Source organism: Bacillus sp. ISL-77 (genome assembly GCF_018613105.1).
The window spans coordinates 1-48,855 of sequence record NZ_JAGGQY010000020.1 but is presented as its reverse complement, the minus strand read 5'-3'; the positions used below and the strand labels follow the sequence as shown (position 1 = coordinate 48,855).

46 protein-coding genes, 3 pseudogenes and 2 riboswitches are annotated in these 48,855 nt (G+C 38.9%); of the genes and pseudogenes, 11 read left to right on the top strand and 38 right to left on the bottom strand.

Features of this window, described 5'->3' with window-relative positions; all coding sequences use genetic code 11:
- On the top strand, positions 1-389 hold a 389-nt coding region (locus tag J7E77_RS08045), incomplete at its 5' end, for an IS3 family transposase (RefSeq protein ID WP_214713431.1).
- A gap of 110 nt (positions 390-499) precedes the next feature.
- Here the strand turns inward: J7E77_RS08045 and J7E77_RS08040 are convergent.
- The 3 genes from J7E77_RS08040 to J7E77_RS08030 all read right to left on the bottom strand — a co-directional run bounded on the left by J7E77_RS08040 (position 500) and on the right by J7E77_RS08030 (position 3,283).
- Complete coding sequence (locus J7E77_RS08040) at positions 500-1,153, bottom strand: hypothetical protein (protein ID WP_214713430.1); 654 nt, start codon at positions 1,151-1,153, stop codon at positions 500-502.
- A gap of 310 nt (positions 1,154-1,463) precedes the next feature.
- Positions 1,464-1,958 carry a DinB family protein gene (locus tag J7E77_RS08035; protein ID WP_214713429.1) on the bottom strand — a complete coding sequence of 165 codons (495 nt, stop codon included), beginning with the start codon at positions 1,956-1,958 and terminating at the stop codon, positions 1,464-1,466.
- 131 nt (positions 1,959-2,089) lie between these two features.
- Positions 2,090-3,283 carry an FAD-dependent monooxygenase gene (locus tag J7E77_RS08030; RefSeq protein WP_214713428.1) on the bottom strand — a complete coding sequence of 398 codons (1,194 nt, stop codon included), beginning with the start codon at positions 3,281-3,283 and terminating at the stop codon, positions 2,090-2,092.
- 179 nt (positions 3,284-3,462) lie between these two features.
- Between J7E77_RS08030 and J7E77_RS08025 the strand changes: the two genes are divergently transcribed.
- From J7E77_RS08025 to J7E77_RS08015, 3 genes are all read left to right on the top strand, one after another.
- On the top strand, positions 3,463-4,224 hold the full coding sequence (locus J7E77_RS08025; protein ID WP_214713427.1) for an IclR family transcriptional regulator: 762 nt from the start codon (positions 3,463-3,465) through the stop codon (positions 4,222-4,224).
- A 215-nt stretch (positions 4,225-4,439) separates the two neighbouring features.
- Complete coding sequence (locus J7E77_RS08020) at positions 4,440-5,390, top strand: fumarylacetoacetate hydrolase family protein (protein WP_214713426.1); 951 nt, start codon at positions 4,440-4,442, stop codon at positions 5,388-5,390.
- A gap of 78 nt (positions 5,391-5,468) precedes the next feature.
- Positions 5,469-6,593 (top strand): cupin domain-containing protein, encoded by a 1,125-nt coding sequence (locus J7E77_RS08015; protein ID WP_168244344.1) that lies wholly within the window; start codon positions 5,469-5,471, stop codon positions 6,591-6,593.
- An 85-nt stretch (positions 6,594-6,678) separates the two neighbouring features.
- Here the strand turns inward: J7E77_RS08015 and J7E77_RS08010 are convergent, their stop codons facing one another.
- From J7E77_RS08010 to J7E77_RS07895, 24 genes are all read right to left on the bottom strand, one after another.
- Positions 6,679-6,846 (bottom strand): hypothetical protein, encoded by a 168-nt coding sequence (locus tag J7E77_RS08010; protein WP_168244345.1) that lies wholly within the window; start codon positions 6,844-6,846, stop codon positions 6,679-6,681.
- Between the two features lie 148 nt (positions 6,847-6,994).
- Positions 6,995-7,864, bottom strand: coding sequence for a formyltetrahydrofolate deformylase (purU, locus tag J7E77_RS08005; RefSeq protein WP_214713425.1), 870 nt, complete (start codon positions 7,862-7,864; stop codon positions 6,995-6,997).
- A 39-nt stretch (positions 7,865-7,903) separates the two neighbouring features.
- Positions 7,904-9,304: a dihydrolipoyl dehydrogenase gene (lpdA, locus tag J7E77_RS08000; protein ID WP_214713424.1), complete on the bottom strand. Its 1,401-nt coding sequence runs from the start codon at positions 9,302-9,304 to the stop codon at positions 7,904-7,906.
- 113 nt (positions 9,305-9,417) lie between these two features.
- Positions 9,418-9,723 carry an iron-sulfur cluster biosynthesis family protein gene (locus J7E77_RS07995; protein ID WP_214713423.1) on the bottom strand — a complete coding sequence of 102 codons (306 nt, stop codon included), beginning with the start codon at positions 9,721-9,723 and terminating at the stop codon, positions 9,418-9,420.
- Between the two features lie 28 nt (positions 9,724-9,751).
- A complete protein-coding gene (lipA, locus tag J7E77_RS07990; RefSeq protein ID WP_214713422.1) occupies positions 9,752-10,630 on the bottom strand; it encodes a lipoyl synthase in 879 nt (292 codons plus the stop codon).
- Between the two features lie 123 nt (positions 10,631-10,753).
- Entirely contained in the window at positions 10,754-12,238 is a 1,485-nt protein-coding gene (gene gcvPB / locus J7E77_RS07985) for an aminomethyl-transferring glycine dehydrogenase subunit GcvPB (RefSeq protein ID WP_214713421.1), read from the bottom strand.
- Positions 12,231-13,583: an aminomethyl-transferring glycine dehydrogenase subunit GcvPA gene (gcvPA, locus tag J7E77_RS07980; protein ID WP_214713420.1), complete on the bottom strand. Its 1,353-nt coding sequence runs from the start codon at positions 13,581-13,583 to the stop codon at positions 12,231-12,233. The genes gcvPB and gcvPA overlap by 8 nt, the downstream gene beginning before the upstream one ends.
- 1 nt (position 13,584) lies before the next feature.
- On the bottom strand, positions 13,585-13,980 hold the full coding sequence (gcvH, locus tag J7E77_RS07975) for a glycine cleavage system protein GcvH (protein ID WP_214713419.1): 396 nt from the start codon (positions 13,978-13,980) through the stop codon (positions 13,585-13,587).
- A gap of 126 nt (positions 13,981-14,106) precedes the next feature.
- The gene (gene gcvT / locus J7E77_RS07970) at positions 14,107-15,219 is read right to left on the bottom strand and encodes a glycine cleavage system aminomethyltransferase GcvT (protein ID WP_214713418.1); all 1,113 of its coding nucleotides are present in this window, start codon (positions 15,217-15,219) and stop codon (positions 14,107-14,109) included.
- Positions 15,220-15,234: 15 nt separating this feature from the next.
- The gene (gene sdaAA / locus J7E77_RS07965; RefSeq protein ID WP_098934092.1) at positions 15,235-16,116 is read right to left on the bottom strand and encodes an L-serine ammonia-lyase, iron-sulfur-dependent, subunit alpha; all 882 of its coding nucleotides are present in this window, start codon (positions 16,114-16,116) and stop codon (positions 15,235-15,237) included.
- On the bottom strand, positions 16,116-16,628 hold the full coding sequence (locus J7E77_RS07960; protein WP_214713417.1) for a serine dehydratase beta chain: 513 nt from the start codon (positions 16,626-16,628) through the stop codon (positions 16,116-16,118). Before J7E77_RS07960 ends, sdaAA begins: the two co-directional genes overlap by 1 nt.
- A gap of 15 nt (positions 16,629-16,643) precedes the next feature.
- Complete coding sequence (gene glyA, locus J7E77_RS07955) at positions 16,644-17,894, bottom strand: serine hydroxymethyltransferase (protein WP_214713416.1); 1,251 nt, start codon at positions 17,892-17,894, stop codon at positions 16,644-16,646.
- A gap of 241 nt (positions 17,895-18,135) precedes the next feature.
- Positions 18,136-18,238: riboswitch (glycine riboswitch) on the bottom strand.
- A 112-nt stretch (positions 18,239-18,350) separates the two neighbouring features.
- On the bottom strand, positions 18,351-19,757 hold the full coding sequence (locus J7E77_RS07950) for an amino acid permease (protein ID WP_214713415.1): 1,407 nt from the start codon (positions 19,755-19,757) through the stop codon (positions 18,351-18,353).
- A 277-nt stretch (positions 19,758-20,034) separates the two neighbouring features.
- Positions 20,035-20,134, bottom strand: a riboswitch (glycine riboswitch).
- A gap of 159 nt (positions 20,135-20,293) precedes the next feature.
- On the bottom strand, positions 20,294-21,916 hold the full coding sequence (locus tag J7E77_RS31400; protein WP_308160468.1) for a glycoside hydrolase family 3 protein: 1,623 nt from the start codon (positions 21,914-21,916) through the stop codon (positions 20,294-20,296).
- A gap of 97 nt (positions 21,917-22,013) precedes the next feature.
- Positions 22,014-22,310, bottom strand: a complete 297-nt coding sequence (locus J7E77_RS07940) for a hypothetical protein (protein WP_214713413.1) — start codon at positions 22,308-22,310, stop codon at positions 22,014-22,016.
- Between the two features lie 329 nt (positions 22,311-22,639).
- Positions 22,640-23,407, bottom strand: a complete 768-nt coding sequence (locus J7E77_RS07935; protein WP_214713412.1) for a response regulator transcription factor — start codon at positions 23,405-23,407, stop codon at positions 22,640-22,642.
- On the bottom strand, positions 23,404-25,242 hold the full coding sequence (locus J7E77_RS07930; protein ID WP_214713411.1) for a sensor histidine kinase: 1,839 nt from the start codon (positions 25,240-25,242) through the stop codon (positions 23,404-23,406). The genes J7E77_RS07935 and J7E77_RS07930 overlap by 4 nt, the downstream gene beginning before the upstream one ends.
- Positions 25,243-25,341: 99 nt before the next feature.
- Positions 25,342-26,367, bottom strand: coding sequence for a TRAP transporter substrate-binding protein (locus tag J7E77_RS07925; protein ID WP_214713410.1), 1,026 nt, complete (start codon positions 26,365-26,367; stop codon positions 25,342-25,344).
- Between the two features lie 54 nt (positions 26,368-26,421).
- Positions 26,422-27,717, bottom strand: a complete 1,296-nt coding sequence (locus tag J7E77_RS07920) for a TRAP transporter large permease (protein WP_168244361.1) — start codon at positions 27,715-27,717, stop codon at positions 26,422-26,424.
- Position 27,718: 1 nt separating this feature from the next.
- Positions 27,719-28,216, bottom strand: coding sequence for a TRAP transporter small permease (locus J7E77_RS07915; protein WP_214713409.1), 498 nt, complete (start codon positions 28,214-28,216; stop codon positions 27,719-27,721).
- Positions 28,217-28,541: 325 nt separating this feature from the next.
- Complete coding sequence (locus J7E77_RS07910; RefSeq protein ID WP_214713408.1) at positions 28,542-28,862, bottom strand: hypothetical protein; 321 nt, start codon at positions 28,860-28,862, stop codon at positions 28,542-28,544.
- Between the two features lie 17 nt (positions 28,863-28,879).
- Positions 28,880-30,280 (bottom strand): MFS transporter, encoded by a 1,401-nt coding sequence (locus J7E77_RS07905; protein ID WP_214713407.1) that lies wholly within the window; start codon positions 30,278-30,280, stop codon positions 28,880-28,882.
- A 93-nt stretch (positions 30,281-30,373) separates the two neighbouring features.
- Entirely contained in the window at positions 30,374-31,093 is a 720-nt protein-coding gene (gene deoD, locus J7E77_RS07900; RefSeq protein ID WP_214713435.1) for a purine-nucleoside phosphorylase, read from the bottom strand.
- Between the two features lie 304 nt (positions 31,094-31,397).
- On the bottom strand, positions 31,398-32,138 hold the full coding sequence (locus tag J7E77_RS07895; RefSeq protein WP_214713406.1) for a GntR family transcriptional regulator: 741 nt from the start codon (positions 32,136-32,138) through the stop codon (positions 31,398-31,400).
- 458 nt (positions 32,139-32,596) lie between these two features.
- Between J7E77_RS07895 and J7E77_RS07890 the strand changes: the two genes are divergently transcribed.
- From J7E77_RS07890 to J7E77_RS07875, 4 genes and pseudogenes are all read left to right on the top strand, one after another.
- Positions 32,597-33,004 carry a hypothetical protein gene (locus tag J7E77_RS07890; protein ID WP_214713405.1) on the top strand — a complete coding sequence of 136 codons (408 nt, stop codon included), beginning with the start codon at positions 32,597-32,599 and terminating at the stop codon, positions 33,002-33,004.
- A 20-nt stretch (positions 33,005-33,024) separates the two neighbouring features.
- Positions 33,025-33,384 (top strand): annotated as a pseudogene (locus tag J7E77_RS07885) (amidohydrolase family protein); the annotation flags it as partial.
- Positions 33,326-34,081 carry an amidohydrolase family protein gene (locus J7E77_RS07880; protein ID WP_214713433.1) on the top strand — a complete coding sequence of 252 codons (756 nt, stop codon included), beginning with the start codon at positions 33,326-33,328 and terminating at the stop codon, positions 34,079-34,081. The pseudogene J7E77_RS07885 and the gene J7E77_RS07880, both read left to right, overlap by 59 nt.
- Positions 34,082-34,358: 277 nt before the next feature.
- Positions 34,359-34,832 carry a hypothetical protein gene (locus tag J7E77_RS07875; protein WP_214713404.1) on the top strand — a complete coding sequence of 158 codons (474 nt, stop codon included), beginning with the start codon at positions 34,359-34,361 and terminating at the stop codon, positions 34,830-34,832.
- 720 nt (positions 34,833-35,552) lie between these two features.
- On the opposite strand, the gene J7E77_RS07870 is transcribed toward J7E77_RS07875, so the two are convergent.
- Genes J7E77_RS07870 through J7E77_RS07840 form a run of 7 tightly spaced genes read right to left on the bottom strand, consistent with a single transcriptional unit; the run spans position 35,553 to position 42,354 of the window.
- The gene (locus J7E77_RS07870; RefSeq protein ID WP_214713403.1) at positions 35,553-36,167 is read right to left on the bottom strand and encodes a malonate decarboxylase holo-ACP synthase; all 615 of its coding nucleotides are present in this window, start codon (positions 36,165-36,167) and stop codon (positions 35,553-35,555) included.
- Entirely contained in the window at positions 36,158-37,855 is a 1,698-nt protein-coding gene (gene mdcD / locus J7E77_RS07865) for a biotin-independent malonate decarboxylase subunit beta (RefSeq protein WP_214713402.1), read from the bottom strand. Before mdcD ends, J7E77_RS07870 begins: the two co-directional genes overlap by 10 nt.
- Positions 37,830-38,141, bottom strand: coding sequence for a malonate decarboxylase subunit delta (locus J7E77_RS07860; protein WP_214713401.1), 312 nt, complete (start codon positions 38,139-38,141; stop codon positions 37,830-37,832). The genes mdcD and J7E77_RS07860 overlap by 26 nt, the downstream gene beginning before the upstream one ends.
- Before the next feature lie 21 nt (positions 38,142-38,162).
- Positions 38,163-39,032, bottom strand: coding sequence for a triphosphoribosyl-dephospho-CoA synthase (locus tag J7E77_RS07855; protein ID WP_214713400.1), 870 nt, complete (start codon positions 39,030-39,032; stop codon positions 38,163-38,165).
- Between the two features lie 16 nt (positions 39,033-39,048).
- Positions 39,049-40,695, bottom strand: coding sequence for a malonate decarboxylase subunit alpha (gene mdcA, locus J7E77_RS07850; RefSeq protein WP_214713399.1), 1,647 nt, complete (start codon positions 40,693-40,695; stop codon positions 39,049-39,051).
- Between the two features lie 29 nt (positions 40,696-40,724).
- The gene (locus tag J7E77_RS07845) at positions 40,725-41,666 is read right to left on the bottom strand and encodes an ACP S-malonyltransferase (RefSeq protein WP_214713398.1); all 942 of its coding nucleotides are present in this window, start codon (positions 41,664-41,666) and stop codon (positions 40,725-40,727) included.
- 37 nt (positions 41,667-41,703) lie between these two features.
- Positions 41,704-42,354 carry a GntR family transcriptional regulator gene (locus tag J7E77_RS07840; RefSeq protein WP_214713397.1) on the bottom strand — a complete coding sequence of 217 codons (651 nt, stop codon included), beginning with the start codon at positions 42,352-42,354 and terminating at the stop codon, positions 41,704-41,706.
- A gap of 297 nt (positions 42,355-42,651) precedes the next feature.
- Here J7E77_RS07840 and madL point away from each other — a divergent pair, with 297 nt between their 5' ends.
- The 3 genes from madL (at position 42,652) to J7E77_RS07825 (ending at position 45,135) form a co-directional block, all read left to right on the top strand.
- On the top strand, positions 42,652-43,065 hold the full coding sequence (gene madL / locus J7E77_RS07835) for a malonate transporter subunit MadL (protein ID WP_214713396.1): 414 nt from the start codon (positions 42,652-42,654) through the stop codon (positions 43,063-43,065).
- On the top strand, positions 43,046-43,810 hold the full coding sequence (gene madM, locus J7E77_RS07830) for a malonate transporter subunit MadM (RefSeq protein WP_214713395.1): 765 nt from the start codon (positions 43,046-43,048) through the stop codon (positions 43,808-43,810). Before madL ends, madM begins: the two co-directional genes overlap by 20 nt.
- A gap of 725 nt (positions 43,811-44,535) precedes the next feature.
- On the top strand, positions 44,536-45,135 hold the full coding sequence (locus J7E77_RS07825; protein ID WP_308160467.1) for a YdhK family protein: 600 nt from the start codon (positions 44,536-44,538) through the stop codon (positions 45,133-45,135).
- 285 nt (positions 45,136-45,420) lie between these two features.
- Here the strand turns inward: J7E77_RS07825 and J7E77_RS07820 are convergent.
- The 4 genes and pseudogenes from J7E77_RS07820 to J7E77_RS07805 form a co-directional block, all read right to left on the bottom strand.
- Positions 45,421-45,768, bottom strand: a pseudogene (locus J7E77_RS07820) (nitrite reductase); the annotation flags it as partial.
- Positions 45,769-45,801: 33 nt separating this feature from the next.
- Positions 45,802-47,999 (bottom strand): annotated as a pseudogene (locus J7E77_RS07815) (heavy metal translocating P-type ATPase).
- 84 nt (positions 48,000-48,083) lie between these two features.
- Positions 48,084-48,290, bottom strand: coding sequence for a copper chaperone CopZ (gene copZ, locus J7E77_RS07810; RefSeq protein WP_214713394.1), 207 nt, complete (start codon positions 48,288-48,290; stop codon positions 48,084-48,086).
- Positions 48,291-48,306: 16 nt separating this feature from the next.
- Entirely contained in the window at positions 48,307-48,627 is a 321-nt protein-coding gene (locus J7E77_RS07805; protein WP_214713393.1) for a metal-sensitive transcriptional regulator, read from the bottom strand.
- Between the last annotated feature and the right edge of the window lie 228 nt (positions 48,628-48,855).

Below are 48,855 nucleotides of genomic sequence, written 5' to 3'. Positions count from 1 at the left end.
GGTCAATAGTAAGCTATGTATTAGGAACTTCAAATAATAATCCATTGGTGTTTAAAACCTTTGATTTAGCATTGGAGGCCAACCTCGGTGCCACTCCCCTTCTCCACAGTGACAGGGGATTCCAATACACTTCCAATGTATTTAAAAGGAAAATTGAAAAAGCAGAAATGGTGCATAGTATGTCAAGAGTGGGAAGGTGTATCGATAATGGACCGATGGAGGCCTTTTGGGGAACATTGAAATGTGAGAAGTATTATCTAAACAAATACAATACGTTTGAAGAGTTGAAGAAAGACATTGAGGAATACATACATTTTTATAATCATGAAAGATTACAAAAAAGACTAAACGGCCTTAGCCCCTTAGAATACAGGGCTAAAGCCGCTTAATGTCGTTTATTTATTTCCACTGTCTACTTGACGGGGGGCAGTTCAGAATTGGAAGTTGCCTGATTTTTTATTAAAAGGGAATCCCAAGTATTAAGTCTCTCCAACCAGAACTAATTTTCTTTTGACCGGTCAAAGAAAAATATCTTACCTTCTTTAGTTGGAAAAAGATTTAACTCCTTAACCTTATCTGCGTGATTCGTCATGATTTCCTTAAAAAGTTCATTCGCGGATTTATTTTTTGTTTCTATCCCCAATTTTTTTGCGGCTTGGAAAATTCGTTTTTCTCGGACTTCGTGGGCTACTTTACGAAGATTTTTATTTTCAATAGATATGCCTAGTTCTTTAGCGTCTTTTTTAATCTGAGTCTCATGAATTTCATGGACTAAATCCTTTAAATCTTTGCCATTAGTCGAGATTCCTAAATCCTTGGCCACTTTTTTTATGTGGGTTTCACGAACTTCATTGGCTAAATCATATAGTTCTTTGCCTTCAATCGAAATACCCAACTCTTTCGCTTCATTTTTGATTACTGTATCTCGGACTTCTTTCTCCAATGAATCTATGTCCTTCCCTTTGGTGTCAATCCCTAGCGATTCGGCCTGCTTTTTAATAAACTCAGGATCGTGTTTAAAATGAGCTCGACCATGGGCTTCTGTTGCCTTTACATGTGCGTTATCCTCTGTTGCAAAAACCTGCACTGAACCTAGAAATCCAAACAATAAAACCATTACACAAATACAGGTCCTCTTCATCTTTCTCATCATGTGATATCCTCCTAAAATGGTTTGGGTATTGCAGATGATAGGATGTCCAGAAGATATTACCAATTTATGAACAAGTTGTTAAATTTTGTATTACGCTTCTTTTATTTTTCTTTGCTAAAATGTAAGGATTCATAATCTGAGATGAGATGAGATGAGTAAGGGATTTTTCGAATTCTTAATATACTTCCATGCAGACTCGGAATTTTTTTCCACTTCCTGTTGTTTAAGTCCAATCATTGTTTGGTAATCATACAAAAATAAAGCTCCTGCAAAATTAGGAGCTTTAAAGGAAGTTATTATATGGATTTGTTTATCGAACTTTTTCTAAATGACGTACCATTTGCCCGTAATGACCTGTTACGTGCTGAACGATTAAATGGTCGACTAAGAATGATAACGGTTTTCCGTCAAAGTTTGGATTATAACTTGGAGCTGTTTTTACTAGATCCTCTTCTTTAACTCTAGCAAGTGCTGCCTCAACCTTCGGTACTAAGTTTAGTAGTTTAGTTATGGCATACTCTTTCTTAATACGAGATACAATGTTTTCATCTACTGCAGCTAAACGACGTACATGTTCATGATTCCGTCCCCATTTTGCACCTGGAACAACTAGCAATGCTTCCAAATCGGCTACCCAAAAATCTACCGCTTCTAAAATATGAGAAACAATTTGCATGGTGGACCATTCATTTTCAGAAGGTTTAACATAAAGAGTTGCCTCTTCCGTATTTTTCACTACCGCTACAATATCATCTATACTCTTTTTAAAAGTCTCCAATTTTTCATTCAGTACTGCTGTCGACATCGTAATAAGCCCTCCTACAATTCACTTATTGTGAACTTTCAACACTTTCGTGCTAAATAGTATTATAAGAATAGATTAAAAATGCGCTAGAGTTAGCTCTAACGCATTTTTGATTTGCGTAAAGTTGTAAATTAGCAATCGACACGTTGGTAATTTTTATTGAAATAGCCATATAAGAAATCAACAATCTTGTAATCAGTTGGTTTGTGTTGTTCTAAAATAAAGTTGCGAAGTGAAATGGTCGTTGGATCCTCCGCGTGAATGATTTCGCCCCATTTACGTGCTGTTGTTTGTACCATTGTAGAACGTGGAATTCGCATTTCTTGGTATGCTTTAAATGCTTCTTCGTAAGTATTATGTTCTTTTAATTTCGCACCTAGGACAAACGCATCTTCAAATGCTTGAACGCCGCCTTGAGCTAAATATTGAAGCATAGCATGACCAGAATCCCCTAATAGCGTAATGTTGCCTTTTGTCCAATTGTCGATTGGTTCACGGTCAAACATTTGCCAACGGAATTGACGGTTAATGTAAGTTAAAGCGTTTTGAACTTTTGGATGACTATTTTCAAAACGACGTGTAAGTTCTTCTGGATTTCCCCAGTCTTCTACAGTAGCATCATAGGATTTAAATACTACTACTTGGTTGTAAAGCTCACCACGACGAACTGGATATTGTACTAAGTGTAGGTTTGGCCCAATCCACATGATGACATCATCTAAGTCTAAGTTTGAGTTATTAGCCACTTCTTCAATTGGAATCGTTCCACGGTAAGCTACATAAGCAGAGTTTACTGGTTCATCATCAATCAGTAGCTTACGCATTTTTGATTTTACCCCATCCGCACCAATCACTGCTTCTGCACTAAACGTTTCACCATTTTGGTTGACAATGGTTACAGTATCACCGTTTTGTTCTGCCGTTTGAATGGTTTGGTTTGTAAAGAATTTGATATTCCTGCGTTTTTGACATGCTTCATATAGAACTCTGTGTAAGTCAGAGCGATGCAATACGACATATGGTTGGCCGAATTCTTTTTGGAAACCTTCCCCTAAATCAAGAGTTGCTAACACTTCTGCAGTATAAACATCTTTTAGAACAAGACGTTTTGGTACTACCGCATGCTTTAAAATTTCTTCCTTTACTCCTAGACGGTCTAACACTTCTAACGCGTTTGGTGCTAACTGAATACCTGCACCTACTTCTCCAAATTCAGGTGCTTGCTCAAAAATTGCTACTGATTTACCAGATTCCTGGATTGATAGGGCTACGGCTAAACCACCGATTCCTCCACCTACTACAATAATATCGCTTACATTAGTCATTGAAAATTCCTCCCAAATAAGTTATTATCTTCTACAAATAGTGAACAATGTTCTTGATAAGTAAACTTTAAATCATCTTTCACTATTTCGTCAATACAAAAATTTTTAAATTCTGAAATTTCTTTTAATCAATTTATCTACTACACTATCCAATATCAATTGAAAAGAGGGGGATCATTATGACAATTGAAACGAAAACAACTGGTGTTCAGTCATTACAAATTGGGTTAAACATATTAGAAATCTTAGCAATGGATAAAGAGCCTCTAAAGTTTACTGATATTCAAAACCGAACTTCTATGACAAAAGGTAATTTATATAAATATTTGGCAACACTATGCCAATTTGGATTAATCAATCGTAATCCTCATACAAACACGTATACGCTTGGACATAAATTAGTACAGTTAGGAAATATTGCTTTAGGTCAAACTTCTTTAATTGAAGTGGTTATACCCTATTTCAAAAAGATCACCGAGCACACGAGCCTAACAGTACTACTGGCTGTTCCTTCGATAAAAGGCCCACTCATTTCATATATTTTAAGTGCAGATTATGGAATAAATATCGGAGCACAAATGGGGACACACTTGCCGCTCTCCTCCTCAACCGGCGTCGTTTTTTCTGCTTTTGAAAATGATGTCCTCATGAAAGAATGGGAAGAAGAAGAATTATCCCAGCTTAATGAAAGTGAATTACAGCAATATCAAGGTGAAAAGGAAAAAACAAGAGAGTTGTTTTTTGCATCAAAAACTGAACCGCTAATCAATCATGTCTCTTCTTTTAGTGTCCCTTTATTAAATTTCAACAATGAACTGCTCGGTGCCATTACCATCGTTGGTATTACTGAGACTGTACCAAAATCAGCGGACCATCCGATTGGACAATACGTTCTCAAAACCGCAAAGGGAATTTCAGAATATTATGGTTTCATAGAATAATCTCCTACTCTTCCATCTGCGTTTTAGCATGAAGTTCTTCTATAGAAGTTTATGCTTTTTACTTTGTAATCCTGAATATTTGAGGAGATATGAAATGATAATAGGATTTTATTTTTTCTGAAAACAAATAATATTGACAATCTTATCAAAACCTATTAATATTTTTTATAAATAGTGAACTAGTTTCACAATTAGTGAAAACGAGGAGGACAACAATGAAACTTATTAATTTTACTGTCGCTGGGCATACTCGTGCAGGGGCAATCGTGGACAACCAAGTAATCGATTTAAACTATGCGTACCAAGCACAGTTAAAAGCAGAAGGAAAGTACCGTTTCGAAGCCATCGCAAAAGCATATGTGCCAGAAAATACAGACGAGTTATACCAAGGTGGTAAAGAATCACTGCAACTAGCGCAAAATGCAATCGATTTCATTTTAGCTAATCCTGAAAGCTTTGATAAAAAAGTGATTTACAATCTCGAGGATGTTAAGGTAGAAGCACCTGTTCAACGGCCAGGCAAAATTATTTGTGTTGGTCACAACTACCGCGAGCACATTTTAGAAATGGGTCGTGAACTCCCAACCCACCCAGTTATTTTTGCAAAATTCGCTAATACCATTTTAGGACCCGAGGACGATATTCCACACTATCCAATTTCTGACCAACTTGACTATGAAGCAGAGTTTACTTTTGTTGTTGGCAAACAAGCACGCAATGTTTCCGAAGAAGATGCATTAGACTATGTAGCAGGTTATACCATTACAAATGACGTCACCTATCGTGATATTCAACGACGCACTCTTCAATGGTTACAAGGAAAAACAGTTGAAGGTAGTGCACCGATGGGACCCTATTTAGTAACTTCCGATGAGTTACAAAATCCATCTGGCTTAGATGTTGTTCTAAAAGTAAATGGGGAAATACGTCAAAAAACAAATACTGCGAATCTAGTATTCTCCGTTCAAAAATTAGTAGCTTTCTTATCCAATTTAATGACATTAGAGCCAGGGGATGTTGTTTTAACAGGAACTCCTGGGGGTGTTGGAGTTGCGATGAATCCTCCGCAATTCTTAAAAGATGGAGACGTCGTTCGGATTGAGATCGACCAACTTGGTGCGCTTGAAAATAAGGTAAAGGCAACAGATGTCTTAGCCACTGTATAATTAGGATTTGCAAGGGGTCTAGCAGCATACGCTGCCCCCCTTTTCGCTATAAATTTGAATAATAAAGGAGAATGTGAAATGGCTGAAGTAAATCCAGAAGTTCAGGAGTTTATGAAAAGCTCAATTGTAACCGATTACACAAGAGATATTCAACAATACAACTTAGGACCTCTTTGGGAAGCAATTCCAGCAATTATGCACAAAACGCCAAAGCCTCAGGCACAAGCTTATCTTTGGAGCGATGAATTACTCAAAAAGAAAATGGCTGAAGCCGCTCAAATCTTCACTCCAGAACGCGGTGGGGAACGTCGTGCGATTTATTTCCAAAATCCTGGCTTAACTTATCGTGAACCTTGGGGATGGGGATCTACTACTCAAACGATTTATGCAGCTATTCAAATGTTATTGCCTGGTGAGCAAGCTCCCTCGCACCGTCACTCACAAAGTGCCTTGCGCTTCATTTCTGAAGGATCAGGTGCATACACGATCGTACAAGGTCAGCGTATTTTCATGGAAGAAGGCGACTTTTTAATTACTCCAAAGGGCTTATGGCATGGGCACGCCCATTTAGGTACAGAGCCGATGTATTGGATGGATGCTTTAGATATCCCTACTCTTTACGCAATCGGTGGTACCTTCTTTGAACCTTATGAAGATGGTTTACAACAACCAGATATTCCAGATAACTTTTCAGAGATCCGTTATCGTGGCGGCATGGTTCGTCCTGTTGGTGATGAAAAATTCACAGTTGCTCCACTTGCTAATTATAAATGGGATCGAACGGTAGAAGGAATTAAAGGCTTGATGGAATTCGATCCAAATCCACAGCATGGATATGCAGTAGATTACATTAACCCATCTACAGGTAAATCGGCGAACCCGACGCTTGGCACTCGAATGCAGCATTTACCACATGGGTTCCAAACAAAGGCATTACGCCATACACACTCAACTGTTTACCAAGTACACAAAGGTTCAGGTCACACAGTCATTAATGGCATTCGCTTCGATTGGAAAAAAGGCGATTACTTCGTTGTTCCAAACTGGGCTTGGTATGAACACTCTGCATCAGAAGACTCTTACCTCTTCTCAGTAAACGATTTACCAATTATGAACCGTTTCGACTTAGAACAAGAGCAATTGTTTGAAGAAAACAACGGCCACCAAAAAATTACTGGCGAATTTAAAGCGGACTTCCGTTAATAGAATGATTTAAAAAAACGCTCAATTTGAGCGTTTTTTTTCATTTGCAAATTTGAAACTGCCCTAACCTATTAAAGGTAAGCCTTTATGACCACTTCACTAGTGAATTAAGTAATATACCCACGGCAAAAAGCAGCAGCATGATATGTGTGTAGTTTAACGTACGCTTTCGTTTATTTTGAAGAAAAATCAATATCCAAAGAATAGCTAAAACGATATGAATAAAGTCCAGTACATGTTCATCTCCTGCCATTAGCACCATCTCCTAGGATCTTCGTTTACATGTGTTTCCGAAAATCCCCCGATATCCCATCTTCCTTATCTTTTGAGCCATTTTTAGGCTCCTATCATCCGATACCAAATGATCATTTAAACAGGGGCAACCACCTTATGAAATCCACTCATGCAAATACAATCGTTTTATTACCATGAACAAGTACTTTATCTTCAACATGCCAGGAAACGGCTTCGGCGAGAACTCTTTTTTCCACATGACGTCCCGCTGTCTTTAAATCCGCTACTGTATAGCGATGATTAATACGCTGTACATCTTGTTCAATAATTGGTCCTTCATCAAGATCATTTGTTACATAATGGGCAGTTGCTCCTATTAACTTCACCCCTCGGTTAAACGCTCTTACATAAGGATTTGCCCCAACAAAAGCCGGTAAGAATGAGTGATGGATGTTAATGATTTGTTTAGGATATTGCGAAATGAAATTAGGAGAAAGAATTTGCATATACCTGGCCAAAACAATAATATCTACTTTCCCTTTCAATAGTTCAAGTGCTTTCTGTTCGGCATCTCCTTTCGTTTCTTGAGACAGCGGGATATGATAAAAAGGGATGCCATAACCCTCAACCAATTCTTTTAAATCAGTATGATTACTGATCACCATAGGGATATCCACAGGAATTTCATTAGATTTCCACCGCCAAATAAGCTCACTGAGACAGTGGTCCGCTTTGGAAACAAAGATGGCCATTCGCTTTCTTCTTTCATTACTGCTCAATTGCCAATCCAAAGCATAATCCCGCGCCATCACATGTAGATCTTTTTCAAGTTTTTCAAATGTAGAATCAAATTCTTCCAAATCAAACTCGATCCGCATAAAGAATATTCCTGCTTGTGGATCCGTTGTATGTTGGTCAAAATGTACAATATTCGCTTTGTGTTCTAATAAAAAATTCGTTACGGTCGAGATAATCCCCGGCTTTTCCGGACAAGAAATTAATAATTTTGCACGGTTCAGCTTTACCTTTGTGTTCATTGCTCTTCCACCATCCTTAGGATTATGATTGATGTTATTTTATGCATGAATTGCCTTTCCATCTACGGCAAGAGCAGCTTCACCAATTGCTTCAGCCAATGTCGGGTGGGGATGGATCGTATGAGCAATATCCATGGCGGTTGCGTTTAATACACGAGCGAGGCCTATTTCTGTAATCATATCCGTTACATGTGGACCTACCATATGAGCTCCTAACAGCTTATTCGTTCCTTCTTCAACAACCAGTTTGACAAAACCATCTGATTCACCAAAAACCAATGCCTTTCCGATGGCACGGAATGAAAATTTACCAGTTTTTACTTGATACCCTTTTCCCTTTGCTTCTCCTTCTGTGAGCCCAACACTTGCTACTTCTGGGCTGCTGTATACACATTTTGAAACAAGAGTCGAATCAAGTGGTGCAGGGTTTTCTCCTGCCATATGTTCAATCGCGATGATCCCTTCATGTGAGGCAACATGGGCAAGCTGCAGGCCGCCAATCACATCACCTATAGCGTAAATGTTTGGTTCATTCGTTTGATAAAACTCATTTGTTTTAATAAAATCACGATCTAGATCAATGGTAGTATTTTCAAGCCCAATGCCTTCCGTATTTGGTAATCGCCCTACGGAAACTAAAAGCTTATCAGCAGAAAACGGTGTTTCTTTTCCTTTATGCTCCGCTTTAATCGAAACACCCTCACCTTTTTCAAGTGTCTCAGGCAGCACCTTTGCACTAGTGACGATTTTCACACCTTTTTTCTTCATTAAACGCTGGATTTCCTTTGATACATCTTGATCTTCTGTTGGTAATATACGATCGGCATATTCAAGTACTGTAACTTGTAATCCGAAGTCCACGAGCATCGATGCCCATTCGATTCCAATCACTCCGCCGCCAACAATGATAATCGAATATGGAAGCTCCTCCATTTTCAAGGCTTCATCCGATGTCATCACATAGCTTTCATCTACTTCTAGGCCATGGAGTGTTCTTGGACGAGAGCCTGTTGCAATCAAAATATTCCGGGGGCTTAAAATGATTTCCTCTTCTTGATTATTCAATTCCACTAGAACATCTTTTGACTGCAAGATACTACCTTTACCATCATAAACATCGATCTTTCCTTTTTTCATTAAATGTTGGACACCTTTAAATAGCTGAGCCGTAATTTCTTCTTTCCGAGCCTGTACTTTTGAGAAATCAAGTCCAACTTCTGAGGCAATGACACCATACTTATCTACATTTTTTGTTTGAGCGTACACTTCTGCGCTTCTTAATAAAGCCTTACTAGGGATACAACCAGCATGAAGGCATGTTCCACCGATTTTTCCTTTTTCAATAACCGCCGCTTTTAAACCTAATTGGGAAGCGCGAATGGCAGCAACGTACCCGCCTGTTCCACCGCCGATAATAACAACATCATATTCTTTTGTCATCTTCGTGTCTCCTTTAATAAAAATATGTAATCATATCTATAGGAAAACTTGGTTTAATATCATCATAAAACAGTTCAAACTCCAATCCGTATTACACCTCAACAATGTACCTATTAAACAATTTCAATTGCACATGCACTTGAGGCAAAGCTTTCTCCAACTAGAAAACCGTGTTCAGCGCTATAATCGATTTGTGTTTCTTCATTTATATAGCGTTTTGTAAAACGATCCAGCAAAATCTGAATCCCATCCATCTCAATGATAAAATCGTTTCGTCGTGGTTCATCAAATACAATGGAAAACTTAACAGTCATACCACATCCGCCAGCGACTTCGGCGTCAATCCGGGGAGTCTGGTCTCCATTGACTACCATTTCCTTTAGCTTGTTCATGGCTTCTTTTGTCATTTTTATCATCATAGGACTCCTCTCCCCCTATTTTAATTGATTACGCATTCGCTTTTGCTGCATTGACCTGTTCGTCAGCATGATAAGAGGAGCGAACGAGCGGACCGGCCTCGCAATGACTAAAGCCTTTTGACATGGCAATGTTCTTTAGTTCTTCAAACTCTTGTGGACTCCAGTATTTATGGACTTTAAGATGATGTTTGGTTGGCTGCAAATATTGACCGATTGTCATAATATCTACATTGTTTGCACGAAGATCGTCCATCGTTTCTATAATTTCTTCTTTTGTTTCTCCTAGACCAATCATAATACTTGATTTTGTTGGAATAGTAGCATTCATTTCTTTTGCTCGTCTCAAAAACTCAAGGGAACGTTCGTAAGTTGCCCGTGAACGAATTCTTGGTGTTAAACGTTTCACTGTCTCAATATTGTGATTTAAAATGTCTGGCCTGGCATCCATTAATGTTTTTAAGTTGTCATATTCACCCTTCATATCGGACGGGAGGACTTCAATGCTGCAGAATGGATTGCGGCGTCTTACTGCCCGTACCGTTTCAGCAAATACCCCGGCTCCTCCATCCTTTAAATCATCACGAGCAACGGCTGTAATCACGACATGCTTTAAGCCCATCTGCTCCACTGATACAGCAACACGTTCTGGTTCTTCCCAATCAAGCTCTGTCGGCAGCCCTGTTTGAACCGCACAGAATCGACAGGCACGCGTGCATACACTTCCTAAAATCATAAAGGTTGCGGTTTTACGTTCCGCCCAGCATTCATGAATGTTTGGGCATTTCGCTTCTTCACAGACCGTATGTAGCTTTTTTTCACGCATCATTTTTTTTATGCCAGTATATTGTTCATTCGTATTTAATTTTATTTTTAGCCATTCCGGTTTGCGAACATGATCAATAGACATATCTTCCACTCCTATGAACAGTCATGAAGTTTTTGGTTTATTTTAAACCACCAAGAATGACATAGTGAGAAAATTCATTTTCTCTATATCTTCATTCTCAGTGGTTCATGTTTACCCATTCGTTTAAGACATTACGGTTTCTCTTTTTACTGCTTCTTCTTTTGTATAACGTAAGATTGGTGTTCTAGCTGCCTGTACTTCATCCAAGCGGCCAATAACCGTAGTATGTGGTGCGTCTAATACGACACCTGGATTTTCTTCCACTTCTTTTGCAATTTGAATCATGACATCCGCAAAAGCATCTAGTGTTTCTTTTGACTCTGTTTCTGTCGGTTCAATCATCAAACATTCCTCCACATTTAGCGGGAAGTAGATGGTAGGTGGATGGTAGCCAAAATCAAGCAGACGTTTGGCCATATCAAGTGTTCTTACACCAAGTTTTTTCTGTCTTGATCCAGATAACACAAATTCATGCTTACAAATTTGTGAATACGGTGCCTCAAAATACGGCTCGAGTTTCTTGCGAAGATAATTCGCATGTAGTACTGCACTTTCCGACACTTGACGTAACCCCTCAGGTCCCATTGTGCGAATATAGGTGTACGCACGTAATAGAATACCGAAGTTTCCATAATATCCTTTAACTCGACCGATAGATAGCGGTTGGTTAGAATCTAGCACATATACCTCATTCACTTTCTCAACACGCGGTACTGGTAAAAACGGAATCAGTTTCTCTTTCACACCGACTGGACCTGCACCTGGGCCGCCGCCCCCATGAGGTGTAGTAAATGTTTTATGAAGATTTAAGTGCACGATGTCAAAGCCCATTTGACCCGGAGTAGATTTCCCTAAGATGGCATTCGCATTAGCTCCATCATAGTATAATAAGCCGCCTGCTTCGTGAACAACCTTAGCGATTTCTACGATTTCTTTTTCAAACAGGCCGAGAGTATTTGGATTTGTTAGCATTAGTGCTGCTGTATTATCATTTACATGCTTCTTTAATTCTTCTAAGTCGACTAACCCATGCTCATTGGATGGAATCGTTATCGTTTCAAAACCGGCAACCGATGCACTTGCAGGGTTTGTTCCGTGTGCGGAGTCTGGAACAAGGACTTTCGTTCTCACCTCTCCTTTTTGCTTATGGTAGGCTTTGACCATCATTAACCCTGTCCATTCACCTTGAGCTCCTGCTGAAGGCTGTAAAGTCACTGCATCCATTCCTGTGATGACAGCTAACTCTTCCTGTAATTCATATAAGACCTCTAGTGCGCCTTGTACTGTTTCTGTTGGCTGGTATGGATGAATGCGGCTAAACCCTTCCAAACGAGCTACATCTTCATTAATTTTCGGATTGTACTTCATCGTACAAGAACCAAGTGGATAGAAGCCATTATCGATCCCATGGTTTTTATTCGAAAGCGCTGTGTAATGACGAACAAGCTGCAACTCTGATACTTCCGGGAGTTCTGCTGGTAGGTCACGAATCAAATGCTTGGGAAGTTTATCATTTAGATCAACAGTATCAACGTCACTTTCCGGAAAGCTTGATCCAACACGTCCTTGACGACTGATTTCAAAAATTAGGTCATTATATTCAACCATTTACAACTGCCTCCAATACCTCGATAAATTGGTCAATCTCTTCTTTTGTCCTCTGCTCTGTTACTGCTAGTAGCATTTGATTTTCTAAACCGTAATCCGTTCCTAAATCAAACCCACCGATGATACCTGCCTCAAGAAGTTTGGCATTGACTTCCTTTACCGGACGAGGAAGCTTAACAACAAATTCATTAAAGAATGGCGCTTTATTCATAATGGTAAAGCCTTTTTTATTTAGAGATTTTGCCATGTAATCTGCTTTTTCAAAGTTTAATTGGGCCATATGACGAATTCCTTGCTTTCCAAGTGCACTCATACAAACCGCAGAAGCAAGTGCATTTAATGCTTGGTTTGAACAAATATTGGATGATGCTTTATCACGGCGAATATGTTGTTCGCGTGCTTGCAGGGTTAATACAAATCCGCGTTGTCCTTTTTCATCTTTCGTTTGCCCGACAATTCGTCCTGGAATTTTTCGCATGAATTTCTTACTTACCGTAAAATAACCGCAGTGTGGGCCGCCGAAGGACATCGGGATTCCTAATGGCTGCATATCCCCAATCACAATGTCTGCTCCAAGTTTACCAGGAGCCTGCAAGAGTGCCAGTGCCAATGGATTGGCGCTTACAATTAAAAGCGCTCCTTTTGTATCCGCGATATTCTTAATTTCTGCTAGATCCTCAATGGAACCGAAAAAGTTTGGGTATTGAACAATAACAGCAGCAGTGTTTTTATCAATTTGTCCTTGCAGCTTCACTAAGCTTGTCTCATCATCAGTAAGATTGACGTCTTCAACTATATAACCTTGGCCATCTGCTACCGTATTTAAGATGGCACGTGATTCAGGATGAACTGCCTTTGACACAAGTACTTTGGAACGCCGTGTTGATGCAACAGCAAGTGATGCAGCTTCCGCAAGAGATGTAAAGCCATCGTACATCGAAGAATTGGCCACATCCATTCCTGTCAGTTCACAAACCATGGTTTGGAATTCAAAAATCGCCTGTAATTCACCTTGGCTGATTTCCGGTTGGTATGGTGTATAGGCTGTGTAAAATTCGGACCGTGAAATCATATGATTGACCACACTTGGAATATAGTGATCATAGGTTCCTGCACCAAGAAAGGTTGGGTAATGATTAGCATTTTTATTTTTGGAAGCAAGTTGATTCATTTTTTTCAAAAGAAGCGGCTCAGGCACAGCCTCTGGAATAGGTAGCTCACCATTTAATTGAATTTCAGCTGGAATATCTTCAAATAACTCATCTATCGAAGAAATATTTAAAAAAGCGAGCATTTCCTCTTGATCTTGTTTCGTATCAGGGAGGTATCGATAAGTGGAAGTCATTTTATTCCTCTCCTTCATTAATAAATGCTTGGTACGCATCTTCATTTAAAAGTGATTCCAATTCTTCAGGATTGGACATTTCCACTTCTACTAACCAACCTGCTTCAAATGGATGTTCATTAATCGTCTCAGGTGCATCTCCTAACTCTTCGTTTACAGTAACAACCGTACCTGATACAGGAGAGTATAGGTCAGAAACTGCTTTTACTGATTCGATGGTCCCCATTGATTCATTCGCTGTAACTTCATCATCCACTTCTAAGGTTTCAACAAAGACAATATCTCCTAATTGCTTTTGTGCAAAATCAGAGATTCCAATACGTACTCGATTTCCGTCTAATTGTAATACCCACTCATGTTCTTTGCTATATAGTAAAGTTGCTGTCGCTTTAGTCATTGTTTCTCTTCCTTCCGATTGTAAATTCAAGTTTGATCATTCAGGTCTTGATTTCATGTAAGTTTACGTAACAGTCGGCCTGCCTATCATCTTTATGCAAGTTAGCCAGAGAACTCTATCACTCTATTAACCCTTTTTATAGAACGGTGTTTTAACAACAACCGCCTCAATCTGCTTATTACGGATGACCACTTTTAATGGTGTTCCCACTTCTGCATGTTCTGCGGATATTAGTGCAAGGCCTATGCTTTTCTTTAAAGATGGTGATTGGGTTCCTGATGTAACAACACCAATTGCCTCTCCACCTTCTGAAACTACTTGATAACCGTGGCGTGGAATCCCCCGGCCTGTTACCTCAATTCCTACTAATTTTCGTTTTAATCCGGCTTCTTTTTGTGCTGAAAGTGCGGATTTACCGATAAAATCACTTTCTTTTTTCGTTTTTACGGCAAAGCCGATTCCAGCTTCAAGGGGACTAATATCACTTAATAGCTCTTGACCATAGAGTGCAAGACGTGCTTCTAAACGAAGCGTGTCACGTGCACCGAGGCCACATGGTTTTAAGCCATCATCACTTCCTACTTCTAAAAGCTTTACCCAAAGTGCTTCGACTTGTGCAGCATCTAAATAAAGCTCAAAACCATCTTCTCCTGTATAACCTGTACGAGATACGAGCACATCTGTAATCCCGTCCAGGTTGACATGTTGAGCAAATTTAAATGGGCCAATTTCTGATAGATTTGCTTCCGTTAACTTTTGTAAAATACCTTCAGCCTTTGGACCTTGGATGGCAAGCTGTGCAATGTCATTCGAAATATTTTGGAGCGTCACATCTCCTTTTACATGCTGCTTCATCCATTCATAATCTTTCTCAATATTTCCGGCATTAATGACGAGTAAATATTTTTCATCCGCTAATTTGTACACTAATAAATCATCGACTGTTCCGCCGTCTGGATAGCACATTGCTGTGTACTGTGCTTGATCGATACTAAGCTTTGTTACATCGTTAGTGACAAGGTAGTTAATGTAACTCTCTGCATCTTTGCCTTCAACAAGCACTTCACCCATATGTGAGACATCAAAAAGACCTGCTTTTGTTCGAACCACCTCATGCTCATCTAAAATGCTGGAAAATTGTACTGGCAATGCCCAGCCTCCAAAATCAATGACCTTCGCACCTGATTTTCCATAAATTTCAAAAAGTGGTGTTTGCTTTAATGCTATTTCTGTCCCCATTGATAGACCCCCTACTTATGATTTCCTACAAAATAGTCGTTCCTTCACCTGTTTACCTGTTTCTGTCGTTGCTAGACCTCCAAGCGCTGTTTCCCGAAGTGTCCGAGGCATATCTTTTCCAACCCTATACATCGCTTCAATTACTTCATCACACGGAATGCGACTTTCAATCCCAGCAAGAGACATATCAGCCGCTGAAAATGCGATGGAGGTTCCAATCACATTTCGCTTTATGCAAGGCACTTCAACAAGACCTGCTACTGGATCACAAACTAAACCCAAGAGTGACTTCATGGCAATGGCCGTCGCATTCACTGCTTGCTGTGGCGTGCCCCCTTTTAACTCAACGATTGTTCCTGCGGCCATGGCTGTTGCGGATCCTACCTCTGCTTGGCAGCCTCCAGCCGCCCCCGAAATGAATGAACGATTTGCAATGACAAACCCGAGCATACTTGCTGTGAACAACCCCATGACTAAATCTTTATAGGGTGTGCCATCATTTTTATGAAGCGAAAACAATACACCAGGCAAAATACCGGCTGCCCCAGCAGTTGGCGTGGCTACAATAACCCCCATCCGTGCATTGCTTTCAGAAGTTGCCAATGAAAAGCTCATTGCATTGCTTACATAACTACCTGACAGAGATTTACCTTGATGTACGTAATCATACATTTTCACGGCATCCCCGCCAGAAATTCCACTCGGTGCGGTTGAGGCATCTTTTATACCGCTATCAACGGCTTCTTTCATTTTGATCAATCGCTCTTCCATCATGCTAATAATGGTTTCTTGGTCTCTTCCTGATTTTTCTGTTTCCATCATCAACATGATTTCACCAATGGTTTTTTGTTCTCTTTCACAAGCTTCAATCAGCTCTTTCATGGACTGTATCTTCATTAAATTGCCTCCATAAGTACTTTCCCTCTTGGTTGATAAGAACTAGCAAGGACTGTAAAGTCATCGCCTGCACTTAAACGAATATCTACCATCTTCTCGTTAATCATAAAGATTTTTGATAAGCCTCCACCAAGTGATGCACCGCCAACCTTTACAACACGATCTTCGTATTTCACTGTCACGATTGTTGTATTTGGGTGGTCATAGTAGTCACAGATATCTTCAAATTCGAAATTGTACTGCATGCCAACCTCTTTTGCCCACTCCAATGAATGTTTAATGCGTGTATCATCGGTATCCATCCCAAGCAATCCGCCAAGAAGTGCTTTATCTGTTCCATGTCCTTGATAAGTTTCAGCAAAGGAATCATAAAATACAATATTGACCTCTTGTGGACAATCTCCTAACAGTTCATAAATAAATTTCCCGATAGATACGACACCTGCTGTATGAGAACTCGACGGTCCCACCATAATCGGGCCAATAATGTCAAAACAACTCTGAAATTCCATCCTCATACCCCTTTCTTATACTGTGATTGCCTGTTGAAATAACGGATAGACGCCACAAATTGCTTTGGTTGTTTCTTTTGCTTTCTCAAGTACGACTTTGTCCCCTTTGCTCTTCAAAACAGCTGCGATAACTTTCCCGACTTTCACCATATCATCCTGTTTCATACCTCGTGTCGTTAAAGCCGCTGTTCCCATGCGAATACCGCTCGTAACAAACGGCTTTTCTGGATCAAATGGAATCGTATTTTTATTTACAGTAATGCCCGCTTCTTCTAATAATTTTTCTGCTTCTTTTCCAGTTAAATTCCACGGACGTAAATCTAAAAGGACGATATGATTATCCGTTCCACCAGAAACAAGGGCTGCACCTTCATTTTTTAATGTTTTGCCTAGTGTGTCGGCATTTAGAATGATTTGTTTCGCATATTCCTTAAAGCTTGGCTGCAATGCTTCATTGAATGCAACCGCCTTAGCTGCAATAATATGCATTAACGGGCCGCCTTGAATCCCTGGGAACACCGATTTATTAATGGCTTTTATCATCTCTTCATCATTTGTTAAAATAATGCCGCCGCGCGGTCCTCGGAGCGTCTTATGCGTAGTGCTCGTTACAACATCTGCGTATGGAACCGGCGATGGATGAAGACCAGCTGCAACAAGTCCCGCAATATGCGCCATATCTACCATGAATTTTGCGCCAACTTGATCAGCAATTTGTCTAAACCGTGCAAAATCAATCGTTCTAGTGTAAGCACTTGTACCTGCAATGATCAATTTCGGTTTTTCTTTATTCGCGATCGCTTCCAGTTCATCATAATCAATCAATTGAGTATCTTCTCTCACACCATAGGAGACTACCTCAAACCATTTTCCTGAAACACTAACAGGACTTCCGTGCGTTAAGTGTCCGCCATGTGAGAGGTTCATCCCCATCACTTTATCACCAGGTTGAAGCAGAGCGAAAAATACAGCAAAATTTGCTTGTGCACCTGAGTGAGGCTGAACATTGGCATATTTAGCACCAAACAGCTGAGTTAGGCGGTCAATCGCTATTTGTTCTGCCACATCGACAAATTCACATCCGCCATAGTAACGCTTCCCTGGATAGCCTTCTGCATATTTATTCGTCATCACACTTCCCATTGCTTCTAAAACATCTTGGCTTACGAAGTTTTCAGATGCGATCAACTCCAATGTTTGATGCTGACGATGCTGCTCTTTCCGAATTGCTTCAAAAATAGTTGAATCATTTTGTTGTAAACTCATCCCGTTTCCCCCTTGATTCGTTGTTTTAGCTACCTCTATCTGTGTTTAACCTCGGATTTTATCTGTTCATTCTCAAGATAAAATCTGAAGCGAAACATACTTTTTTGCACGCAAAAAAGGACAGAAAAGGGTAGCACATGGCTTACTTCTACCCTTCTCTGTCCTTTTACCTGAGAGTTTAAGTTCGATTAAGAACCTTCCCCTTTGGTGGCAAATACTTTATCTGCGCTCTCCAGAGTTGCGTCCAATTGTGGTTCCATCTACCTGAGAGATTTGTTCCAAGGGTCTTTTTGGAACTTGCTCCTTCGGTGGCGTGTAAACTTGCACTCTCCCACAACCATCTTCCGCTTATTTATTTTTATTATTTTCAGAATAATAGTAAATGCAATCTAAGTCAAGCTTTTTTGAAAGCGGAAACATTATTTATTAATAAAAGTTATTTTTTTGGGTTGCCACTTAATTTTCTGCTACTTTTTGTTGATTCTCCTGATCCGCATAATTCTCCCGATCCGCATAATCCGCCTTCTTTATCAACATCTTATAAATCGCAATCAGCATGATAAACCAGACAGGTGTTACGAATAAGGCAACACGAGTGTCTTCCGCAAGTGCAAGTACGACAAGCACGAACGCTAGGAAGGCAAGGATTAAGTAATTGGAAAATGGATAAAGCGGCAATTTAAATTTGTTCACTTTCGCTAGATCTGGTCTGGTTTTGCGGTATTTCAAATGACTGACGACAGTAATACCCCAAATAAAGATGAAACATACTGTAGAAATACTTGTAATCAGCGTAAATACTCCTTCTGGCATTACATAGTTCAACACAATGGCAATTAAAATAACAACAGTGGAAAAGAACAATGCATTGGAAGGTACCTGACGAGAAGTAAGTTTTGCAAATGGTACAGGTGCATTTTTATCTCTGGCAAGTGAGTATACCATCCGGCTTGTACTGAAAATGGCGCTGTTACATGCCGATGCTGCAGATGTTAGAACGACAAAATTGACGATACCAGCAGCTGCAGCGATACCAACCGCCACGAATACTTGAACGAATGGGCTTTTCGCTGGATTGATGGCGTTCCACGGATAAATACTCATAATGACAATAAGGGCGCCAATGTAGAAAATTAATACCCGAATAGGAATATTATTGATTGCTTTTGGGATAACTTTTTCCGGGTCTTCTGTTTCACCAGCAGTAAGTCCTACAAGTTCAATGCCAACAAACGCAAACACCACCATCTGGAATGAGAGAATAAAGCCATTTATGCCATTTGGGAACATGCCGCCGTGACTCCATAGATTCGTGAAACTGGATGCGCCTGAATTTGTGGAAAAGCCTTTAATAATCATGAAAATCCCGATAACAATTAATGCAAGAATCGCAATAACTTTAATTAATGCGAACCAGAATTCCATTTCGCCAAAAAGCTTTACGGTTGCAAGGTTCATGATTAGCAAAACGACTAGTGCAATTAATCCTGGCATCCATTGTGGTACATTTGGAAACCAAAACTGAGTATAGAGACCAACTGCTGTTAAATCGGCCATAGCGATTGAAATCCAGCAAAACCAGTAGGTCCAGCCAGTAATAAATGCTGCCATATTACCTAAATAGTCTCTAACAAAGTCAACAAAAGAATGATATTTCAAATTGGATAAAAGCAGTTCTCCAAGTGCACGCATGATTAAAAAGCAAATGACACCTGTAATCAAGTAAGCAAATAAAATCGATGGACCTGCTAAATGAATAGATCTACCTGCTCCAAGAAATAATCCTGTTCCGATAGCCCCGCCAATAGCGATAAGTTGAACGTGCCTGTTTTTTAAACCTCTCGACAATGTTTGTTCCTGCATATGAATTCCCTCTTTCTTCTTTTTGAGAATGTTTAATATTTTATTAGTCAATTCGGCAGAAATAAGCGCTTACATTTTTCTGAAAATTATACTCAACAGGACAATCATGATGTGCACTCTCCAATTATTAGTTTTGTGTTTACCTCCTCCTTTTTTTGTTTATTACTATTTTTCTCCACAAAAAAAGGACAGAGAAAAATAGGCGTTCCCCATTTTCCTCTGTCCTTTTACCTGAGAGTATAACTCCTTTGGTGGCACATGGCGCTCTCCAGAGACGCGTCCTATTGTGGTCCTTTTACCTGAGAGATTGAGCCCAATTTTTGGGACTTGCTCCTTCGGTGCTAAACAATGCGTTTAGTCTCTCCCACAATACTCATCCGCAATTATGAATATAATTAAATCCTAGTCTATTCAAGGAATGATGTCAAATGAATTTTCTGAATTTAATTAATTATTATAATTTTATAGAAATACAGAAACCATTGTTAACAGACACTTTTCCATTACAATTTAATGTATTCATGTGTCTTCAACTCCTATTTATATGTTAATCCAAAATCAAATCCGTAAGAATCCCCATTTTTATTTTTATAGACATAGGAAGGATCCTCTACATAGCCTGGAATATCTCCAACCTCGTTGTCTACCGCTTCTTTGTTAGCAGGTATGGTGAATGGAAGTTTCCCTGTCGGATTGTATTTTCCACGAATAACGTCTACGATTGCCTCAGCCTTTACGCCAAACGTGCTGATTACCGCTCCAGCATTGGGCTCAATTTGATCAATCAACCACGGGTTAGTGAAGTTAATCGCAGTAATCGTCGGAACTTTTTTCTGAATCTCAATAATTCTATCAACATTAGTAATTCCTGTTTCAGGGCCTATGGTTATCCGTGGATTATTATCCCAATTCGATTGAACAGGTCGGACCCAAACAAACGCATGAGTCGCTTCCTCAAGTTTATCCGTTACTGTGATAGAAGTATCATACCTTTTTATGGTTTCTTTTAATTTCTGGGTGGCCGCTGCAGCATTTCCTCCCTGGAACATCTCAATGTATAGTTTGACATCCTTTATTTCACTATCACCCAATGGTAATACATTTTTACCATCGATATTGTCATTGCGTAATAGAACTAATGACTTTCGGTGTGCTTCATCCGCTTTTTTCTGTGATTCAGGATTATTGACCACATCAAGCGCATTTTGACCATCGACATAAGGGTTTTCGAAAAGGCCTAATTTCATCATCTCTGTTAGTAAGAAAGTGACTGATTCATCCACTTTTTTCTCATCAAGCAAACTGTTTTTAACTGCATTAATAATTGGTGTTGGATCGGATGCACCAGAAATGATATTTGTCCCGGCATCGATTGCTTTCGCAAATTTTTGTTCTGGTGTTAATCCTTCAGCACCCCATGCATTATTACCAATAGCACCCGTATCGGAATTGACATATCCTTTGAAACCAAGCTCTCCACGTAAGAGGTCAGTGATGAGCGCTTTGTTTAAAGCAAAACCAACTTCTTCAAATTGCTGATTCTCACTATACCATGGCAAACCTTGGTCAGCGCTCGTATTGCTTGGATATGCGTAATATGGCATGACTGACGAAACTCCAGCTGCAATAGCTGCCTTAAAGGTCGGAATATGATATTTAAGCAAGCTGCCTTCAGTTGGATATGGATTGAATTTCCCCTCCACAAAATGAGGATCTAAGCCGTTATCACGTGCTCCACCGCCAGGGAAATGCTTCACAGTGATTGCCACACTGTCTTTACCAAGCTCATCTCCTTGAAAACCTTTGATTACGTTATAGATCATGTTTGAAGCTAGTTCTGGCTGCTCTCCAAATGTATCTTCAATTCTTGCCCAAAGAGGGTCAGTGGCGATATCAGCTGTATACCCGTAAACTTTACGAATACCCGATGCTCGCCATTCCTTTGCGGCCGTTTCCGCAAAGTCTTTCACAAGACTGGCATCTCGAGTTGCCGCTAAACCTAAAGGACCTGGCCAAAAAGAATGCAGACCTGCCCCCTCACTATTATTCGTATAATCTGTTGAGGCATGATTCCGCGGGTTTGAAGTGATAACGATTGGTATTCCTAACCTTGAACCCTCTGCTTCTACCTGCAGCTGATTATTATAATCTGCAACGATATCTGCCGTTGGGGTTTGCCGAAAAATATAGTACCGTGTGTTTTGATTTATTAATTTATTCGGTAGGACTAGCTTGTTATCTTTAAATTGCGGGAATTCAGTAATTCATTCCTGCTTTTTCCTCAAGTGTCATCTTTTTAACAAGATCCTTAACACGTACGTCAGTAGGGACCTGCCAGTTTTCATAGGGGTCGAGTCTTCCGTTATTATTAAGGTCTTTAAATTTCTTCTCACCCTGTACAAGGATGTTTTTGGTCCTCACTTCAATAGCAGGTGCATTTTGCTTATTGCCATTCGATTTTCCCGGTTCCGCGCTTGCATATGGAATAGCAAGCGATGATAACATCAATGCAGCAATCGTTAATGTTGATGCTTTTTTTGAAAATAGTTTCATATCTATTTCTCCCCCGTTTTCCTATTAAAATACTTACAAAAAAGAGTAAAACTAGTTAAATCTTAAACGTATCATGACATTCCTATCACTCCTTCGAGAGAAAACGCTTTCAATCGAAATAATTGTATAATTTAGAAGGTAAACAATAATAGAGAATATTTTTAGGTGAATTTGTGTTTTTTTAAGATTTATAAAATTCAGATATATATACCCATATCCAAAGTCCTAGCTTTAGACCATATAAGAACGCAAAATTGATATAAATTAAGCGCAAACTTAAATCAATCAAAAAAAAGAAGCCAAAAACTAGATTCTTGGCTCGTCGACCTTTATGGAGTTTTTTCCGGTACCTTTTCAAGCGCTGATTTTCGAAACTCTGATGGTGAAAAGCCTGTAAGCCTCTTAAAGTTGTTACTAAAATAGGCTAAATCCGAGTATCCCACTCTCTCAGCAATCTCAGATAATCGTAAGGTTGTATTCAGTAACAAACGTTTGCTTTCCTCAATTCGCAGCTCGGTAATATAATCGACAAACTTCTTGTTCAGCTGTTGTTTGAATAATTGACTAAGATAACTAGGATTCATATGGACAGACTCTGCCGCATCTTTCAGTGTAATTTGGTCTAATGCTGTTTTTTCTAAATACTGCAAAACCTTTTCAATCGTTGAGGAAGGAAGATTTTCATCCTCATTTTTTGGAGTATTCCTTTTTGTCTCTTCTTTTGATTTCATTTCCAGCCACTTTTCAAGACAATCTTTTAACTCGGTTTCCTCTACTGGTTTTAGAAGGTAATCGGTTACACCGGTTCGAATCGCTTGTTGAACAAATTGAAACTCGTCATGAACACTGATCACAATGACATCCTGTTTCTTCTTTAAATGACTCAATTCTTTTACTAACGAAAGCCCGTCCATTATAGGCATTCGAATATCCGTTAACACTAGGTCTGCATCATTATGCTTAATCCAGTCGAGTGCTTCTAACCCGTTTTCACATTCGTGGACCACTTGCAAAGGAAGCTTCAACTTGTTTATCGTCCACTTAAGAGCTGTTCGAACCCATCTCTCATCATCAACCAACAAGATATTTTTCTTCATTCTCTCTCCTCCTCCACATGATGATCTAGTATGGGTAAATGGATCAATACCTCAGTCCCTGAGCCCTGTTCACTTTGAATGGTTATTCCATACTCGGGTCCAAACAAATAATGAATTCTTTGATGAACATTTACGATTCCTATATTTTTCCCATCACTAGTGGCCGTTTTTAAGTCCATTCTTTTCTTGATTTCTTCTAAAATATGATCCTTTATTCCTTCACCAGTATCGGAAATGCGAATAACAACGGAAGACTCAGAATGACGGAAAGCTGATATCACAATTTTTAATTTTCTAGTATTAGGACCATAACCATGAACAAAGCAATTCTCAACCAATGGCTGAAGTGAAAATTTTACCACTTTCAGCTCCATTACCCATTGAGGAATATCAAACATGTACTCAAAACGGTCCTCAAAGCGAACCTTTTGAATCTGCAGATACATTTCACAAAAATTCATTTCTTCTCTAAAACTCACGGTAGATGAATGATTATTAAGATTATACCGAAGTAGTTTTCCAAGTGAGAAAGACATGGTTGCAATATTTTCCTGATTTTCTTCCAATGCCATACCCCTAATGGTTTCAAGAGAATTGTATAAAAAGTGGGGATTCATTTGTGATTGCAGCATTTTTAATTCGACTTCTTTTTGTTTAAGTGACATTTCTGCTTCCTTTAACTTAGAGACGTATACTTCTTCAAGTAAGTTGGATAGTTTCTCAACGGTATTATTAAAACCAGCAGTCAATTGTCCGATTTCATCATTTGTATCCACTCGAACTCTGCCATCTAATTTTCCAATTTCAACTTCCTTCATAAAATGTTGCAGACGACGGATGGGCCGAATAATGCTTGTGGCGAATCCGAACCCGATCAAATAGGCAATGATCAAAGAGACAAGAATGGTTAAGAATATGGCTTTTTCAATTTGAACGATTCCCCCCGTCAAATCTCGGTATGGGACTGCCGATAGAAACCTCCAGCCGAGGTTCCGAGAAAAAGTATAGGTAACAAAATCTCTCCGTTCATTTTCTAAAATTTCCGTGCTGCTTCCTTCTGTTTTCAGGTTTGAAAGTTGTTTAAATTCAACCTTTTTCCCGAGTTTTGAGTAGTCAGGATGGTAAATATAATGCCCGTTCGCATCTAGAATGGAAAAATAGCCATTTTTACTGATAGTTACCTTGTTAGAGATTTCTTCAATTCTTCTGAAATTGATATCAATAATAAGCATGCCTACAGGTAAGAGCGTCTGGGGGTTATATAGTCTCCTTACGAGTGAAATGACAGGCTGTTCCTTATTTTCTAATTTTAACTTTCTCATAACTAACATACTCATCCCATTAAGTGGGACAGACGAATACCAATATTCTTCTTTCATTTTCGTAGCAGGATAGAAATTTCTATTTCCAAGAGTATCAATTACCTGATTGTTATTAAGTAGTATAGTGATATTAGTTATATCTGCTCTTGAGTATTCTGCTTCTTTAAGGGTGTTACGAGTTGGTTCAATAAATTTATCTCTATTTTCTGACATTTTCAATTTCAAAAGGCTCGATAATTCAGGAGAGTTGATAATTTTTAAGCTGGTAATCTCAAAATCTTGTAAATAATATTCGATATGTGACTCTACTTGATCAATTACTTGGCTGCTCGATTGTCTAAGTACATTTTCAAGTTCAACCGATGAACGATTGTATGAAATAACTCCAACTGAAATGACTGGAAAAATAACCAGAAAACTGGAGAAAATGCAGAGCTTTATCATCAGTGATTGATTTTTTAAGAGGATGTATCGTTCAAGGAATTCTGCGATTTTTCTCCACCACTTCATCATTGTTGTTATTCATTCCAATCTATTAGTGATTTTTTAAACAGAAAAGACCTAGCTGGTAAATGGATATATTCACCAACTAGGCATACTGCCAGCTATAGATTATGGACGTGCTTTTTCAATGGCATCCATTACCTCTTTATAATCTTTTGAATATTTATCAACCATGGATTTAACAGCGTCTTTCCAAGGTGTAATATCATCAACCTCAGTGAAGGTAACTCCTGCATCTTTAAGTTTCTTAGTAGAACGCTCTTCCCACTTATCCCATTCTTCTCTTTGAGCTTGAACGGAATCAAGTGCTGCTTGTTTCACAATTTTTTGGTCTTTTTCTGAAAGCTTATCCCATGCTGCTTTACTAATAAGCAGGACTTCAGGGATCCGTTGATGATGGTCTAAAATAAAGTTTTTCGCTTCTTGATAATGATTAGAAGAGTCTAAGCTTGGGATGTTATTTTCTGCACCATCAATGATTCCTGTTTGAAGGGCGCTGAATACCTCGCCATATGGCATTGGCGTCGCACTTGCCCCAAGAGCTTCCATGAAATCAATATTGATTTTACTCTGCTGCACACGGATTTTTTGCCCTTTTAAGTCCTTTACACCTTTTAGTGGTTTAGTAGAATAAAAACTACGTGACCCTGAATCATAATAAGCAAGCCCTTTCATTTTTGACTGCTCTAAACCATCTAACAATTTTGTACCCATTTCACCGTTAAGAAAATTCCATAAGTGTTCTTCGCTTTCGAATACATATGGGAGTCCTAGTGCAGTGAACTGATCATTGAACTCGGCAAGCGGACTGGAATTGATTCTTGTGAACTCAATGGCTCCAAGCTGAACCTGTTCCAACACGGATTTTTCATCCCCTAATTGGGCAGATGGAAATACCTCAATTTTAATTCGGCCATTTGTTCTTTCATCAACCAATTCGGCAAACTTTTTGTCTCCAACAACAGTTGGATAATCTGGTGGCTGATTATCTGCCAACCGGAACGTATATTTAGGTTCCTCAGCTTTCGAACCCCCATCTTTTGTACCCGTCGTTGCTTCTTTCCCACAGGCAGCTAGGATGCTACCCATTAAAAGCGTTGCTGCAAGAATTCCTGTAATCTTTTTTTTCTTCATTCTTGTAACCCTCCCTTAAAAAATTTTATTGTTTTATTTTCACCTTTCCTTCGGTTACTTGACTAACATATTAGGAAGCCACAGGACTACCTCAGGAATATAGGTAATAACCAACAGAACAACTAGTAAAGCGTAGAAAAATGGCATCATTGCTTTTGTCCCTTGTTGTATCGAGACCTTTCCTATCGCACATCCGACGAACAAAACAGTTCCTACCGGCGGCGTTAATAGGCCAATCCCAGCATTTAAAATCAGGACAATTCCGAAGTGCACCGGATCCATTCCAAAGCTGGTTACAACTGGAAGGAGAATAGGTGTCATAATTAAAATCATTGGTGCCATGTCCATTGGTGCTCCAAGGAGAAGCAACAAAATATTAATAATCAATAGAATAATAATCGGGTTATCAGAAATACTTAAAAATAAGTTCGTTACCATTGAAGGAATTTTCAGGTAAGCTAATATCCAACCAAACGAAGCTGATGCTGCTATTAAGAAAAATACCATCGAAACAGTTCTCATCGTCCGGGTTAATATTTTCCATACATTAGAAAATTTTGCTTCCCTATAGACAACAAACGCTAGAATAAAAGAATACAAACAAGCTAATGCCCCAGATTCCGTTGCTGTAAACCAGCCACTCATAATCCCGCCCAGAATAATGACAGCTGGGCTTAAGGATAAAAGTCCATGTAGAAGGATCCCGCCAATTTCTGACTTTGGAACAGGGTCCGCTTTTTGGTAGCCTCGTTTTCTAGCAATAATGTAACCCGTGATCATTAAGGAAATTAACATGATAAATCCAGGAACAATACCAGCCATAAATAAACTGGCGATGGAAACGCCACCTGCTGCTAAGGAATATAAAACAAGATTATGACTCGGCGGAACTACCACACCTTGAATGGCCGATGCAATCGTTACTCCCACTGCATAGTCTGCTTCGTATCCCTTCTTTTTCATCATCGGAATCATAACAGACCCAACAGAAGAAACGTCGGCGACGGCAGAACCTGAGATATTTCCAAAGAACAATGCAGCTACACTGTTAACCATGGCGAGCCCACCGCGGATTCTACCAACCATTAAACTTGCCAGATTCACAATTCGAGTCGCAAGGCCGCCCTCACTCATAATTTGTCCGGTCAAAATAAAGAACGGAATCGCAAGTAAAGAAAAGGAATTCATCCCTTGAATCATTTGCTGGCCCACTACCGGAAGAGGTATACCTAGATAGATAACCGTCAGTAATGACGAGGCAATCAACGTAAGGGCAATGGGAAAACGAAGTAAGATTAAAATAACAAAGCTTGAAAGTAAGATAATGATCCCAATTGTGTTGCTGTCCAAGTTACATACCCTCCTCTATCTCTTTGTGACGAGTCGTGTTAATGTTAAAGAATTGCAAAAGCGAATAAACACAAATCATCACACCAGTGACAGGCATAACCGCATAAGTGATACTACTTGGCCATTTTGTCGCCGGCAGGGTTGAATCCATCATCAATACCGTAAAGTCCCAGCCCTGGATCACCAAGTATAATCCGAAAGCAAAAATAGAAGCACTGATGATTTTATCTAAAACCTTATTAAAACTTTTAGGAAATAGATTCGTGAAAGAATCAATTCCTAAATGGATATACTCTCGAAAACCCACCGCTATAGCCATAAAGGCAAACCATGCTAGCAACAAAAGAGTAACTTCTTCGGACCAAAAGAAAACAAAATTAAATAATTTCCTAGTAAAAACTTGAGTGGTGACGACAAAAATTAAGGCTATTAACGATAGAAGTGTGAATTTTTCAAAAATGGTATCGATGACTAGGCCTACTTTTTTGATTACATTCATTTGATTCCCCCCATTTGAAAACGTTTTCCTGTCTTTCATTTTAAGAATTTTATGAATGTTTTAGAATGTTCTTTTTTTAGGATAATTTGTGATTTTTTTAGGTGGAATTTTGAATCCTTTCTATTTGAATCTATTTACGTATTTTTGTAAGTTTAATAAACGAATTAAATATGCATTAAACTTACCATGTTAAGGGTATTCCATCAACTGGTAAAAATAATTTGCTCGATCAATACTAGTAAGTGGTTCCAAGATGACATATTTCAAATAGTTTCGTGTAATGATAATAGAAAATGACCCATTCCCAGCAGGAAAAGGTCATTTTTTAATAATCCTTCTTTATATCGTCAATGAGTTGATTCACTACGCCCTCTTGATAACCTGCCCTTTTTCTCTCTATTAGAGCACTCGCGACTTCCTTCAGCTCAGGAGAATTAATCTTTTGCATTTTTGGGAGTCTGCTAGATATATCCTCATCCGAAACTGTTTTGATATAAGACTCCAAGTCCATTTTCAGCTTTAGTAATTCTTTAATTGGCATGTTTAATACCGAACCGGTTTCTACAGCGCCTTTCCAGACTGGATGAACCCCCGTCTCCCCTTCGGCAAGAAAACCACGGCAAGAAACAAACCTCCATAAAGGCATGATCAGCACTGTGTCTTCTAGTTACTTACTGCCATTTTCATCTTTCTGCCCACTAAAACCCAGTATAGAAACAAACTGAAAAAAGCCAAAAATGCCAATACAAATAAGACATTACTATATAAGGATGCATTCGAATTGTTGATGTATCCCAGTAGTTTGACTTTCATAGCAGAATTGTCCATCATTGCTGCTGTATAAGCAATTCCAATGGAAGCAGCGACATTAAGGATCAAATTATAAAAACCGATTGCTGTTCCAGAATTTTCTTTTGAAATAGTCCTAATACAATTATCAAGCATCGGTGCATACATGAATGCAAACGAGCTAGAGAATACAACAATTGATAAAACAAATATTATTACCGAACTTTTTACAAAGAATCCGCCTAACAATAGACTAGCTGTGATTCCGATAATTGCAATCGTAATACACTGCTTGGTGCCCATAATTTTAGCTACTTTTCCAGATAGGGCCCCAACAATAGCTGCTAGGACGTATGCTGGAATTAATAATAGCGAAATAGTATCTAGTTTCAAATGATAAATCGATTCTAATAAAAATGGAAACAAGAAAATATATGCTAATTGGACAGAATAGACAACAAAAGCAACTGCAAGCAGGGAAAGAAACTGCTTATTTTGAAAGAAAGAAATACCAATGAATGCTTTTGTATTTTTGCTAATATAAACTAGGAAGAGCGCAATGGCTCCAATAAATAAGAGAAGATAAATCCAATTGAAATCTGTAATATATAAAAGAAGAAATGCAGCAATTGATCCAACTAAAAATAATCCTAGCACATCTACATGATTGCCTTTCCCCTCTTCCTTAGGAAGATATTTTAGAATAAAAGGAAGAATGAAAAGGGTGACTAATGGAACTAAAAATAGCGTTGTCCAATGGAAATAAGTAGATATATAGCCGCCTGTTAATGCACCAATTACTTGTGAAAGGGCAAAGCTGCTAGTACTTAATCCTAAAAACTTCTTTTGTTCACTTGCAGGAAGATGTTTGGTTACAAATATAACATATAATGTTTCAGCAGATGCCAAGCCAGCAGTTTGAACAATTCGTGATACTACGACCATTATGAACGATTGTTGAAAAATATATCCCATTACAGAACCAACACAAATTAAAATAATTCCGACGCTAAATAGTTTTCTGATACTAATGGAATCTGCCAAGGCTGCGTAAACAACAGCTCCAATTCCAATTACAAGTCCCGCTAATGTTGCTTGCCAGCTAACTGTTGTTGCAGAGATATTGAAATCCTTCGCCATATCTACAGAAATAATTTTAAAAGAATTATCTATAATCAAACATAGTAAAAATAATAGTAAGATAACAGGAACCGCTTTTTTAACATTATACTCTGATGCATCAGTCACGCTTATATCTGCACTTATTGTCGCCATCTTTCTCTCTCCTTTTGTGCTACAGGAAATCGTCACATGAATGAAGGAAAATATCCAGTAGATTTGTCATGTTATATATCAAGATTTCGTTTATTAAGCTAGTTCCAAGGCGATTTCCATCATATTGGTAAAAGCTTTTTGTCTTTCTTCTGGTGTCGTTTGTTCATCTCGAATAATATGATCACTTACTGTTAAAATTGTCAGTGCGTTTACCCCAGCATAGGCTGCATTCATATAAAGACCAGCTGTCTCCATTTCAGCACATAAAATTCCCATCTTCCGCCACTTTTCTATTGCGCTTTCATCGGCATTATAAAAGATATCGCTACTAAGGACATTTCCAACATGGACAGGTAGTCTTTTTTCATCGGCTGCTTTTTTGGCCTTCTCTAATAACGTAAACGAGGCAATATTAGAAAATTCTCCTGGCAGATTGTATTGATGAACATAACGAGAATCTGTAGAAGCACCCATCGCCATTACAATATCATACAAATTCATATTGTCCTGAATAGCACCGCATGTACCAATACGAATTAAATTTTTCACACCAAATACATTTATTAATTCCCATGAGTAGAGACTCATACTTGGCATGCCCATACCAGTTCCCATAGTAGAGACTTTCTTTCCTTTATAGGTTCCGGAAAAACCAAGCATATTGCGCACTGAATTAAACTGAACAACGTCATCCAAATAGGTTTCTGCAATAAACTTTGCTCTTAAGGGATCTCCTGGTAAAAGGATTGTTTCAGCAATTTCTACCCCATTAGGTTTTATATGTGGGGTTTCCTTATGTTCTATAGTACTCATCATATCTCTCCTCCATTTGAGTTTTCCTTCTCGTATCTGAAAACAAGAAAGTAGTATGTTTGTTTGCGTTTTCATTTAGATCCATCACAAATCTTACAACGTTGTATAGTTGTATAAAAACTTGTATGATTTCTAACAATAATAAGGATATCACACCAAACATTTGCCCACAACCCTGTTTTAATAAAAATATGTACAATTTGTAACAAAAAAAGCAGTGTCATTATAAAAATGACACCGCCTTTTTTTGTTTCCCAAGGAAATAGCTAGGTAGGATCTGTAAACTCGATATTTACTGCTGACACTATTTCTTAGTATTTATCCTTATTTGACTAAACTCTGTTGGGATATAATATTTATTATAGACAACTGGATATTTATCGCTGATATAGACGCTTTCTAAAATCAAATCACAATCCCCTCCATCAAAAATTTGATATTTTAAGGATGGAGTATTTATGGAATGAGAACGTTTTATTTCGATTGTAGAGGAATTGGCTAGTTCATATACTTCTGTATCTAACATTTCTAATAATTGTTTCTCATTCTGTAAGTCCAACTCTAACTCCGAAACTGCTTCAATAGACATTATGGTAAAAGCATAGGCTGCTACCTTATTGCCGCTCTTATACCAGCGGTCCACTGCAACAACCGCAGTCAGCGGACGGTTCAATACCTGCACTGCATAGTCTGTGACTAATTCCATCCTTAAACTAAGCTCGACATCATCCACTTTTTCCGGAAAGCAAATATATAAGGGATTCCCCAATTTCTCCAATCCAATTTTGTTTTCATTATGATGAACTTTCGTAATAAAATTACCTTTTCCATGGATGTTCTTCACCAGTCCATCTTCTTGCAAAAGGGACAAAGCTTGCCTTAATGTCATTCTACTAACCCCAAATACTTTTGCTAATTCTGGTTCTGTGGGCAGTCGGCTATCAGGCGGAAAAGTTCCATCCATAATCTGTTTGTACAGTCGGTCATAGACTGTAACGAATAAGGGTTGTTTATTTTTAGTGGGCTCATTCAGTTTATTGTTCATATTAATACACACCTATTTATTTCAATAATATTTGTAAGCTTACTTTTAGGGTTGCTTATCTCACTTTGCTTTTTGTTTTCTCTATTGTAGCGTACTTTGCTATTGAAATTAATACAATTCATAAAATAGTCCTAATTTAATAATGAAAAATAGGTGCGTTCCTTTTCTTTTCCTAATACGATCCTCCGTTTCATATAATTCACATTAGCTTTGTTTCTGACTTTATTCAGCTTGAGTCTTCTCCTTGTAACCAACTATAGGCGTCCATAGTTCCGCCATTTACATTATGGGCCACAAACCATACGATTTGAATACCATTACGGAATATTTCATCCCCTTCTTATAAAAAGGATTATTAATATTTTTCTAAATCATATTAAAGAATAATTATTTTGGTTGATGATTGGTAATTTATTATAGTCAGAAGGTTATTAAGGTACATTTATAGGAGGAAAGAAATGACACTCAGAATACTTTATAAATTGTCGATGGTCGTTTTGGTTACAGCATCTATTTTAATAGGAGCCTTTCATCCTAATACGAAAGCGATGAGTGTGGAAGCCGCGAGAATCCCAGGGAATAATCAAATGGCAGATATTGTGATTAAGAATGGGCACATCTTAACGATGAATGCGAAAAAGGATGCCTTTGTTAAAGGGACAATTGTAATAAAGGATAAGAAAATCATTGCAATTGGCGATGAAAATTTGGAAAAACAATATAAAGCCTCTAAAGTCATTAATGCCAATGGTAATATTGTGATGCCGGGAATGATTAATACTCATAATCATGTTCCAATGGTTGCGTTTAGAAGTATTGGTGAAGAAGGAGTAGGCAATCGGTTATTTGATGTGTTTTTCCACTAGAAGGAAAATTACTTTCAAGGGACCTTATTTATAAAGCATCCATTCATGGCGTCATAGAAATGGCAATGGGCGGAGTTACGACATATGCAGATATGTATTACCACGAAGATGAAGTAGCAAAAGCGACAGAAAAGATTGGCATTAGAGGAGTTCTTGGAGAAACGGTTATTAGTTTTCCAACAGTCGATGCTCCTGAACCCTATGGCGGATTAAAATATGCAGAGGACTTTATTAAACAATATAAGAATCATGAACTAATTACCCCATCTGTGGTGGCCCATGCTCCCTACACAGTTAGCCCTGAGATGATTAAGGCATCGAATAGATTTAGCCAAAAAATATCAGGTACCATTTGCGATTCATGCGGCAGAGTTTGCTGATGAAGCACAAAGAGTAGCAACCAAGTTTGGTCAGAAGTATCCTTCCGTCATAAAATACTTGGATTCTTTAGGAATATTAGATGAAAATACAATGCTTGCACATGCCATCCATATTGATGATGAAGACATTAACATCATTAAAGAAAGAGGAGCCACAATTGCCCATAATCCAATAGCGAATACAAAAGGGGCAACTGGTGTGGCACCAGCTATTAAGATTGATAAAGCAGGGATTAAAATGGGGTTGGGTACAGATGGGCCAATGAGCTCGAACACCATGGATGTATTCGGAACAGCCGGATATGCGGCAAGAATTCACAAATTGGTCAACAAAGATCAAAGCGTGATGCCGCCAAGTAAGGTTGTCGAACTTGCCACAATTGGTGGAGCAAAAGCTCTAGGGCTGGATAAAAAAATCGGCTCACTAGAAGTTGGGAAATATGCAGATATTATTATTGTAGACACTCATGCGCCTAATACCTTTCCAACCTTTGATCCGTACGCAACGTTAGCGTATGCAGCAGGACCGCAAAATGTAATCGATGTGATAGTCAATGGGAAATTGATTGTAGAAAACAAAAAGCTTAAGACCTATGATTACAAGAAAGATCTGAAGGATATGGAAGGAATCTATAAACAAGTAGCAGAAGTAGAGAAAATAGCCATTTCTCTCCGATGTTTTACAGTTTTCAGCTAATTCTTTCGACCTTATTCCTAGAAATGCCTGTACTATATTAATAATCCTTTATAATCTAATTAAACGATTCACATTATGCCTCCGATATACCTTTTGATGCACACATTTTACATATCTATATCACAGGTTAATCCTCCTAGAGGAACGATTTCTACAAAACTAACATTTTACTACTTTCCTATTACCATCAAACTTAATAAACTAATGTACTACATTGGTTATAGAATATTTTTTATATCAAAACAAATAATAAAAAAATAAGATAAGGGTGGTAAATTTGGGATTTGCAGTATTTTTCTTTGCAGCATGGCTCATTTTAGCGGTATTTTCAGTTATCGAGAGAAAGCTTCCTCTCCTGGAAAATACATTTATCTATCTGGTCATGCTTATTATTAATATTAATTGGACGTGGATCATTTATGAAGAACTGAAATTTATTGAAAGAACAAATGAGCCAATCAGCTATACAGCTTTTATACTGTATCGAAGTATCATTATTCCAATGATTTTAGTGACACAATTAAATTTGTTTTATAGCTCAAAAAACATCATGAAGTCTTCCATGGTCGTACTAGGTTCAATCGCTACATGGCTATTATTATCCATTTTGTCCAGGCACTTTAATATTTCAAATTATTCCAGATGGAACATGGGTTATGATATTTTATATATTCTGGTTCTCCATGGACTTACCTATTACTTCCATAAATTTTTCCAAAGATTCACAAATAACGAGGTGAAATACTCTTGATATTATGGGATACCTTTGACATAAACGAAATATCTTTACTAGTTATGAATGGAATAGCATTTTTGGCTATATGGCTTTTGCCTAAAAAACTCCCTCGTGATACCGCACTAGTAAGTTTAGTATGGGGTTTTACGATTGGAATCTTATTTGATTTTACACTCGGCGGGGGATTGGCGGATTTTTACAGAGTGAACGATTCAAATCACTACGAATTATTTGATCTTGTCTATTATTTCTTATTTGCACTTTTGGTTATATCTTTATTTATCTATATGAATCATTCAAAGTTTCTAAAAAAACATTTATTTGTTATATTGTGGTGTGGACCCTCTTAGGTATTGGAGCACAGTGGATATTTACTCGGCTGGAAATCATTCATTTACAGAAAGGTTATAAACTTTCTTACTCTTTCCCTGTATTTTTAGTGATTCAAACTGTAACTGGTCTTTTCTATGAGTTAATAAAGCAAAGGTATCAGCACTCCAAATAATCCGAGGGACTATTTTTTGATCTTTATTTTCTCAATTGTTGTTTGCAGCCTGCCCAAGTGTCGTTACTCTTCTTCCTTAATATAGCGAGCGACATCTTTGCTAAACTTAACTTCAAAGTCAAATAATCTAATTAAACGATTCATAATATACCTTTTGATACACGACAATTTACATAAAGTAAAAAAGCGGTTCAATTCTCATTTTAAAGAATTGAACCGTTTTTTGTTTATTATTTTGGGTCATTCCAAGGATTTTTACTCATCCTTGGTCCGGAGAATGTTTTTAATAATACAAGTTCACTGCCCCTTACATACTCGCTTAAAGAAAACGAACCTTTTGGTGCTTCTACTTGTACATCTATTCTTACCGGGCTTTTCTTCAAGTCTTGAACAATCTGGACACCCACATCCATTGGGAGCGGTTCAGGGGCACGAATGATAATATCAAGATCACTTTCTAAAGTTACAGCTTCAACACTGCTGGCAAGCTCAAAGCCAACACTGCCTCCTGGGCCCCAGGTAAGACTGTTTTCGATAAATAGGGATGCTGAATTTGTCAGAGCTGAAAACACAGGTGCCTGTTTATTTTCCCACAGATAATATTCAGTAAGATGTTCTGGTTTAATTTGCTGAATCACTCGATTTTTCGGTAAAAATGCGGCAAATCTTTCATTTCTATTTCTGCCCCTAATCCCGACAGCTACCTGCCCATTAGGAGCAATTGCCCTGCGGACCACTACAAATGGAGCAATTTCAAGAGAAAGTACAGCCCAATCAGGGATTGGAGAGTGGCTGATTAAATCCCTGCGGTTAATCTCCAATAGATCATGTGGTTCTAACACCATTGTTCTTTCAACTTTTCTCTGACCAAAATGGAAGCTGATCGTCCGCCATTTCTGGCAAAAGTAGAAGTTAGCCGGCTGCTCAAATCCCTTGGGCTGTTTTTTATGTCCGCGATTGCATACATTAATTTACTGCATACGATCAGTAGGTCCGTTTCATTAGGTTCATCTGCATTGACTCCGACAATCAGTTCATGAAGTGCGCCTAGTTTTTCAAAGGATCGGATATCATACGCCATCGCCGGAACTTTTTTCGTTGCTTCTTCGAGTTCATCAATTGTTCGAAGGGTAATTCTGGCAGCTGATTGTTTGGACATCACATGCACATTTACACCCTCGTCATCCAAAGCGATCAGCCGATTGGCCTGCATCCCATGGGAAAGGAAAGCTCCTGAAATCGCCTTACCTGGAATAAATGCAATCACTGGATGGCCTGCCAATCTTGCTGATGCATAGGCATCCACAGCTGCTGCGCATGCTTGATGGATTCCCAAAAGTTCTTCACGGTATCCGTACGCCTGACTTGGTACATCGACAATTGCAACAATTGCCCGCTTCTCATTATTTCGGTCCTCCTCCATTGCTTCCCGGATATACTTGGCGATCATCCATCCCTGTTCTAGTCCGAATTCACCTGCCCTGGCTCTTGGAAAGCGGCTGGCTTTATCAGGGACAACTGCAAGGAAACGGGCAGCCTTATTGCCGATAAAGGAGTCTGCACAAAGCACCGAAGGGATTTCTCCGATATCCGGTGACCCCGATGTCAATAGATTAAACCATTTTTGTCCCCTGCTTTTAACACCTTCGCCTAAGTCAATTTTACCGCGTTGTGCGCAATCCCCCTTAATGGTTAGGTCGGACTGAATCCATAAGGATCTAATCTTTTCCGGAGTCAGTTTCTCAGACGGATTAACCGATTCTAAAAAGGTTATATATCTATCAACTTCAGCACTTCTTGGTGTATCCTCTTTACCCTGCGCGATGGAAGAAAGTATGGATTGCTTCAATCTGTCGCAATCATCTTCCACCAAGATTTCGGTGAAACCAGATGCTTTTCTTTGATTTCCTCCGATGGTGTTCCAAATCAGACGGCGGTCCATCGAATCGAATTCCTCGATGCCTGCTTCTTGCTCAATTACTTCTGGACCATTTAAGCCGAGGCGTCCTTCGCGTGTCATGATTAACGTACTGCATAAGCCTGCGGTAATGGACATACCTCCAAAGGCACCGATTTTTCCTGGGATTATACCAATGACAGGTACATATTCCCTAAGAGCAACAATCGCTGCCCCGATTTCTGCAATCGACAACAGTCCATAATTTGCTTCCTGCAGCCTGACTCCTCCAGAATCAAATATTAAAACAGGATAAATGTATGTGCCGGATTGATTTTCCTTCAAAGCAAGTTCTAAAGCCCCTGCAATTTTAGCACCTGAAACTTCACCAATTCCTCCCCCCTGAAAATTTCCTTCTATTGATATTACTAACAAAGAGTTTCCACTCAATTCTCCTCTGGCAATGATGACTCCATCATCGCTTTGCGGAACAATCCCCTGAGGTTCCAAGTGAGGTGATTCAACCCCAGAAAATGGATCAAGCAGTTCCCTAAAGCTGGAATCATCAAGTAACATATGTGCCCTTTCACGGCCACTACATTCTACAAAACTACTTTTTAATGTATTCAGCAACATTTGCCACCTCCAATGCTTGTGCGAGTCTTAATGTGACAACACCGGGAGTTGCTCCAAAATCATTAATCATAATCTTAGCGGATACAGCATTTTGTATAAAAAACCTCTCAAGGACAGTCTTCCATATTTCTTTATACCCTGTGGTTCCAGTCCGTATGGTAACGTCTGCATATTCACCCTCAGTCGGTTCCATTAAGATTTCAAGATCACCTGATCCAACTACTCCCACGTGTGCATGCGACTTAAGGATTTTAGTTGCGGGAAAACGAAATGTTAATCTTTCCATTTTGCGGTCCTCCTTTTTTTATTAATTAGCTAATGTAGTTTGCGGATATGTCTGGTTCTTGGTATACAGATGAAGAGAATCCAGAAATAAAGTAGCCGCCAGCAGATCTGCGCTTCCACCTGGGGAAGCATTAGTCCAGCGCAAGGATTGATCCAGCTGTTTTAAAACCTTCCAGCCATTTGCAGTCCAAACTCCGCCTGATTTCAGGATTTCATTGGCAAATTCCTTCGTACTGACCAGTGCTTTCGAACCTCCACGGTGCAAAATACAGGTATCATCCAGACTAGCCATAAGCGCAATTAAGACGTTTAACCTGCAAAGATTTTCTGTTACACCTTTTCTTCTTGACACATAAAGAACAGGTAAAGCTATCTTTCTTAAATGGGGGAACCCTTGCTGAGCTTCACCTTTGGCACCATTGACCCCGTACCTTTCTTTTACATATGCACCATTGGTCTTTTCTTCTGGTTGATTCCGGTCTGGAAAAAGGGCAAGCTTTCCTGCGGACAAAGCAATATTGTCCATAGATGTTTCTCCAGGGTTCATGGCTGCGCTCGAGACAAGCAGCCCTAATGCCCAAATGGCTCCCTTATGTGTGTTAACGCCACATGTAGCTTCGAACATATCCTTTTCTCCTTGACGTCCGATAGCGGCAATCTCTTCTCGCAGTTCCTGTGACGACTCGCTTTTATAACTTGCCTTAGCCATCTCTCTGAATGCAGGCTCCAATGCTTTTGCCGATCTGATCATTAAATCTATCGACATGTCTGTATGCGCTCCGGAATTTTCTTTATCAACGAGCCCTGGTTTTGGCGTTAGTTCTGCTTCCTCGATGAGCGATTGCACTGCAAGCCTCCCAAGATACTGAATATCTGTTTGGATGTGATTCATCTTCAAAGTCCCCCTGTTACCAGCTTCTAAACTTAGCAGGCGGCTCATATAACCCATCTGACCATTCCACCAGCTCTTCAATATTTTTGGCAGCCAGTAAAGAACGCTTTGCTTCTGTCCTTTTTATTCCGAGGTCTTCAGGAAGTGCAATCAACCCTTCTCTCCTCAATTTATCGGTCTTTTTCACATCATGTTCAAGTCCAATCGGGGTAACACCCGCGATCGCTGCAATCGCCTGTCTCCGCTCTTCCAAGCTGCTTGCTTTATATAAGTAGGCAATCCCTTCTTCTGTCACAATATGAGTAACATCCTGGCCGTAAATCATAACGGGTGCAACAGCAAGCCCGGCATCGTGTTTAACATCCACAGCGTCCAAATTTTCAACAAAAATTGGTTTGTTCCCCTTCTGAAATGTTTCGACGACCTGGACAACCAGTTTGCGGCCGCGTACAAGTGGGTCGTCATTTGTCATCATGTCGAGCCAGGCTTGGGAAGAATGGCGCCGTCCCCCTGGATCATGCCCCATATTTGGTGCACCTCCAAACCCTGCTAGCCTGCCACGGGTTACGGTTGAGGAATTACCTGCAGCGTCTATTTGTAAACTGGAACCGACAAACAAATCTACAGCATATTGTCCAGCAAGCTGACATAGTGTACGGTTTGATCGCATACTTCCATCCCGCCCTGTAAAAAATACATCACGCCTTGCTGCCACATATTTTTCCATGCCTACTTCACCGCCAAAGCAATGGATACTTTCTACCCAGCCGCTTTCAATCGCAGGGATAAGCGTCGGGTGCGGGTTCAAAGCCCAGTGTTTACATATTTTCCCCTTCAGTCCTAGCGACTCACCGTATGTGGGGAGCAGCAATTCAACAGCCGCCGTATTATAACCAACTCCATGATTCAGCGATTTCACCTGATGTTTTTCATAGATACCTCTAATGATCATCATTGCCTGAAGTACCTGAATATCAGTAATATGCCGGGGATCCCGGGTGAAAAGAGGCTCCAGCTGATACGGTTTATCAGCAACAACAACAAAGTCGATCCAGGAACCTGGTATATCAACCCTCGGCAATTTATCTACCAATTCATTTACCTGGGCAATCACAATTCCGTCTCGAAAAGCTGCTGCTTCCACAAGGGTCGGAGTTTCTTCCGTGTTTGGTCCCGTGTATAAATTACCTTCGGCGTCGGCTTTGTCGGCCGCCACTAAAGCAACAGATGGAATCAAATCGATGAACAGCCTTCCATACAGCTCAACATATGTGTGAATTTCACCTATGGTTAGCTTGCCATCTTCAAGCATTTGCGCGATTCGAAGGCTTTGAGGACCTGAATAGGAGAAATCCACTTTTTTGGCGATTCCTGATTCGAACAAATCCAAATGCTCAGGACGGGATATACTCGACATAATCATATGCAAATCGTACAATTTTCTTGGATCTGCCTGGGCAAGAGCTACCGAAAGGAATGATGCCTGTTTCTGGTTGTTCCCCTCCAAAACGACACGGTCTCCAGGCATGATCAATGTTTCAAGTGCCTCAACGATTTTGTTTGTGGGAATAATCCGATTATGGGCGATTCCTTTCATGTTCGCGATTCTTTTTTCTTTTGCTTCTAATCGAGTTTTCCAAGAACGTTGTTTTATTGTCTGCATTTTATGTATCCCCTTTCATTTTATAATTTTTAAAACTTAGAATGGTCTGAAGAAAAACGTTTTGCCAATAACAGACAATTTCTAAACCCATTTTCTTCAACAGATACAGCACGGGCACCAGGCAAAGCTTTTTTTGCTAAACTGGCCAGGACGTGCCCAGGAGGCATTTCAATAAAAAGCCTTGTTCCATGTTCACAAAGAACCGAAGAGATATCATGCCATTTGACTGGATGTGAAAGATTAAAAGCAAGATCCTCTCTGATTTTTTCCGGTGATTTTAAAAGCCTTGCTGTCCTGTTGCAAGCATAAGGAATAATTGGTGAACGAAAATGAATTTTTGAAAGTTCTTCGTACAAAGAAACTGAAACCGGTCGGAGTAAGGGGCAATGTGAAGGTACACTAATGTTTAGGACATCCGCTTTTCTAGCCCCTCTATCCCTTGCATGATTGATAACCCTGTCGATTCCCGCAATGGAACCGGAAATCGTAACTTGATCTGGTGCATTGATATTTGCTACGTAAACAGGATCCTTTTCGATAAAATATGTTTCTACTATTCCTTTCATCGTACGTACGTCGATTCCTGTAATAACCCCCATCCCATAACCTGATGGAAAGGCCTGCTCCATCAATTGTCCTCTAAGCTTCACCATTCTGACAGCATCAGTAAAATCAATCGCCTTGCATGCGACCGCTGCACTGAAAGCGCCGACAGAATGGCCTGCCGCAATGTCTGGGAGTACACCTTCGGATGCAAATGCTTTTAAAACAGCAACTGACGAAACAAACAATGAAACCTGAACCGAAGTCGTCGACTCTAATGCAGCCATCGAATCCAACTTGTATACACTTTCTCCAAGAATATCACCAGCTTGATGCATAACCTCTGAAATTACAGGGTGATCGTGTAGATGATGAAGCATATTCGGCTTTTGGGATCCTTGGCCAGGAAATAAGAATGCTAGTTTCATCTTTCATACCCCTTTTTAGGCACCAGTCAATATAACTCTATTGAGCAAACTTTTTATTAATACTAGAAATAACATCCTGATTATGGCGAGTTAAGAGTTTGGCAGCCTCTGCTATATTATCCTTTGTTAAAAGGTCAATTAACATTTCGTGTTCGTGTACTGATTTTTCAATGTTTCCGTTATTTGCGAATGAAAGACTCTGGATCCTAAGCAGTGGCCATCCCAAACGGGAATACATCGTTTTAATTGTTTCACTTTTACTCATCTCCACAAGTTTCATATGAAAGGAGTGATTTAACTGGGTATACAGATGAACATCAGTAATATCCTTCATTTCTCTCAAAATAGCAGCCATTTTTTGCAGACATCCATGATCCGTTCCGTTTCTCTGAATCCGTTCGATGGCCATCGTTTCAAGCATATTACGTATTTCAAGGAGGTCATAGATTTCATTCTCTGTATAGTCCTTTACAACCGCTCCCTTCCGCGGTATTCTCTCCACAAGACCTTCAATTGACAGTAAATAAATGGCCTCCCGTACTGGCGCACGGCTTGTTCCATACTCCTCTGCATAAATATGTTCGATCAGTTTTTCCCCTGGTACTAACTCCCCCTTAATTATTTGCTCGGTAATATGTTCAGCTATATGGTTTGATAGAGCATTTTCATTAATTTTACGAGATTCCATGACTCTGTCTCCTCCTCAAAGAAAATTTGGTCGACTGTCGATTATTATTATAACCACCACCTTTAGAAAATTCAATATTTTTAGAAAATTTTAAAAATGAATTGACACTTTCTTTTCTTTCGTTTTATTATGGATTTTAGAATACAGTCGACTGTTGATTCTTAGTTTGGAAACGCTTACTCATATCTTGATCTTTCAATCTCCCCTCTTTGTCTAGGCCAGCATTGTTTTGTTTTCTCCGTGTTATAGCTTTTGTCTCTTTAGTCTAAAGCAAAAAAATTGAAAAGGAGAAATTCTATGATCATTTTTGGTGTCGCTTTATTATCTATTTGCTTTTTGGGAGGGGTATTTTTTGGAGATCTCCTCGGAAACATACTGGGGATTGACGCAAATGTCGGCGGTGTCGGTTTTGCCATGCTGATGCTGATTCTGATTGTGGAATACCTGAAAAAGAAAGAAAAGTTAAACAAACAGACGCAAGAAGGACTGGCTTTTTGGAGTGGAATGTACATCCCGATTGTTGTTGCCATGTCGGCACAGCAAAATGTTGTAGCAGCTCTTGACGGAGGAGTACTTGCGATTACTGCAGGTGTGGCCGTAGTACTTATTAGTTGGGCAGTTGTCCCCCTTCTTAGCAGGGGCGGTACGATTAATGAGACTCATGAAAGTGAAATGATAGGAGGCGAACAGCGTGTTAGAAACATTAGGTAGTATATTTCAAAATAATGGTTTAATTGTTTCTTTTGCCATTGTTGGCTTTACTATGTATCTTTCTTATTTCATTTCTGACAAGTTAACAAAAGGGCGGATTCACGGATCAGCTATTGCCATCACCCTCGGTCTTTTGCTTGCTTATATCGGAGGAGTAATTACAGGGGGAGAGAAAGGAATTGCAGACATAAGCCTCTTTACAGGAATCGGCCTGATGGGCGGCGGTATGCTCCGGGACTTTGCGATTGTTGCCACTGCCTTCGGGGCCAACTTCAGTGAAATTAAAAAGGCTGGAGTAAATGGAGTCTTATCTTTGTTTATTGGTGTAATCCTCTCCTTTATTATAGGAGTATGTATTGCATTAGCGTTCGGATATAAAGACGCAGTTAGCTTAACCACGATAGGTGCCGGGACAGCGACCTACATAGTGGGACCTGTTACAGGAACAGCAATAGGGGCAAGTTCTGAAGTCATTACCATAAGTATTGCAGCAGGTCTTGTAAAATCAATTCTTACGATGATCGGCACCCCATTTGTAGCAAAATATATCGGATTAAACAACCCGCGCACGGCAATGGTATATGGAGGATTAATGGGAACAACAAGCGGCGTCGCCGGAGGATTAGCCGCAACAGACCCAAAATTGGTTCCCTACGGAGCAGTAACCGCCACTTTTTATACTGGCTTAGGCTGCCTGCTTGGCCCTTCAGTATTATTTTTGATAACAAAAGCAATTTTTGCTTAATTAATGAACTTTCTACTGGTGATCGTTTAAACTCATTAACAATGTTTATTTCTGGTGGAGAACTGTTCAAAAACCTTTTCAATTCTTTTAGTAAAAAAAGAGCCTTTCCTTATGGAGAGGCTCTCAGTTTGTCGACAAAGGGGTTCGGAATGGTTTCATTACGAACCCCTTTGTGATTTTTTACTGGATTTGAAGGAATTATAGAGAATAGTAGACCTCAAAGCTAAATGCTGCTACGACACACTCACCAATGAAAGAAATGATTAATCCAGTATGAAATCAAAAAAGGTGATATTAGTAGCAGTATTACATATACAATCAGAGATTCGAAGATTACGTAATTTAAAACAGGTATTGGAATCTTCAAATGGTGTAAAGTTTAAATTAGCCCACACCAGAAGAAATTAATTCTAAAAATTCAATTATGTTTATTGCTTCTAATCCTAAAAACAGAGACGAAATTACGGTGATTACTAACAAAAATGACATCTACCAAACCAAAGATAAAGGTGGTAACTGGAAAGCTTTAATAAAGAATGGGAGAGTACAATAATTATGATGTATGAAAAATAATGACAGCAGCTGACATCCTTTTTCCTTTATAAGGAAAAATAATTTTTAGAGAAGCTGGATGATTCTAAACGAGATTTTAATGTGTTCTGCACAAATTCTGCACATTTTTGATGTATTATGACTGAGTAACTAAGTTTAAGGAGGTAACTATAGTGAAAAAACGTACTATCCTATTTCTTCTTACTGTCATCACTGCCCTGTTTTTAGCAGCATGCTCAAATGGTGATGAGGCGAATGAGCATTCGAATATGAATCATGGTGAGAAAACAGAACAAGAAAAGAATTCAAGCTCTAAGGACCATGAAGGAATGGATGACATGAATCATTCCAGTTCTGGTGAAGTACCAGAGGGTTTAAAAGAAGCCGAAAATCCAACCTTTAAAGTTGGAAGTACAGCCATTATTAATTCTAACCACATGGAAGGCATGAAAGGTGCTGAAGCAACTATTGTAGGTGCCTACGATACTACTGTATATACGATTTCGTATACGCCTACAACTGGTGGAGAAAAAGTAACAAATCATAAATGGATTATCCATGAAGAAATTAAAGATGCTAGCGACAAACCATATAAACCCGGTGATGAAGTGATTGTAGAGGCGGACCATATGACGGGGATGAAAGGTGCAACTGCTGTGATCGATTCAGCCCAACAAACTACTGTGTATATGGTTGATTTCACTCCTACAACTGGTGGAGAAAAAGTAACAAATCATAAATGGGTAACAGAAAGTGAACTTTCATCTAAATAAAAATAACAAAAAAGTACCAGTAAATGATGATTATTCTTGATTTTACTGGTACTTTTCTTCAACAAGAGGGCTCAAAAAGAGTGATTCTATGTACTATCGGGGGCTTTAACAAAATAAGGAATAAAAATTAATAAGCCTAAAATATGCAAGTTTTTATGCACTACTTGCATATTTTGGCTTTTTTAATATTCATAAAACATAATGCGATAAACAGCACTTACACTCTGCCTATTCGTTTCAAAAATTTATAGAATGTCTCCCGTTTCTTTCCTAATTGTGAATATAAACCTTAAGGGTAAAGGGGACAGGTTTACCAGGAATACGTCGATTTAATTCTTTTGCCACTGGCATCCCCTCCTCTACTTCCCCTTTGCAAAAATTACAGGTCCTCAAGCTCTTTACAGAGTTTCCAACTGGATAACATTCTAGTCCAACACTTTTGAATTCTTCTATGATTTCTGCTTTTTTATCTTCTGGAATTTCTATATATAGTTGTTGAAATATAGTAAGTTCAAGTTCCTCATCTTCATTCATATATTTAGAGATGATCACAAGCTGTTGTGAGTTGAGTTTTGCCCCAAACCCAATTCCTCCATTAATTGCGATCTTTATTTTTTTAACATCATTCACCATATTTTTTCTCCCCTGTTTTAATTGTCTTTAAATCTATAGCTTAACCCTTTGGAGACGCAAAGCATTTAATACAACCGACACGGAACTAAAAGCCATAGCTGCCCCAGCGAGCCATGGTGCTAAAAGGCCGATTGCAGCAATCGGGATACCTACCACGTTATAGGCCAATGCCCAAAATAAATTTTGCTTGATATTTCGAATTGTTTTCTTGCTCATAATGATGGCATCTGCGATTGTATTTAAATCCCCACTTATTAAGGTACTATCAGCAGCTTCCATAGCCACATCCGTACCTGTACCTAAAGCCATTCCAATATCAGCGACAACTAAAGCTGGGGCGTCATTAATTCCATCTCAGACCATTGCCACTTTTCTTCCTTCATTTTGAAGTTTCTTCACTTCTTCTGCTTTTCCCTCTGGAAGAACCTCTGCAATAACATGGTCAATACCAACCTCTTTACCAATAGCCTCAGCAGTCCTCTTATTGTCACCAGTAATCATAACAACGTTAATATTCAAATCTAATAAACGGCGAATCGCTTCTTTTGATGTTTCTTTGATGGTGTCTGCTACGGCTACAATACCAATATAATTTCCATCAATTGAAACTAGCATTGCCGTTTTTCCGTTATTTTCAAGGCTTTCCATATTCGATATTGCTTTTGTAATATCTATATTTTCTCTTTTCATAAGCCTTCTGGTTCCTATTAGAATCCCTCTATTCTCTATAACAGCACTTACACCATAACCAGGAATAGCTTCAAATTCTTGAACCTCTTTAAAAGGGATATTCTTCCCTTTTATCCCTTGAACAATGGCTTGTGCTAAAGGATGCTCAGATTGATTTTCAGCAGAACCTATAAGGGATAAAAACTCTTCCTCCTCAATATTTTCATGTAAAATAACATCTGTTAATTGTGGAGTTCCTTTTGTAACCGTTCCTGTTTTATCTAAGATCACTGTATCGATGTGATGTGTTGTTTCAAGATGTTCCCCGCCTTTAAAGAGAATACCAAATTCGGCAGCTCTCCCTGAACCAGCCATAATGGACGTTGGTGTGGCAAGACCTAGTGCACAAGGACAGGCAATAACTAGAACAGCAATTAATTTTTCTAAAGCTACTGCAAATTCTCCTGGACTAACCCAGATAAACCATATCAAGAAAGCACAATTGCAATGCCTACAACAATTGGAACAAAAACGCCTGAAATTTGATCAGCTAGTCGTTGAATAGGAGCCTTTGAACCCTGTGCTTCTTCAACAACTTTAATGATCTGTGCTAATGCTGTATCTCTACCGACTTTTGTTGCTTTTATCTTTAAGAAACCATTTTTATTGATGGTTGATCCAATGACTGAATCACCAACCGTTTTATCCACGGGTACACTTTCACCTGTTAACATGGATTCATCTAATGCTGAGCGTCCTTCAATAATTTCACCATCTACTGGCACTTTTTCACCTGGTTTGACGTAAACAATGTCACCTACTACTACTTCTTCTAGGGGTAATTCTTTTTCAATTCCATCTCGAACAACCATCGCGGTTTTAGCTTGAAGACCCATTAACTTTTTAATGGCTTCTGATGAACGGCCCTTAGCTTTAGCTTCAAATAGCTTACCTAAAATGATTAGGGTAATTAAAATCGCACTCGTTTCATAATACAAATCCAGCATATGTTCTTGGGAAGCTATTGATCGAATAGTTTCATACAAACTATAAAAGTACGCAGCTGATGTTCCTAGAGCAACTAAGACATCCATGTTCGCACTTTTATTTCGAAATGCTTTGTATGCCCCGACATAAAACTGCTTCCCAATAAAAAATTGGACGGGAGTGGCAAGTGCTAATTGTACCCATGGATTCATTAGTATATCAGGTAAATAAATAAACGACGTAAAGGAAAAGTGGCTAACCATTGACCATAATAATGGCAAGGAAAGGATTAATGAAAATATAAACTTTCCTTGTTGATTCTTTATTTCTTTTAGGCGATAGTCAACATTTTTTTCCATTACAACATCATAGCCTAAATTCTGAATTTTCTTTTGAAAATCCTGGTCAGATACCACTTCAGGATCATATTTTATGGTGGACTTTTCAAGTGCTAAATTAACATTCGCTTCTTTTACGCCCTCCATTTTTTTGAGCCCATTATCAATTCTTGTTGCACATGCAGCACAGGTCATTCCTGTAATTTGAAAATTTGTTTCTTTTATTTTATTACTCATATTAAACACCTCTCTTATACTGGTGGGGGGTATATAATTTTGTTAAAGATAACGTGCTTTTTCAAAGCACGTTATCTGTTTATTCTATTCAACATCATAGCCTTGGTCATCAATGGTTTCTTTGATTTTACTTAATGACACTTCTGATGGATTAAATTCTACATCTACATTTCCAGCTTTCAAATGAACCTTTACAGAATTAACACCTTGTAACTCTCCCACGCTTCCTTCAACAGCTTTTACACAATGGCCGCATGACATTCCGTTAACCTTTAATGTTACTTTTTCCATTAATAATCACTCCCATTTATTTTTTAATTAATCTTTCAATTGTTAAAAGTACCTCATCTAAAACTTCTGTATCACCCATGTTAATTCGTTCCAATACACAAGTTTTTAAATGTCCTTCTAGAAGAATCTTTGCCACACTGTTTAAAGCAGACTGTGTAGCTGAGATTTGTGTTATAACATCATCACAGTATGTGTCCTTTTCAATTAATCCTTTTATACCACGAATTTGACCCTCGATTCGATTTAAACGGGTAACTAAGTTTTTCTTTACCTTATCTGAATGATGGCTTTTTCTTCCTTCAGAAAGTTGACAATCATGATTTGCGTTTTCATCCATGCTATCGCCTCCACAGTTATATTATACTATACCCCCCTAGTGTATGCGAAGGAATTTAGAAAATATTTTTCATAATAGACTTTATTTTGCTTTTTCAAACGCATCTGGTTACTGTGAAATTGTTGAAGAAGATTCACCATATCAGCAAGTTAGACTGGTCCATTTTTCCGAATTGAGACATAGAAAAAAAACTATGATTTGAAAAGTGAACTATAACCCGAATATTGG

Coding starts and splice junctions, on each gene's coding strand:
- J7E77_RS08040 (WP_214713430.1), bottom strand. CDS start 1,153: ATGATGAGAAAGATGAAGAGGACCTGTATTTGTGTAATGGTTTTATTG.
- J7E77_RS08035 (WP_214713429.1), bottom strand. CDS start 1,958: ATGTCGACAGCAGTACTGAATGAAAAATTGGAGACTTTTAAAAAGAGT.
- J7E77_RS08030 (WP_214713428.1), bottom strand. CDS start 3,283: ATGACTAATGTAAGCGATATTATTGTAGTAGGTGGAGGAATCGGTGGT.
- J7E77_RS08025 (WP_214713427.1), top strand. CDS start 3,463: ATGACAATTGAAACGAAAACAACTGGTGTTCAGTCATTACAAATTGGG.
- J7E77_RS08020 (WP_214713426.1), top strand. CDS start 4,440: ATGAAACTTATTAATTTTACTGTCGCTGGGCATACTCGTGCAGGGGCA.
- J7E77_RS08015 (WP_168244344.1), top strand. CDS start 5,469: ATGGCTGAAGTAAATCCAGAAGTTCAGGAGTTTATGAAAAGCTCAATT.
- J7E77_RS08010 (WP_168244345.1), bottom strand. CDS start 6,846: ATGGCAGGAGATGAACATGTACTGGACTTTATTCATATCGTTTTAGCT.
- purU (WP_214713425.1), bottom strand. CDS start 7,864: ATGAACACAAAGGTAAAGCTGAACCGTGCAAAATTATTAATTTCTTGT.
- lpdA (WP_214713424.1), bottom strand. CDS start 9,304: ATGACAAAAGAATATGATGTTGTTATTATCGGCGGTGGAACAGGCGGG.
- J7E77_RS07995 (WP_214713423.1), bottom strand. CDS start 9,723: ATGATGATAAAAATGACAAAAGAAGCCATGAACAAGCTAAAGGAAATG.
- lipA (WP_214713422.1), bottom strand. CDS start 10,630: ATGTCTATTGATCATGTTCGCAAACCGGAATGGCTAAAAATAAAATTA.
- gcvPB (WP_214713421.1), bottom strand. CDS start 12,238: ATGGTTGAATATAATGACCTAATTTTTGAAATCAGTCGTCAAGGACGT.
- gcvPA (WP_214713420.1), bottom strand. CDS start 13,583: ATGACTTCCACTTATCGATACCTCCCTGATACGAAACAAGATCAAGAG.
- gcvH (WP_214713419.1), bottom strand. CDS start 13,980: ATGACTAAAGCGACAGCAACTTTACTATATAGCAAAGAACATGAGTGG.
- gcvT (WP_214713418.1), bottom strand. CDS start 15,219: ATGGGGACAGAAATAGCATTAAAGCAAACACCACTTTTTGAAATTTAT.
- sdaAA (WP_098934092.1), bottom strand. CDS start 16,116: ATGAAGATACAGTCCATGAAAGAGCTGATTGAAGCTTGTGAAAGAGAA.
- J7E77_RS07960 (WP_214713417.1), bottom strand. CDS start 16,628: ATGGAATTTCAGAGTTGTTTTGACATTATTGGCCCGATTATGGTGGGA.
- glyA (WP_214713416.1), bottom strand. CDS start 17,894: ATGAGTTTACAACAAAATGATTCAACTATTTTTGAAGCAATTCGGAAA.
- J7E77_RS07950 (WP_214713415.1), bottom strand. CDS start 19,757: ATGCAGGAACAAACATTGTCGAGAGGTTTAAAAAACAGGCACGTTCAA.
- J7E77_RS07940 (WP_214713413.1), bottom strand. CDS start 22,310: ATGAAACTATTTTCAAAAAAAGCATCAACATTAACGATTGCTGCATTG.
- J7E77_RS07935 (WP_214713412.1), bottom strand. CDS start 23,407: ATGAAGAAAAATATCTTGTTGGTTGATGATGAGAGATGGGTTCGAACA.
- J7E77_RS07930 (WP_214713411.1), bottom strand. CDS start 25,242: ATGATGAAGTGGTGGAGAAAAATCGCAGAATTCCTTGAACGATACATC.
- J7E77_RS07925 (WP_214713410.1), bottom strand. CDS start 26,367: ATGAAGAAAAAAAAGATTACAGGAATTCTTGCAGCAACGCTTTTAATG.
- J7E77_RS07915 (WP_214713409.1), bottom strand. CDS start 28,216: ATGAATGTAATCAAAAAAGTAGGCCTAGTCATCGATACCATTTTTGAA.
- J7E77_RS07910 (WP_214713408.1), bottom strand. CDS start 28,862: ATGCCTTTATGGAGGTTTGTTTCTTGCCGTGGTTTTCTTGCCGAAGGG.
- J7E77_RS07905 (WP_214713407.1), bottom strand. CDS start 30,280: ATGGCGACAATAAGTGCAGATATAAGCGTGACTGATGCATCAGAGTAT.
- deoD (WP_214713435.1), bottom strand. CDS start 31,093: ATGAGTACTATAGAACATAAGGAAACCCCACATATAAAACCTAATGGG.
- J7E77_RS07895 (WP_214713406.1), bottom strand. CDS start 32,138: ATGAACAATAAACTGAATGAGCCCACTAAAAATAAACAACCCTTATTC.
- J7E77_RS07890 (WP_214713405.1), top strand. CDS start 32,597: ATGACACTCAGAATACTTTATAAATTGTCGATGGTCGTTTTGGTTACA.
- J7E77_RS07870 (WP_214713403.1), bottom strand. CDS start 36,167: ATGGTGTTAGAACCACATGATCTATTGGAGATTAACCGCAGGGATTTA.
- mdcD (WP_214713402.1), bottom strand. CDS start 37,855: ATGTTGCTGAATACATTAAAAAGTAGTTTTGTAGAATGTAGTGGCCGT.
- J7E77_RS07860 (WP_214713401.1), bottom strand. CDS start 38,141: ATGGAAAGATTAACATTTCGTTTTCCCGCAACTAAAATCCTTAAGTCG.
- J7E77_RS07855 (WP_214713400.1), bottom strand. CDS start 39,032: ATGAATCACATCCAAACAGATATTCAGTATCTTGGGAGGCTTGCAGTG.
- mdcA (WP_214713399.1), bottom strand. CDS start 40,695: ATGCAGACAATAAAACAACGTTCTTGGAAAACTCGATTAGAAGCAAAA.
- J7E77_RS07845 (WP_214713398.1), bottom strand. CDS start 41,666: ATGAAACTAGCATTCTTATTTCCTGGCCAAGGATCCCAAAAGCCGAAT.
- J7E77_RS07840 (WP_214713397.1), bottom strand. CDS start 42,354: ATGGAATCTCGTAAAATTAATGAAAATGCTCTATCAAACCATATAGCT.
- madL (WP_214713396.1), top strand. CDS start 42,652: ATGATCATTTTTGGTGTCGCTTTATTATCTATTTGCTTTTTGGGAGGG.
- copZ (WP_214713394.1), bottom strand. CDS start 48,290: ATGGAAAAAGTAACATTAAAGGTTAACGGAATGTCATGCGGCCATTGT.
- J7E77_RS07805 (WP_214713393.1), bottom strand. CDS start 48,627: ATGGATGAAAACGCAAATCATGATTGTCAACTTTCTGAAGGAAGAAAA.